Annotated in this window: 51 protein-coding genes and 1 tRNA gene (2 of these 52 running past the window's edge); 32 read left to right on the top strand and 20 right to left on the bottom strand. The window is 65.0% G+C overall.

All coding sequences use genetic code 11. The features are described 5' to 3' along the window. The 4 genes from MUU56_RS16095 to MUU56_RS16080 all read left to right on the top strand — a co-directional run. Nucleotides 1–74, top strand: the end of a protein-coding gene (locus tag MUU56_RS16095; protein WP_244768303.1) for a 5-(carboxyamino)imidazole ribonucleotide synthase. The gene continues 985 nt to the left of window position 1, outside the view; the window shows 74 of its 1059 coding nt (coding positions 986–1059); its start codon lies beyond the left edge, outside the window; the stop codon is at nucleotides 72–74. Nucleotides 75–243: 169 nt separating this feature from the next. Then, nucleotides 244–369 (top strand): type B 50S ribosomal protein L36, encoded by a 126-nt coding sequence (gene ykgO / locus MUU56_RS16090; protein ID WP_024271182.1) that lies wholly within the window; start codon nucleotides 244–246, stop codon nucleotides 367–369. A gap of 91 nt (nucleotides 370–460) precedes the next feature. Then, complete coding sequence (locus MUU56_RS16085) at nucleotides 461–1069, top strand: tetratricopeptide repeat protein (RefSeq protein WP_280531080.1); 609 nt, start codon at nucleotides 461–463, stop codon at nucleotides 1067–1069. A gap of 81 nt (nucleotides 1070–1150) precedes the next feature. Continuing rightward, nucleotides 1151–2155 carry an alpha/beta fold hydrolase gene (locus tag MUU56_RS16080; protein WP_398432315.1) on the top strand — a complete coding sequence of 335 codons (1005 nt, stop codon included), beginning with the start codon at nucleotides 1151–1153 and terminating at the stop codon, nucleotides 2153–2155. Between the two features lie 105 nt (nucleotides 2156–2260). Here MUU56_RS16080 and pyk read toward each other — a convergent pair whose 3' ends face one another. Together pyk and MUU56_RS16070 are read right to left on the bottom strand one after the other, a co-directional pair. Continuing rightward, nucleotides 2261–3700 (bottom strand): pyruvate kinase, encoded by a 1440-nt coding sequence (pyk, locus tag MUU56_RS16075; protein WP_244768302.1) that lies wholly within the window; start codon nucleotides 3698–3700, stop codon nucleotides 2261–2263. Further along, on the bottom strand, nucleotides 3700–4089 hold the full coding sequence (locus tag MUU56_RS16070; RefSeq protein ID WP_306414950.1) for a DUF1036 domain-containing protein: 390 nt from the start codon (nucleotides 4087–4089) through the stop codon (nucleotides 3700–3702). The genes pyk and MUU56_RS16070 overlap by 1 nt, the downstream gene beginning before the upstream one ends. Before the next feature lie 384 nt (nucleotides 4090–4473). On the opposite strand from MUU56_RS16070, the gene MUU56_RS16065 reads away from it, so the two are divergent. From MUU56_RS16065 to MUU56_RS16055, 3 genes are all read left to right on the top strand, one after another. Continuing rightward, nucleotides 4474–5262, top strand: coding sequence for an N-formylglutamate amidohydrolase (locus tag MUU56_RS16065; RefSeq protein WP_244768300.1), 789 nt, complete (start codon nucleotides 4474–4476; stop codon nucleotides 5260–5262). 10 nt (nucleotides 5263–5272) lie between these two features. Continuing rightward, nucleotides 5273–5578 carry a DUF1244 domain-containing protein gene (locus MUU56_RS16060; RefSeq protein ID WP_244768299.1) on the top strand — a complete coding sequence of 102 codons (306 nt, stop codon included), beginning with the start codon at nucleotides 5273–5275 and terminating at the stop codon, nucleotides 5576–5578. A 98-nt stretch (nucleotides 5579–5676) separates the two neighbouring features. Next, the gene (locus tag MUU56_RS16055) at nucleotides 5677–5940 is read left to right on the top strand and encodes a DUF2312 domain-containing protein (protein WP_064331154.1); all 264 of its coding nucleotides are present in this window, start codon (nucleotides 5677–5679) and stop codon (nucleotides 5938–5940) included. A 126-nt stretch (nucleotides 5941–6066) separates the two neighbouring features. Here MUU56_RS16055 and mepK read toward each other — a convergent pair whose 3' ends face one another. Together mepK and MUU56_RS16045 are read right to left on the bottom strand one after the other, a co-directional pair. Next, complete coding sequence (gene mepK, locus MUU56_RS16050) at nucleotides 6067–7860, bottom strand: peptidoglycan L,D-endopeptidase MepK (protein WP_398432298.1); 1794 nt, start codon at nucleotides 7858–7860, stop codon at nucleotides 6067–6069. Nucleotides 7861–8035: 175 nt separating this feature from the next. Continuing rightward, nucleotides 8036–9565, bottom strand: coding sequence for a sigma-54-dependent transcriptional regulator (locus MUU56_RS16045; RefSeq protein ID WP_244768298.1), 1530 nt, complete (start codon nucleotides 9563–9565; stop codon nucleotides 8036–8038). Between the two features lie 166 nt (nucleotides 9566–9731). Here MUU56_RS16045 and MUU56_RS16040 point away from each other — a divergent pair, with 166 nt between their 5' ends. The 10 genes from MUU56_RS16040 (at nucleotide 9732) to MUU56_RS15995 (ending at nucleotide 21621) form a co-directional block, all read left to right on the top strand. Continuing rightward, nucleotides 9732–11579, top strand: a complete 1848-nt coding sequence (locus MUU56_RS16040) for a M3 family oligoendopeptidase (RefSeq protein WP_244768297.1) — start codon at nucleotides 9732–9734, stop codon at nucleotides 11577–11579. A 21-nt stretch (nucleotides 11580–11600) separates the two neighbouring features. Then, entirely contained in the window at nucleotides 11601–12758 is a 1158-nt protein-coding gene (locus MUU56_RS16035) for an aminodeoxychorismate synthase component I (protein WP_244768296.1), read from the top strand. Further along, nucleotides 12743–13516 (top strand): aminotransferase class IV family protein, encoded by a 774-nt coding sequence (locus MUU56_RS16030; protein WP_244768295.1) that lies wholly within the window; start codon nucleotides 12743–12745, stop codon nucleotides 13514–13516. The genes MUU56_RS16035 and MUU56_RS16030 overlap by 16 nt, the downstream gene beginning before the upstream one ends. Then, nucleotides 13513–14406 carry a heme-dependent oxidative N-demethylase family protein gene (locus tag MUU56_RS16025; protein WP_244768294.1) on the top strand — a complete coding sequence of 298 codons (894 nt, stop codon included), beginning with the start codon at nucleotides 13513–13515 and terminating at the stop codon, nucleotides 14404–14406. Before MUU56_RS16030 ends, MUU56_RS16025 begins: the two co-directional genes overlap by 4 nt. A gap of 133 nt (nucleotides 14407–14539) precedes the next feature. After that, nucleotides 14540–15991, top strand: coding sequence for a homospermidine synthase (locus tag MUU56_RS16020; protein WP_244768293.1), 1452 nt, complete (start codon nucleotides 14540–14542; stop codon nucleotides 15989–15991). Between the two features lie 273 nt (nucleotides 15992–16264). Next, nucleotides 16265–16636: an outer membrane lipoprotein Omp10 gene (gene omp10, locus MUU56_RS16015; RefSeq protein WP_244768292.1), complete on the top strand. Its 372-nt coding sequence runs from the start codon at nucleotides 16265–16267 to the stop codon at nucleotides 16634–16636. Between the two features lie 205 nt (nucleotides 16637–16841). Beyond that, on the top strand, nucleotides 16842–18788 hold the full coding sequence (locus tag MUU56_RS16010; RefSeq protein WP_244768291.1) for a bifunctional metallophosphatase/5'-nucleotidase: 1947 nt from the start codon (nucleotides 16842–16844) through the stop codon (nucleotides 18786–18788). A 196-nt stretch (nucleotides 18789–18984) separates the two neighbouring features. After that, nucleotides 18985–20016 carry a ferrochelatase gene (gene hemH / locus MUU56_RS16005; RefSeq protein WP_244768290.1) on the top strand — a complete coding sequence of 344 codons (1032 nt, stop codon included), beginning with the start codon at nucleotides 18985–18987 and terminating at the stop codon, nucleotides 20014–20016. Nucleotides 20017–20119: 103 nt separating this feature from the next. Further along, nucleotides 20120–21160 carry an SPFH domain-containing protein gene (locus tag MUU56_RS16000; RefSeq protein WP_244768498.1) on the top strand — a complete coding sequence of 347 codons (1041 nt, stop codon included), beginning with the start codon at nucleotides 20120–20122 and terminating at the stop codon, nucleotides 21158–21160. 2 nt (nucleotides 21161–21162) lie between these two features. After that, a complete protein-coding gene (locus tag MUU56_RS15995) occupies nucleotides 21163–21621 on the top strand; it encodes an NfeD family protein (RefSeq protein ID WP_244768289.1) in 459 nt (152 codons plus the stop codon). A 162-nt stretch (nucleotides 21622–21783) separates the two neighbouring features. Here MUU56_RS15995 and MUU56_RS15990 read toward each other — a convergent pair whose 3' ends face one another. After that, the gene (locus MUU56_RS15990; protein ID WP_244768288.1) at nucleotides 21784–22779 is read right to left on the bottom strand and encodes a KpsF/GutQ family sugar-phosphate isomerase; all 996 of its coding nucleotides are present in this window, start codon (nucleotides 22777–22779) and stop codon (nucleotides 21784–21786) included. 146 nt (nucleotides 22780–22925) lie between these two features. Between MUU56_RS15990 and MUU56_RS15985 the strand changes: the two genes are divergently transcribed. Next, nucleotides 22926–24422, top strand: coding sequence for an outer membrane beta-barrel protein (locus MUU56_RS15985; protein ID WP_244768287.1), 1497 nt, complete (start codon nucleotides 22926–22928; stop codon nucleotides 24420–24422). Nucleotides 24423–24425: 3 nt separating this feature from the next. On the opposite strand, the gene galU is transcribed toward MUU56_RS15985, so the two are convergent. After that, the gene (galU, locus tag MUU56_RS15980) at nucleotides 24426–25313 is read right to left on the bottom strand and encodes a UTP--glucose-1-phosphate uridylyltransferase GalU (RefSeq protein WP_244768286.1); all 888 of its coding nucleotides are present in this window, start codon (nucleotides 25311–25313) and stop codon (nucleotides 24426–24428) included. A 218-nt stretch (nucleotides 25314–25531) separates the two neighbouring features. Between galU and MUU56_RS15975 the strand changes: the two genes are divergently transcribed. Beyond that, the gene (locus tag MUU56_RS15975) at nucleotides 25532–26752 is read left to right on the top strand and encodes a lytic murein transglycosylase (protein WP_244768285.1); all 1221 of its coding nucleotides are present in this window, start codon (nucleotides 25532–25534) and stop codon (nucleotides 26750–26752) included. A 132-nt stretch (nucleotides 26753–26884) separates the two neighbouring features. Beyond that, nucleotides 26885–28033 (top strand): SGNH/GDSL hydrolase family protein, encoded by a 1149-nt coding sequence (locus MUU56_RS15970; protein WP_244768284.1) that lies wholly within the window; start codon nucleotides 26885–26887, stop codon nucleotides 28031–28033. Between the two features lie 46 nt (nucleotides 28034–28079). Here MUU56_RS15970 and MUU56_RS15965 read toward each other — a convergent pair whose 3' ends face one another. Genes MUU56_RS15965 through MUU56_RS15955 form a run of 3 tightly spaced genes read right to left on the bottom strand, consistent with a single transcriptional unit; the run spans nucleotide 28080 to nucleotide 30420 of the window. Next, nucleotides 28080–29423, bottom strand: a complete 1344-nt coding sequence (locus tag MUU56_RS15965) for a sensor histidine kinase (RefSeq protein ID WP_244768283.1) — start codon at nucleotides 29421–29423, stop codon at nucleotides 28080–28082. Beyond that, a complete protein-coding gene (locus tag MUU56_RS15960; protein ID WP_244768282.1) occupies nucleotides 29420–30085 on the bottom strand; it encodes a response regulator transcription factor in 666 nt (221 codons plus the stop codon). The genes MUU56_RS15965 and MUU56_RS15960 overlap by 4 nt, the downstream gene beginning before the upstream one ends. Then, nucleotides 30085–30420, bottom strand: a complete 336-nt coding sequence (locus tag MUU56_RS15955; protein WP_244768281.1) for a PepSY domain-containing protein — start codon at nucleotides 30418–30420, stop codon at nucleotides 30085–30087. The genes MUU56_RS15960 and MUU56_RS15955 overlap by 1 nt, the downstream gene beginning before the upstream one ends. A 111-nt stretch (nucleotides 30421–30531) precedes the next feature. On the opposite strand from MUU56_RS15955, the gene MUU56_RS15950 reads away from it, so the two are divergent. Both MUU56_RS15950 and MUU56_RS15945 read left to right on the top strand, forming a co-directional pair. Further along, the gene (locus MUU56_RS15950; RefSeq protein ID WP_244768280.1) at nucleotides 30532–30795 is read left to right on the top strand and encodes a PepSY domain-containing protein; all 264 of its coding nucleotides are present in this window, start codon (nucleotides 30532–30534) and stop codon (nucleotides 30793–30795) included. Nucleotides 30796–30846: 51 nt separating this feature from the next. Beyond that, nucleotides 30847–31812: a calcium-binding protein gene (locus MUU56_RS15945; protein ID WP_244768279.1), complete on the top strand. Its 966-nt coding sequence runs from the start codon at nucleotides 30847–30849 to the stop codon at nucleotides 31810–31812. 141 nt (nucleotides 31813–31953) lie between these two features. Here MUU56_RS15945 and MUU56_RS15940 read toward each other — a convergent pair whose 3' ends face one another. After that, nucleotides 31954–33411: a glutamate synthase subunit beta gene (locus MUU56_RS15940; RefSeq protein WP_244768278.1), complete on the bottom strand. Its 1458-nt coding sequence runs from the start codon at nucleotides 33409–33411 to the stop codon at nucleotides 31954–31956. A gap of 226 nt (nucleotides 33412–33637) precedes the next feature. Further along, complete coding sequence (gene gltB / locus MUU56_RS15935) at nucleotides 33638–38359, bottom strand: glutamate synthase large subunit (protein ID WP_398432318.1); 4722 nt, start codon at nucleotides 38357–38359, stop codon at nucleotides 33638–33640. A 516-nt stretch (nucleotides 38360–38875) separates the two neighbouring features. On the opposite strand from gltB, the gene MUU56_RS15930 reads away from it, so the two are divergent. Then, a complete protein-coding gene (locus MUU56_RS15930; protein ID WP_244768276.1) occupies nucleotides 38876–39922 on the top strand; it encodes a threonine aldolase family protein in 1047 nt (348 codons plus the stop codon). 76 nt (nucleotides 39923–39998) lie between these two features. Here MUU56_RS15930 and MUU56_RS15925 read toward each other — a convergent pair whose 3' ends face one another. After that, the gene (locus MUU56_RS15925) at nucleotides 39999–40460 is read right to left on the bottom strand and encodes an Hsp20 family protein (protein WP_244768275.1); all 462 of its coding nucleotides are present in this window, start codon (nucleotides 40458–40460) and stop codon (nucleotides 39999–40001) included. 448 nt (nucleotides 40461–40908) lie between these two features. Here MUU56_RS15925 and MUU56_RS15920 point away from each other — a divergent pair, with 448 nt between their 5' ends. Further along, nucleotides 40909–41871: an alpha/beta fold hydrolase gene (locus tag MUU56_RS15920; RefSeq protein ID WP_244768274.1), complete on the top strand. Its 963-nt coding sequence runs from the start codon at nucleotides 40909–40911 to the stop codon at nucleotides 41869–41871. A gap of 57 nt (nucleotides 41872–41928) precedes the next feature. Here MUU56_RS15920 and hisN read toward each other — a convergent pair whose 3' ends face one another. Both hisN and MUU56_RS15910 read right to left on the bottom strand, forming a co-directional pair. After that, the gene (hisN, locus tag MUU56_RS15915) at nucleotides 41929–42702 is read right to left on the bottom strand and encodes a histidinol-phosphatase (protein WP_244768273.1); all 774 of its coding nucleotides are present in this window, start codon (nucleotides 42700–42702) and stop codon (nucleotides 41929–41931) included. A 268-nt stretch (nucleotides 42703–42970) separates the two neighbouring features. Next, nucleotides 42971–43855, bottom strand: coding sequence for an N-formylglutamate amidohydrolase (locus MUU56_RS15910; protein ID WP_244768272.1), 885 nt, complete (start codon nucleotides 43853–43855; stop codon nucleotides 42971–42973). 190 nt (nucleotides 43856–44045) lie between these two features. Between MUU56_RS15910 and cpdR1 the strand changes: the two genes are divergently transcribed. From cpdR1 to MUU56_RS15890, 4 genes are all read left to right on the top strand, one after another. Further along, nucleotides 44046–44408: a response regulator CpdR1 gene (gene cpdR1 / locus MUU56_RS15905; protein WP_023512679.1), complete on the top strand. Its 363-nt coding sequence runs from the start codon at nucleotides 44046–44048 to the stop codon at nucleotides 44406–44408. A gap of 94 nt (nucleotides 44409–44502) precedes the next feature. Next, nucleotides 44503–44577 (top strand) — tRNA-Val (locus MUU56_RS15900). 497 nt (nucleotides 44578–45074) lie between these two features. Beyond that, nucleotides 45075–46559 carry a nucleobase:cation symporter-2 family protein gene (locus tag MUU56_RS15895; protein WP_244768271.1) on the top strand — a complete coding sequence of 495 codons (1485 nt, stop codon included), beginning with the start codon at nucleotides 45075–45077 and terminating at the stop codon, nucleotides 46557–46559. Nucleotides 46560–46819: 260 nt separating this feature from the next. After that, the gene (locus MUU56_RS15890) at nucleotides 46820–47851 is read left to right on the top strand and encodes a sensor histidine kinase (RefSeq protein WP_244768270.1); all 1032 of its coding nucleotides are present in this window, start codon (nucleotides 46820–46822) and stop codon (nucleotides 47849–47851) included. Nucleotides 47852–47913: 62 nt separating this feature from the next. On the opposite strand, the gene MUU56_RS32675 is transcribed toward MUU56_RS15890, so the two are convergent. From MUU56_RS32675 to MUU56_RS15880, 3 genes are all read right to left on the bottom strand, one after another. Continuing rightward, the gene (locus MUU56_RS32675) at nucleotides 47914–48048 is read right to left on the bottom strand and encodes a hypothetical protein (protein ID WP_263194446.1); all 135 of its coding nucleotides are present in this window, start codon (nucleotides 48046–48048) and stop codon (nucleotides 47914–47916) included. Between the two features lie 122 nt (nucleotides 48049–48170). Continuing rightward, entirely contained in the window at nucleotides 48171–49319 is a 1149-nt protein-coding gene (gene dgoD / locus MUU56_RS15885) for a galactonate dehydratase (protein ID WP_244768269.1), read from the bottom strand. 60 nt (nucleotides 49320–49379) lie between these two features. Beyond that, nucleotides 49380–50126: a FadR/GntR family transcriptional regulator gene (locus MUU56_RS15880; protein WP_244768268.1), complete on the bottom strand. Its 747-nt coding sequence runs from the start codon at nucleotides 50124–50126 to the stop codon at nucleotides 49380–49382. A gap of 165 nt (nucleotides 50127–50291) precedes the next feature. Here MUU56_RS15880 and MUU56_RS15875 point away from each other — a divergent pair, with 165 nt between their 5' ends. Next, nucleotides 50292–51821, top strand: a complete 1530-nt coding sequence (locus MUU56_RS15875; protein ID WP_244768267.1) for a UxaA family hydrolase — start codon at nucleotides 50292–50294, stop codon at nucleotides 51819–51821. Nucleotides 51822–51824: 3 nt separating this feature from the next. Here the strand turns inward: MUU56_RS15875 and MUU56_RS15870 are convergent, their stop codons facing one another. Beyond that, nucleotides 51825–52175 (bottom strand): VOC family protein, encoded by a 351-nt coding sequence (locus MUU56_RS15870; protein ID WP_244768266.1) that lies wholly within the window; start codon nucleotides 52173–52175, stop codon nucleotides 51825–51827. Between the two features lie 10 nt (nucleotides 52176–52185). Further along, nucleotides 52186–53223 (bottom strand): GntR family transcriptional regulator, encoded by a 1038-nt coding sequence (locus tag MUU56_RS15865; protein ID WP_244768265.1) that lies wholly within the window; start codon nucleotides 53221–53223, stop codon nucleotides 52186–52188. A 203-nt stretch (nucleotides 53224–53426) separates the two neighbouring features. On the opposite strand from MUU56_RS15865, the gene ilvD reads away from it, so the two are divergent. Continuing rightward, nucleotides 53427–55262, top strand: coding sequence for a dihydroxy-acid dehydratase (gene ilvD / locus MUU56_RS15860; RefSeq protein WP_244768264.1), 1836 nt, complete (start codon nucleotides 53427–53429; stop codon nucleotides 55260–55262). A 43-nt stretch (nucleotides 55263–55305) separates the two neighbouring features. Here ilvD and MUU56_RS15855 read toward each other — a convergent pair whose 3' ends face one another. Continuing rightward, complete coding sequence (locus MUU56_RS15855; protein ID WP_244768263.1) at nucleotides 55306–55710, bottom strand: GFA family protein; 405 nt, start codon at nucleotides 55708–55710, stop codon at nucleotides 55306–55308. An 86-nt stretch (nucleotides 55711–55796) separates the two neighbouring features. Here MUU56_RS15855 and MUU56_RS15850 point away from each other — a divergent pair, with 86 nt between their 5' ends. Further along, nucleotides 55797–56258 (top strand): MarR family winged helix-turn-helix transcriptional regulator, encoded by a 462-nt coding sequence (locus MUU56_RS15850; RefSeq protein WP_244768262.1) that lies wholly within the window; start codon nucleotides 55797–55799, stop codon nucleotides 56256–56258. 81 nt (nucleotides 56259–56339) lie between these two features. Continuing rightward, nucleotides 56340–56565, top strand: the start of a protein-coding gene (locus tag MUU56_RS15845; protein WP_244768261.1) for a DUF899 domain-containing protein. It continues 509 nt past the right edge of the window; only the first 226 of its 735 coding nucleotides appear in the window; it begins with the start codon at nucleotides 56340–56342; its stop codon lies beyond the right edge, outside the window.

The following is a 56565-nucleotide window of genomic DNA, read 5'->3' as shown; positions in this document are numbered from 1 at the left end:
TCGTCCATCTCTATGGCAAGACGGAAGCCCGGCCGGGTCGGAAAATGGGGCATATCACCCAGATTCTGGACTGAGCGACGCTGGAAAACCGGTCCTTGCCGCGGAAAACCCGCTGCCAATGGTTGACAGCACAAAAGTGACAAGGTACATGCCTGCCAACCTGAAAGCGCGCCCGAAACGGCGCGTTTTTGATTGAGGAAATCCGGCGAACTCGAGTCGCCCTGCAATACGCGGATCAGAAAAATGAAGATCAAGAATTCGCTCAAGTCGCTCAAGGCTCGTCACCGCGAGAACCGCCTTGTTCGCCGTAAGGGCCGCATCTACATCATCAACAAGCAGAACCCGCGCTTTAAGGCTCGCCAGGGCTGACCAAGCGTCGCGGTCGCCTTCCCGCAAGCGGGTCGTGGTGGTCGAAAAATATTGATTTGACGTTCGGCCATGGCGGTTTACCATAACCGCCATGCGCATTTTTACGCCCGCAGCACTCTGTCTTTCCCTCGTCCTGATCGGGGCCGCCCCGGCCATTGCGCTTGCGCAGACGGTGGACAAGGCATCCGTCGATCCTGCTTCCGGCGCCTTCACGACCCCGGCCCAGCGTCTCGAGAAACTCTTCAGCGAGCTGAAGCGCGAAGGCAATCCGGATAAGGCTCGCGGCATCGCCGACCAGATCCGGCGGGAATGGCAGGATTCGGGCAGCGCCAGCATCAACCTTCTCATCCAATGGGCCGACAAGGCCATCGCCGATGAAAAGAACGCCGCAGCGCTCGACTACCTCGACGAGGCGATTCGCCTGAAACCCGACTATGTCGAGGGCTGGAACCGCCGGGCGACGCTGCACTTCAAGATGCGCAACTACCGCAAGTCGATGTCCGACATCAACCAGGTGCTGGCCATCGAGCCCCGGCATTTCGGCGCGCTCGCCGGCATGGCGGCGATCCTTGCCCAGTCGGGCCGGGACGAGATGGCGATGAAGGCCTGGGAGAAATTCCTCGACATCTACCCGACCGAACGGCAGGCGCAGAAGGAAATGGGCGACCTTGCGGAAAAGCTGACCGGCCAGCGCACATAGTCTCCGGCATGGCGCCGACGGCATGGATCGGCTATCTCAACGGAAACCGGATCGTCCTTGCCCTTCCCTCTCCGTTTCATGCTGCTCGCCCTCCTTACCCTTCCTCTCGCCCTCGCGCTTGCCGGCTACGCCTTCACCGTCTGGAAGGCACGGGCGATCGAGCGGCAATTCCCGAACATCGGCGAACGGATCGATGTCGGCGGCGTCAGCCTCAACAGCGTGCTGGTGCCCGCCGGCATGAATGCCGACCTGCCGCCTCTCGTCTTCATCCACGGCGCCAGCGGCAATCTGCGCGACCAGATGCACGCCTTTCGGGACAAGCTGAACGGCCGCGCCGCAATGCTCTTCCTCGACCGGCCGGGCCATGGCTACTCCGATCGCGGCGGCCCGGAGAACGGCTGGCCGGACGGGCAGGCCCGCGCCATCGCGCGGCTGATGGAAAAGCGCGGGCTCGACAGGGCGATCATCGTCGGCCATTCCTTCGGCGGCGCCATCGCCGCCAGCTTCGCGCTGGAGCATCCGGAGAAGACGGCCGGCCTTCTCTTCCTGGCGCCGGCCACCCATCCCTGGCCCGGCGGCATCGACTGGTACTACGACGTCGCGAAGATGCCCGTCATCGGCTGGCTCTTCACCCGCATCGTCGCGCTGCCCGCCGGCCTCCTGCGCATCGGCCGCGGCACGCGCTTCGTCTTCGCGCCCAATCCGCGTCCCGACGACTATGTCGCCGCGACCGCCCCTGCCCTCGTGCTGCGCCCTGACGCCTTTCGCAACAACGCCGCCGACGTCGCCAACCTCCTGGAATACGTCCGCCGCATACAGCCGCGCTACCGGCAGATCCGCGCGCCGACGGTGGTCGTCACCGGCGATGCCGATGGCGTGGTCTATGAGGAAATCCATTCGCGCGGGCTGGCGCGCGACATAGCCGGATCGGAACTCGTCTGGATCCGCAATCTCGGCCACAAGCCGGACTATGTCGTGACGGACCTTGCCGTCGAGGCACTGGAGAAGATCGCCGGGAAGGTGCGCGACCTCCAGGAATCGGCAAGGCGGGCCGAGGCCCGCCTTGCGAGGGATCATGAAGAATAGGCCTAGAGCATTTCCAGCCGAAGCGAAGCCGCTTCGGCGTTGGATAATGCGGTAAAAACAAGAGTCTAGAGCATTTCCGGTGAACCGGAGTTCACTGGAAATGCTTTAGACGCCGCTGATGCCGTCAGCACCGATATAGGCGATGCGCAGCATGTTCGTCGCGCCCGGCGTGCGCAGCGGCACGCCGGCCGAGATGATGATGCGGTCGCCCGGCTTGCCGAATTCTTCGGTGACGACGATGCGGCAGGCGCGGTTCACCATGTCGTCGAGGTCTTCCGCATCGCCCGTGACGACGCAGTGCAAGCCCCAGACGACCGAGAGGCGGCGCGCCGTCTCGATGACCGGCGAGAGCGCCAGGACCGGCACGTCCGGCCGCTCGCGCGCTGCGCGCAGGCCCGTCGTGCCCGACGAGGTGTAACAGACGATGGCCGACAGCTTCAGCGTCTCGGCGATCTGGCGGGCGGCCAGCGAGATGGCGTCCGCGCCCGTGGCTTCCGGGGTCGAGCGCTGGGCATAGATGATGCCCGGATAGTGCGGGTCCCGCTCGACCTTGCTGGCGATCGAGGCCATGGTGGAGACGGCTTCGACCGGATAGGCGCCCGAGGCGGATTCGGCCGACAGCATCACGGCGTCCGCACCTTCGAAGACGGCGGTCGCGACGTCCGACACCTCGGCGCGGGTCGGCACGGGAGCGGAGATCATCGATTCCAGCATCTGCGTTGCGACGACGACCGGCTTGCCCGCGCGGCGGCAGGCGCGGATGAGCTGCTTCTGCAGGCCCGGCACGGCTTCCAGCGGCATTTCCACGCCAAGGTCTCCGCGCGCCACCATGAGGGCGTCGGAAAGCTCGATGATCTCGTCGATGCGTTCGATCGCCTGCGGCTTTTCGATCTTCGACATCAGGCCGACGCGGCCGCGCGCGACCTTGCGCACCTCGGCAAGGTCCTCCGGACGCTGGATGAAGGAGAGCGCCACCCAGTCGACGCTGCCGGTCGCCAGCACCGCATCGAGGTCGATGCGGTCCTTCTCGGTCAGCGCGCCGACGCCGAGCAGCGTATCGGGCAGGCTGACGCCCTTGCGGTCGGAGATCTTGGTGCCCGAGACGACGGTGCAGACGATCGCCGTGCCATCGGACGATTCGGCACGCAGATGCAGCTTGCCGTCGTCGATCAGCAGGCGATGGCCGGGCTTGACGGCCTCGAGGATTTCCGGATGCGGCAGGAAGACCCGCGTGTTGTCGCCGGGCACGTCCTTGTTGTCGAGCGTGAAGGTCTGGCCGGGCTTCAGCTCTTCCGAGCCGTTGGCGAACTTGCCGACGCGCAGCTTCGGGCCCTGGAGATCGGCGAGGATGCCGATGGGTCGGCCGCAACGGGCTTCCACGGCGCGGATGCGGCTGATCAGCGTGCGCATCACGTCATGGCTGGCATGGCTCATATTGATGCGGAACAGGTCGGCCCCGGCCTCATGCAGCTTCTGGATCATCTGCTCATCGGACGATGCGGGTCCGAGCGTGGCGAGGATTTTGACTTTTCTGTTCCGTCTCATCAGTTCTGGCTTTCCTGGGTCCCTGGCGTATCTGAGAGCTGCACCATCCAGCTCCCCTGTCGGCCCGTGTCGTATTCCTTGAAGCCCATGCGCTGGAAACCGCGGGCGAAGCAGTCCTGCACGCCGGTGATCTTGAACTCGTTCTCGGCGACGCACATGTTGACGTCGCCGGTCCAGCGGCCGCCGCGGGCGGCATCTTCGGCATAGAGGTAATAATAGCGCGACTGCAGCTCGCCCTCGATCAGCGTGGCGCAGGTGGTCGCGGGAACCTGCCACCAGCCCTCGGTCATCCAGCCTTCCTTGGCGCGGTAGCCGATAGCGACGCCGACGAGGTTCTGCGTGCCGTTGCACACGCGAAAATCGGCTTTCGCCGTGTCCGGCACGGACAGGGCCGCAAAGCCGGCAAAGGCGAAAAGGCCGGCCTGGACGAGGCCGCGGGCTTTCGGGAAAAACGGGCGATGGCTCTTGGCTCTCACGGCTTCCGATGCAACTCCGTTGATTTGATCTCGCGCTTTCTTGCGACGGCGGGGCATGAATGTCAACGCAACACTACAGCGCCGCGCGTCGTTCACGACGTGCAAAAGGCGCCGTGGAATCTGAAATCGCTGCCCAACTCCGCTGCATCGTTTCAGATGCAGCGGAGTTGGGCAGCGGTCGTTTACAATTTCACGGCGGGAGAAGGATTCTTTCCCGCAAGGCAGGGCTGCGAACCTTGCAGGCGCGATCGCCCCATGCGATCAGTCGGCATGAGCGATGCACATTCGGCTAAAGGCATGCAGGATCACGCCCCCTTCGAAATCATCGACGGCGATCTCGGTCTCGGGCTCGTCATCCTGGCGGACCACGCCACCAATCGCCTGCCGGAACGCTACGGCCGCCTCGGCCTGCCGGAGAGCGCCTTCCAACGCCACATCGCCTACGATATCGGCGTCGAGGGCCTGGTGCGCGGCCTTCATGCCCGGCTGAACGCGCCGGTCGTCATGAGTCGCTTCTCCCGTCTCCTGATCGACCCCAACCGCGGCGAGGACGATCCGACCCTGGTGATGCGCATCTCCGACGGCGCGATCGTGCCGGGCAACCACCCGATCGCGCCCGAAGAATGGCAGTACCGGCTGGAGACCTTCCATCGCCCCTATCACGATGCCGTGTCCCGGACGATCGGCGCCGTCGCCGACAGAACCGGCAAGGCGCCGCTCGTTCTCTCCATGCATTCCTTCACGCCGGCCTGGAAGGGTGTCGCCAGGCCCTGGCAGGTGACGGTGCTGTGGGACAGCGACCCGCGCGCCGTCCGCCCGCTGCTGGCCGAGCTCGAAGCGCCCGGCGACGTCGTGGTGGGCGACAACGAACCCTATGACGGGGCGCTGCGCGGCGACACGATGTTCCGCCATTGCATGAAACCCGGCATCCCCCATGCCCTCATCGAAATCCGCCAGGACGAGATCGGCGATGCAGCGGGCATTGCCCGCTGGGTGGAGCGGCTTGCGCCGATCTTCGCCCGGTTGAATGCGGACGAGACGCTGCACACCTATACTGTATTCCCCTCCCGCACGGGACCCTATTGAGGCCAAGACGATGACCGAGCTGACCAAGGAACAGCAGACCGAGTTCGAGGCGGCGGCCTTCCGGCGCCTCCTCGAGCATCTTCGCGAGCGCAGCGACGTGCAGAACATCGACCTGATGAACCTTGCCGGCTTCTGCCGCAACTGCCTGTCGAACTGGTATCGCGAGGCGGCGAACGCGGCAGGCGTGCCGCTCGACAAGGAGGCCTCCCGCGAGATCGTCTACGGCATGCCCTATGAGGAATGGCGCGCGCGCCATCAGCGCGAGGCGAGCGAGGCGCAGAAGGCGGCCTTCGAGGTGAACCGCCCGAAGGAATGAGCCTTACCCCCGTGAAAATGGCGGGACAGGCCTTGATCTTGCCGGAAGTTCACGGCAAGTCACGGCCTTCGAATTTTATCCCATCCAAGGAGAAGACCATGTCGGATGCCCACGGCGTCGCCCGCGACCAGCTTCGCGCGTTCATCGAGCGGATCGAACGCCTCGAGGAAGAAAAGAAAACCATCGCCGACGACATCAAGGACGTCTATGGCGAGGCCAAGGGCGTCGGCTTCGACACCAAGATCCTGCGCAAGGTCATCCAGATCCGCAAGCAGGACAAGGACGAGCGCATGGAGCAGGAGGCCATCCTCGACACCTATCTCCAGGCCCTCGGCATGGTCGAGCTGCCGCCGGACGCGTGATACGCTTCCCTCGCTTTCGTCATGCTCGGATCAAGCCCGAGGATGACGACGGAGGGGAGGCAAGGTCAGAAGACAAAAAACCCGCCGGATCACTCCGGCGGGTTTTTTTAGGAATGAACCCAAATCTCAGTTCTCGGCGCTCTGGAACTTGCGCACTTCCATGAAGTTGACGGCGGTTCCGCTGAAGCGGCCGGCATCGACCGACGCATGGCCCTCCGGCTGGAAGCCGGCCATGTAGACGGTCGTCGGCGCCGCGCGCAGCGTGCGGCTGACGAAGCGCGGCGCCTTGACGGGCTTCGAGAGCGTCGCGACACGGCCCTGGGTCAACGCCCATTGCGAGATGATCTTCTGCGTCAGCTTCGGCTCGGTGCGGATGGCACCGCGGCTCGCCGCATCGGCATCCTTCTTCTTCGGACGCCCGCCCTTGGAGGTCGACTCTTCCGCCGGCTTGCCGTCGAAGGCATCGAGCCCCGCCAGCGAACGCGTGCCGCCGGCATTGGTGGAGACGAGCGCCGCCATCTCGACCGGATTGCCGACAGTGCCGTCCGTCGTCGGATCGGCAAGCGCGGCAAGACCGGTACGGTCCGCAGCCGTCGGCAGCGCGACGTCGGCTTCCGCAGCGGCCATCAGCGCGGTCTGCGTCTGGTCAAGCGAGACCTCGGGGCGCAGGCCCGGCACCGGAACCATGGCCAGTTCTTCCGCATCCTCGACGGCCGCTTCGGCCGTCATGACCGCGCCCGGCTCCGCATCGCCGGGTTCGGTGCGTGCACCGAGCAGGACGGGAAGCGGAATCTTGTAGGCGGCAAGATCCTCGAATTCAGGCTTCTGCTCCTCGGCCGTCGCCGCTTCGAGCGCTGCGACCGCACCGCTCGTCGTCGGCGCGACAAGGGCAAGCTCGCTCGTCTCGGCAACCTTGAAGGCAGGGCGGCTGCCCGGCACCGGCGCGGTGAAGGCAAGTTCCGTCTCGGCTTCCGCGACGACCGGCTTCTTCTCTTCGGCGACCTTCGCCTTCGCGCCTGCGCCCGAACCGCCTTCATCGAAGTTGTCGGCGATGGTGGCGCTGCTGGCGATCATTTCGGGTTCTTCATCCTCGTCGCCGCCGCCGCCGAAGAGGGCCGCGAGGAACCCGCCCTTGCGCTTGGACGCCGCCGGGGTGGAGCCGCCACCGGCCACCTGGATCGTGTCTGCGCCGACCCGGCGCTTGTAGTCGGCAACCGCCTGCTGGTAGCCCGGCAGCGGCTTGCCGTCGGTCGGAACGTGCATGGTCTTGCCGTCCGGGAAGAGGCGGGCGAGCTCCTGCCGGCTCATGCGCGGCCAGGCGCGCACGCTGCCGACGTCGAGATGCACGAAGGGCGAACCGGAGGTCGGATAATAGCCGACGCCGCCGACCTGGAATTTCATGGCGGTGGCGCGCAGCGTCGCGAGCTTGACGCCCGGAATGTAGAAGTCCATCGCCTTGCCGAGCATGTGCTGGCTCTTCTTGGCGACGCCCTTGGAGCGCGAGCGCAGCATGCCGTTCGTTGCCGGCGAGCGATAGGCGGAAACGACGTTGATGTAGCCCTTGGCGCCGACCTTCTGGTAGACCTCCCACACGAGGTCGAGGAGCCGCGGATCCATCTTCGTCGGCTCGTTGCGGCGCCAGTCGCGCAGGAACTGGTTGATCTGCTTCAGGCCGCGCGCATCATAGCGCCCGTTGCGCTTGAAGGTGATCTCGGCCTTTTCCTTGGTGTGGATGAAATAGAGCTTCAGCGTGCGATTGCCGCTCTCGGCCTGGACCGTCGCGGGAATGGCCGTGGGCAGGATGAGGGCGGCAGACAGCACAGCCGTGGTCAAAGCCTTGGGCAGCTTTTGCAACACTGTCTTGCAGAGGCTGCCCAGGGATGCCCCAGGGCGCTTCATCGATGCGAACAAATTTGCCAACTCTTTCCCCGTCCGAAGGACAACGAACGTCCGTTATCCCAGATGACTGCCAATTGCGGTGAGAGCATGGCAAATACGCCACACTCGTCGTCGCGCACCCGTTATAGTGAACAATCCACTAACAGGGAATAAACGGCAATCGAGAAATCGCAAGTGGCCGGGATTCCAAGGGTTTTTACGCAGCTTCTTTCAACGGGTCGTCCGGGTCGATGCCATAATCCTTCAGTTTGCGATAAAGAGTCGAGCGGCCGATGCCCAATTTGCGGGCAACCTGGCTCATCTGGCCATGATAAAATTTCAAGGCGAAGCGGATCAGTTCCTCTTCCACATCGGCCAGCTTGCGCACATGGCCGCCCTTGTCGACGCTGGCGATGGCGTTTTCCGGGGAAGTGTCGACCACTGATTCGCTCGGGCGGAAATCCGGATAGACGCTCGGCAGGCGGCTTTCCGCGGCCGGTTCCGGGGTGCGGACGCTCGCCGCCTCCCAGGTGACGGCGCCGTCCTCGGCAAGGCCGTAGCCCGGCACCTGCGCGGCGATCTGCGGGAAATCGGCGGCGGTGAGTTCCGCCCCCTCCGAAAGCACCACGGCGCGGAAGATGGCGTTTTCGAGCTGGCGGATGTTGCCAGGCCAGTCATAGGCCGTCAGCAACGCCATCGCCCCGGCGGAAACGCCAAGCGGGCGGGCGAGTTTCTGCTCGCCGGCAAAACGCTGCACGAAGGCGCGCACCAGAACCGGGATATCCTCCTTGCGCTTGCGCAGCGCCGGGATCGTCACCGGGAAGACGTTGAGGCGGTAATAAAGATCCTCGCGGAAGCGGCCCTCACGCACCTCGTTGATGAGGTCGCGATTGGTCGCCGAGATCAGGCGGACGTTCACCTTCTGGGGGAACCGCGCGCCAATGGTCTCGATCTCGCCCTGTTGCACCGCACGCAACAATTTCACCTGCACGTCGAGCGGCAGGTCGCCGATCTCGTCGAGGAACAGCGTGCCGCCGTCGGCCTCCATGAATTTGCCGGTATGGCGCTCCGTCGCGCCGGTGAAGGCGCCCTTCTCGTGGCCGAACAGGATGCTTTCGACGAGATTGTGCGGGATCGCCCCGCAATTGACGGTGACGAAGGGTTTCTGCGCCCGGTCGCTCGCCGCCTGGATGGCGCGCGCGACCATTTCCTTGCCGACGCCCGATTCGCCTTCCAGCACCACCGGAATGTTCGACTGGGCGGCGCGGCGGCCAAGCTCGATGACGCGCAGCATTTCGGGGCTCGCCGAAACGATGTCGTCGAAATGCACGGCCTCGCTGCGGTGACGGCGCCCGCCACGGCCGCGGCCTTCCCGCTGGTCCATCTTCAGCGCATTGCCGACGGCGACGTTGAGGCGTTCCGGCGAGACCGGTTTCACCACGAAATCGAAGGCGCCGGCGCGCATCGCCATGACGACCGTCTCGATGCCGCCCTGTCCCGTCTGCACTATGACGGGAATGGTGTTCTCCCGCTCGGCGAGCGCATCGAGGAAGGCCGAGCCATTCATTTCCGGCATCATCAGGTCGAGCAGGATCACATTGATCAGGCCGCCCTTGCGATCGAGCAGATCGAGGCCCGCACGGCCGTTTTCCGCCATATGGGCGACATGGCCGGAGCGCTCGATCATGTTCTTCAACAGCCTGCGCTGGACAGGATCGTCGTCGATGACAAGAATATGGGCCGTCACTGGAACCTCCTTGCCTGAAGGCGCGCGTCATGCACGCCCTAGGGAACTCAACACCAGGGGACCATGGCAGAAAGGGTTGAACATGCCGTTTTGAGAAAGGCTTGCATTTTAACCATTGCCGACGCAAGCAAGGGGCCGATCCGCCCATCTGGAAGAGAGACAGACGATGACCCGACATTTCCAAGCCCTCCGCATCGCCCTCGCGCCGGCCGACGCCGCCGCAGCCGCCGCGCTGGGCGATCTTCCCGGCTGGAACCTCGCAGATCTCTATCCCTCGGAGGCTTCCCCGGAATTCCAGGGCGACATGAAGAAGGCCGAGGCGGACGCGCTCGCCTTCGAGGCGAAGTGGAAGGGCAAGCTGGACGCCGCGACGGAAAAGACCGGCGACGAGGGCATCGGCGCGGCCGTGCGCGAATTCGAGGCGCTGGAAGATGTGATGGGCCGCCTCATCTCATTCGCGGGCCTCACCTATTTCACCAACACGACCGATCCGGCCAACGGCAAGTTCTACGGCGACGTGCAGTCGAAGCTGACCGACCTCGGCGCGCATCTTCTGTTTTTCTCGCTTGAACTCAACAGGATAGCGGACGAGCGCATCGAGGCGGCGCTGGTGAATGACGCCGTCGCGGCGCACTATCGCCCCTGGATCGAGGACCTGCGCAAGGACAAGCCCTACCAGCTCGACGACAAGATGGAACAGCTCTTCCTCGAAAAATCGATGACCGGCGCTGCGGCCTGGAACCGGCTCTTCGACGAGACGATGGCATCGCTCCGCTACACGATCGACGGCGAGGAGGTTCCGCTGGAAATCGCCCTCAACCAGCTCCAGTCGCCGAACCCGGACGACCGCCGCAAGGCCGCCGAGGCATTGGCGAAAACCTTCAAGGACAATATCCGCACCTTCACGCTGATCACCAACACGCTGGCCAAGGACAAGGAAATCTCCGACCGCTGGCGCGGCTTTTCCGATATCGCCGACAGCCGGCACCTTGCCAACCGCGTCGAGCCCGAAGTCGTCGCGGCGCTCGCGGAAGCGGTGCGCGAAGCCTATCCGCGCCTCTCCCACCGCTATTATGCGATGAAGGCGAAGTGGCTCGGAATGGAGCAGATGAACTACTGGGACCGCAACGCGCCCCTTCCCGAGACACCCGACGCCGTCATTCCGTGGAACGAGGCGCGCGACACGGTGCTCTCCGCCTACAGCGCCTTCGCGCCCGAAATGGCCGATATCGCCAGAAGATTCTTCGACAAGGGCTGGATCGACGCGCCGGTGCGCCCCGGCAAGGCGCCGGGCGCCTTCGCCCATCCGACGGTGCCCTCCGCGCATCCTTACGTGCTCGTCAACTACATGGGCAAGCCGCGCGACGTGATGACGCTCGCGCACGAACTCGGGCACGGCGTGCATCAGGTACTGGCCGGCGGCCAGGGCGCGCTGATGGCGTCGACGCCGCTGACGCTTGCCGAGACGGCCTCCGTCTTCGGCGAGATGCTGACCTTCCGCAGCCTGCTCGACAAGACGAAGGACAAGCGCGAGCGCAAGGCGATGCTCGCCCAGAAGGTCGAGGACATGATCAACACGGTCGTGCGCCAGATCGCCTTCTACGAATTCGAGCGCAAGGTGCACACCGCCCGCAAGGAAGGGGAGCTCACGTCCGACCGGATCGGCGAACTCTGGCTCTCCGTGCAGGAGGAAAGCCTCGGCCCGGCGATCCGGATTTCGGAAGGCTACGAGACCTATTGGGCCTATATTCCCCACTTCATCCATTCGCCCTTCTACGTCTACGCCTATGCCTTCGGCGATTGCCTGGTGAACTCGCTCTACGCCGTCTACAGCCAAGCGGAGGCCGGCTTTCAAGAGAAGTATTTCGACCTGCTCAAGGCCGGCGGCACCAAGCACCATTCCGAACTCCTGAAGCCGTTCGGCCTCGATGCGAGCGATCCGTCGTTCTGGAGCAAGGGACTGTCGATGATCGAAGGGCTGATCGACGAGCTGGAAGCGCTTGATAGGGCCTGACCTCGAAAGAAGAAGCCGCGCATGACCGACCGCGAACGCTTTGTGCTCCTCAGGGACGACCGTGAGGACCGGACGGTGGTTTTCGCCGATCCGCTCGCCGTCGTCACCGTGCGCGAGCGCGCCGGCTTCGAGCACGCCTTCGCGGCCCTGCAGGCGGCACACGCGAAGGGCCACTGGATCGCCGGCTTCATGAGCTACGAAGCCGGCCATCTCTTCGAGGAGAAGCTCGCGCCCTTCGCGATGGACAACCGCCCGACGCCGCTGATGAGCTTCGGCATTTTCGAGAAGCCGGCGGACGGCCACCCGCTGGCAAAACCCCGCCAGCGCACCGAGAACGAACCGTTCCTGACTGAGCCGAAAGCAGACTGGGATTTCGAGACCTACCGCGACCGCTTCGACCGCCTGCACCGGCATCTGAGGCAGGGCGACTGTTACCAGGCGAACCTCACCATGCCGATCCGCGCCCGCTGGACCGGCGATCCGCTCGCCGCCTTCTGGTCGCTGATCGAGCGCCAGCCGGTGCGCTACGGCGCTTTCGTCTCGCTCGACGGGCCGCTTCTCCTTTCCCGCTCGCCGGAACTCTTCTTCGATGTCGACAGGGACGGCTGGATCGAGACGCATCCGATGAAGGGCACCGCGCGGCGCGGCGGCAATGCGGCGGAGGATGCGAGCATCATCGCCGCCATGCAGGCCGATCCGAAGTCGCAGGCGGAAAACCGCATGATCGTCGACCTCTTGCGCAACGACATCTCGCGCATCACCGAGGTGGGCACGCTTCACGTGCCGAAACTCTTCGCCGTCGAGACCTATCCGACCGTGCACCAGATGGTGAGCCATGTGCGGGCGAAACTCACGCCCGGCCTCTCGATCCGCGACATCTTCGCCGCCCTCTTCCCCTGCGGCTCGATCACCGGCGCGCCGAAGATGAGCGCCATGAAGATCCTGCACGACCTGGAGGACGGCCCGCGCGATGCCTATTGCGGCGCGATCGGCCTGATCGCCCCGGATGGAACGATGCGCTTCAACGTGGCGATCCGCACGATCTCGATCTTCGACGGCGGCGAGGCGGTCTTCAATGTCGGCGGCGGCATCGTCTTCGATTCGACCGCCGAGGCGGAATATGACGAATGCCTGCTGAAGGCGCGCTTTGCGGTGGGGGATCAATGGATATCTCGCTGATCGAGACCCTGCGCTGGGAGCCCGCCGCCGGCTTCGTGCGGCTGGAGCGGCATCTGGCACGGCTCGCGCGCTCGGCGGCGGCGCTTGGATTGGCGGGAAGCGAGGGGGCGGAGCAGGCGTTGTTCGCTGCGCTACCCCCCTCTGCCCTGCCGGGCATCTCCCCCTCAAGGGGGGAGATTGGATGGAGCGGCGTTTCGCCCACCGCCAGCGCTGCATCGGAGCAAGGATCAGCCCCCCCGCCGATCTCCCCCCTTGCGGGGGAGATACCCGGCAGGGCAGAGGGGGGTAGCCCGCAAGGCACCCCTCTCCGCATTCGCCTCGAACTTTTCCCGGACGGCCGGATCGACATACAGACGGCCCCCTTCACCCCTCTCGCGCCGGATGCGAGGTGGCGCCTGAAGATCGCCGGCACACGCCTCTCCTCTGCTGACCCGATGCTTCGCCACAAGACATCCCGCCGCTCGGTCTACACCGCAGCACGCGCCGAGGTTCCCGCGACGGAAGCGGAGGAGATGATCCTTCTCAACGAGCGCGGCGAACTCTGCGAAGGCACCATCACCTCGCTTTTCCTCGACGACGGCACCGGCATCCTCAAGACGCCGCCGCTCGCCTCGGGCCTGCTTGCGGGCGTGCTGCGGGACGAATTGCTGGAGACGGGCAAGGCCGTCGAAGAAATCCTGCGGCCGCAAGACCTTGCCGAAGGCACGGTCTTCCTCGGCAATTCCCTGCGCGGGCTGATCCGGGGCGCACTGACATGAAGCAGCCGGCCTATACGCCCTATGACGGCTCCGCCCGCCTCTTCACCATCGGCCTCGGCCCGCTCGATCCCGCTCGCTGGATCGAGCCGGACGACGACCTGGAGCGCTACCTTCTCGAAAAGGATCGGCTGATCGCTGACTGTCCCGACATCGTCTTCGTGGAAGAGGCCGGGACGCGCGAAGCGCAACGGGAAGTTCTCGAACTCCTCGCAGGACACATCACGGCGCAGCATCCGTCCTTCTATCGCCGTGAAGGATCAACGATCGTCGCCGGCACGCGCACCGTCCACCTCGACACCGCCGGCGCCCCGCTCGTCACCGCCGGCGCGCTGGTACAGGACGACCTCGTGCTGATGCGCCGCGACGACAGCGGCTGGCGGCTCGTCGCCGGTTACGTCGCCTTCCCCTCCTCCTGGTCGCTGCCGGAAAAATTCGGCCGGCGGATGGAGGATATCCACGCGCCCGTGCCGGATTTCGGCGAGGGCACGCGCAATGCCCTCCTGATCAACCGCATGTTCGACAATCTCAAGGTCGAGCAACCGGTCTTCCGCTTCAACTGGTCGATCAACCCGGACCCCGACCTGCACTACCCGACGCCCAAGGCGCATGGCGCCCTGCCCGAGGGGCACGCGCTGTCGCTGGAGACCACCTTCGCCCGCGTCGAGCGCCAGACCCTGCGCAAGCTGCCGGTCTCCGGCGATATCCTCTTCACCATACGCATCTACACCGATCCGCTCGCCGCGCTGCGCACGCTGCCCGAGGTGCAGAGGATCGCGACCGTCTTCGCCGACCAGCTCGAAGCGCTGAACCTGCCGCAGGCGACCTACAAGGGCCTTGTCGCGAAAAGGGTGGCGCTGGTGGCGGAATTGCGGGCGGTTGCGGCCGGTTAAGAATATCACGACGGAAAACCGCAGCCACCCTTTATTGTGACAGAAAACTGTGCTCTAGCGCTGCCATATTATGCTATGGGGCCCGTCGAGACCCTGATTTTACAGCAAAAGCGGCCGTCCGCAGGAGAACCAAATGGCAGACAGCACCTATCCGGTTTATGGCGAGATCACCGGCCCGATCGTGATGATCGGTTTCGGCTCCATCGGGCGCGGCACGCTGCCGCTGATCGAGCGCCACTTCAAGTATGACCGGAACCGGCTGATCGTCATCGAGCCGCGCGAAGACGCCGCCGACACGGAGATCTACGCCCGCCACGGCGTGCGTCACATCAAGGCGCACGTCACCAAGGAGAACTACAAGGAGCTCCTGAAGCCGCTGCTCACGGAAGGCGACGGCCAAGGCTTCTGCGTCAATCTCTCCGTCGATACCGGCTCGCTCGACCTCATCAAGCTCTGCCGCAAGCTCGACGTGCTCTATATCGACACCGTCGTCGAACCCTGGCTCGGCTTCTACTTCGACAAGGGCATGAAGAACGCCGACCGCACCAACTATGCGCTGCGCGAAACCATCCGCAAGGAGAAGGAAAAGCACCCCGGCGGCACGACGGCCGTTTCCACTTGCGGCGCCAATCCCGGCATGGTTTCCTGGTTCGTCAAGCAGGCGCTGCTGAACCTTGCCAGGGACCTCGGCATCAAGTTCGAGGAACCCGCGCAGGACGACCGCGAAGGCTGGGCCAAGCTGATGAAGAAGGTCGGCGTCAAGGGCGTGCACATCGCCGAACGCGACACCCAGCGCACCAGGAACCCGAAGCCGTTCAACACCTTCTGGAACACCTGGTCGGTCGAGGGCTTCATCTCGGAAGGTCTGCAGCCGGCCGAACTCGGCTGGGGCACCCACGAGAACTGGATGCCGAAGAACGCCAAGAAGCACAAGAAGGGCTGCAAGGCCGCGATCTACCTGGAGCAGCCCGGCGCCAACACGCGCGTGCGCTCCTGGTGCCCGACGCCCGGCCCGCAATACGGCTTCCTCGTCACCCACAACGAGTCGATCTCGATCGCCGACTTCTTCACGGTGCGCGACAAGGACGGCCACGTCACCTACCGCCCGACCTGCCACTACGCCTATCACCCGGCCAACGATGCCGTGCTCTCGCTGCACGAGATGTTCGGCAATGGCGGCCACCAGCAGCCGGTGCTGCACGTTCTTGACGAGAACGAACTGGTCGACGGCGTCGACGAACTCGGCGTGCTGCTCTACGGCCACGACAAGAACGCGTACTGGTACGGCTCGCGCCTTTCGCTGGACGAAACCCGCCGCCTCGCGCCCTACCAGAACGCCACCGGCCTGCAGGTGACCTCGGCCGTGCTCGCCGGCATGGTCTGGGCGCTGGAAAACCCGAAGGCCGGCATCGTGGAAGCCGACGAGGTCGACTACAAGCGGTGCCTGGAAGTGCAGACGCCTTATCTCGGCCCGGTGGAAGGCCACTATACAGACTGGACCCCGCTCGACGGCCGCCCGGGCCTCTTCCCGGAAGACCTCGACACGAAGGATCCGTGGCAGTTCAAGAATATCCTGGTCCGCTGAACCGGCCTTTGAACTGAAATGCGCGACGCCCGCGGCCAGGCCGCGGGCGTCTCGATTTGATGACGACCCTCGCCCCACCCGCCGTCGTCATCCTTGGCTCAAGGCCGAGCATGACGCAGGAGAGGTTTGGCGGACTTGCCAGCGGGTCTGAAACGCTTTCAATGGGATAATGCCCCTTGCCCCGGCGGCGCGTCTTGCTTTCGACGCCTCTTCGCGGCATGGTTCGCCGAATTGGACGGGTGGTTCGCGCCGCCATGACCCTGGGAGACCCATATGAAGCCGATCATAGTCCTCAGCCTGCTGACCGCCGCCGTCGCGCTTGCCTCGTGCCAGTCCGAGCGCGCGCCGCGCGATTTGCCGGTGGCGCAGCGCCCCGTGCCGCAGGGTGTCGAAGGCGCCTGGGTGGACCCGAACGGCATCGTCTCCACCTTCCAGGGCGGCACGTTCACGACGCGCACGACCGACACGAACCAGCTCCTCGCCTCGGGCACCTATATCAACACCTCGCCGACGCTGGTCGAGATCAACATGACCTCGCTGGTGCGCAACACCCAGTCCAAGGTCAATTGCGCGCTGGTCAGCCAGCGCCAGCTGAACTGCACGACCGCCGAAGGGGCGCAGTTCTCGCTCGCCCGCCGCGCCTGAGCGCAAGCGCTGCCGACGGAAAGGGCCGCAAGGCCCTTTTTTCGTTTCGACGCATAAACATGCACGGCCTTCGGCCCTTCGTCTTTTCGCTTGAACTCGCCCGCAACCGGTGGAAACATCCGCCGGCCGGCTGTCATGTCTCGCGCCTCCCCGCGAAGCGGACAGCCCTCCCGCGCCGTCGCGGGCAAACAAGGAGAAGAGGACCATGACGTTTTTCCGATCCGGCCTCCTGGCCGCCTCCATCATCGCGCTCTCCAGCGGCTCGGCGCTTGCCGATTACGAGCTGAACATCCTGCATATCAATGACCTGCATTCGCGCATCGAGGCGATCAACAAGTTCGATTCGACCTGCTCGGCCGAAGAGGAAGGCAAGGGCGAGTGCTTCGGCGGCGTGGCACGCCTGAAGACCGCGATCGACACCCAGCGCCAGGCGCTGGCCGGCAAGAACGTGCTGCTGCTCAATGCCGGCGACAATTTCCAGGGCTCGCTCTTCTACACCACCTACAAGGGCGCCGTGGAGGCCGAGTTCCTCAATCTCATGAAGTTCGACGCCATGACCGTCGGCAACCATGAATTCGACGATAGCGAGGATGGCCTCGCCACCTTCCTCGACAAGGTCGCGTTCCCGGTCGTCACCGCGAACGTCGCCGCCAGCGCGAGCTCGAAGATCGGCGACCGCATAAAACCCTTCATCGTGCTCGACCAGGGCGGCCAGAAGATCGGCATCGTCGGGGCGGTGGCGAACGACACGGCGGAACTCTCCTCGCCCGGCCCGAATGTCCTGATCGGCGAAGACGTCGCCGACATTACGATAGCGATCGGCGAGCTGAAGAAAGAGGGCGTCAACAAGATCATCGCGCTGACCCATGTCGGTTACCCGCGCGACCTTGCGGCCATCGCCAAGATCCCCGACGTGGACGTGGTGGTCGGCGGCCATACGAACACGTTCCTCTCCAACACCTCGGACAAGGCGGAAGGCCCCTATCCGACGCTGGTCGACAATCCCGGCGGCTACAAGGTGCCCGTCGTACAGGCTGCGGCCTATTCCAAGTATCTCGGCAATCTCAAGGTCGTGTTCGACGATGCGGGCGTCGTGAAGGAATCCTCCGGCGAGCCGGTGCTGATCGATTCCTCCATCAAGCCCGACGAGGCCGTGCTCGCCCGCATCAAGGAACTCGGCGGCCCGATCGAGGAGCTGAAGAACAAGATCGTCGCCGAGAGCGCCGCACCGATCGACGGCTCGCGCGAGGTTTGCCGCGCCGCCGAATGCGCCATGGGCAACCTGGTGGCCGACGCGATCCTCGACCGCACGAAGAGCCAGGGCATGACGATCGCCATCACCAATGGCGGGGGCCTGCGCGCCTCCATCGACGGCGGCCCGGTCTCCATGGGCGAGGTTCTGTCGGTGCTGCCCTTCCAGAACACGGTCGCGACCTTCCAGCTCAAGGGTTCGGATCTTGTCGCCGCCCTCGAAAATGGCCTCGGCCAGATCGAGGAAGGCGCCGGCCGCTTCCCGCAGGTCTCCGGCATGAAATATTCCTTCGACAAGTCGAAGCCGGCCGGCAGCCGCGTCGTCTCGGTCGAGGTGAAGGAGGGTGACGCCTTCGTGCCGCTCGACCCGGCCAAGACCTACGGCATCGCCTCGAACAACTACATGCGCGCCGGCGGTGACGGTTATTCGGTCTTCGCCACGGCCGGCATGAACGCCTACGACTTCGGCCCGAACCTCGAGCTGGTCGTCGCCGACTATCTTGCCGCGCACCGCCCCTACCAGCCCTATACGGATGGCCGCATCACGGAAGTTGCCGATGCCACGGTCGTCGAGACCCCGACAACCACCGGGACCGAGACCGGGACTGGGACCGGCACGAGCGAGGCGGCGCCCGCCACGGATACGGCCGCCAAGTCGGCGGAAGAGACGGCAACCTCCGGCGAGGCCGCGACTGGCACCGCCGCCACGACCACGACGACCGAAACCGCGACGGTCGCGGCCGGCGGCACGCATGTCATCGTCCGCGGCGATACGCTGTGGGATATCGCCAAGGCTGCCTATGGCGACGGCACGCTGTGGCGCAAGATCGCGGAAGCCAACGGCAATCCGCGGCCGCAGGCCCTGCATGTCGGCACGGAGCTGTCCATCCCGACCAAATAAGGACAATTTGTCTCCACTATTTCTGCCGGTCCGGGCTTTTCCGGGCCGGCATTTCTTTTTAGAACGATTCTGAGCCAACCGGCGTCCGCCGCACGGAGCAATTGCCGCGAACGTGCGCCGCGGCCTTGCGTCCGAACCTGCAAGAAGACAAAGCCGCAAAGTAATGAACGACACCCCGCACGCTGAGGACCGCACCATGCAGGACATCGCCGCCAAGCCCGCCGACCACGCGCCCGTCAAGAACGGCAAGGTCGGTGTGCTGCTGGTCAATCTCGGCACCCCCGACGACACCGACTACACCTCGATGCGCCGCTATCTCAAGGAATTCCTGACCGACAAGCGCGTCATCGAATGGCCGCGGATCGCCTGGTACCCGATCCTTTTCGGCATCGTGCTCAACACCCGCCCCGGCAAGGTCGGCAAGGCCTATGAGACGATCTGGAACAAGGAGAAGAACGAGAGCTTCCTGCGCACCTATACGCGCAGCCAGGCCGAGCTGATGGCGCAGTCCTTCTCCGATCATCCGGACGTCGTCATCGACTGGGCGATGCGCTACGGCCAGCCCTCCATCGCCTCGCGCATGGAATACCTGCAGAAGGCCGGCTGCGAACGCGTCCTCGTCTTCCCGCTCTATCCGCAATATGCGGCGGCGACGACGGCGACCGTCAACGACAAGGCCTTCGAGGCACTCCTGAAGATGCGCTGGCAGCCGGCCCTGCGCACCGTGCCCCCCTATCACGACGACCCGGTCTATATCGACGCGCTCGCCGTCTCGATCGAAAAGCACCTGGCGACGCTCGACTGGGAGCCGGAGCGGGTGCTCACCTCCTTCCACGGCATTCCCAAAAGCTATTTCGACAAGGGCGACCCCTATTACTGCCAGTGCCAGAAAACGGCGCGGCTCTTGCGCGAACGGCTCGGCTGGTCGAAGGAAAAGCTCGTCGTCACCTTCCAGTCCCGCTTCGGGCCGGAGGAATGGCTCCAGCCCTATACGGACAAGACCGTGGAAAAGCTGGCGCAGGAAGGCATCAAGCGCATCGCCGTCGTCAATCCCGGCTTCGTCTCCGACTGCCTGGAGACGCTGGAGGAGATCGCCGAGCAGGCGGCCGAGAGCTTCCTGCACAATGGCGGCGAGAAATTCGCGCACATCCCCTGTCTCAACGATTCGCCCGAGGGCATGGCGGTGCTCGAAAAGGTCGTGCGCCGGGAGCTTTCCGGCTGGGTCTGATCCCGGATAAATCTTGCCTTCGTCCAAATAGACTGGCGTCGCGGGCCGTATTCCTTAAAGTGGCGCCGCGCCGCATTGTCTGATGGAGAGAAGAACTATGGATCTGGCCGGACTGGATATCGTCGTCATCGCCCTCGTTGTGCTGGTCATCCTGATCCTCTTTGCCGGGATCAAGACGATCCCGCAGGGGTATCAGTACACGGTGGAACGCTTCGGCCGCTACACGCGCACGCTGGACCCCGGCCTCAACCTCATCATCCCCTTCATCGACCGCATCGGCGCGAAGATGAACGTGATGGAGCAGGTGCTCGACATCCCGACCCAGGAGGTCATCACCCGCGACAATGCCAGCGTCGCCTCCGATGCCGTCGCCTTCTACCAGGTGCTGAACCCCGCCCAGGCCGCCTATCAGGTCGCCAATCTCGAACACGCCATCATCAACCTCACCATGACCAACATCCGCTCGGTCATGGGCTCGATGGACCTCGACGAACTGCTCTCCAACCGCGACAAGATCAACGACCAGTTGCTGCGCGTCGTCGACGAGGCAGCCAATCCTTGGGGCGTGAAGATCACCCGCGTCGAGATCAAGGACATCGCGCCGCCGAAGGATCTCGTCGATTCCATGGCGCGGCAGATGAAGGCCGAGCGCGAAAAGCGCGCGCAGGTGCTGGAAGCGGAGGGGTCGCGCAACGCACAGATCCTGCGCGCGGAAGGCGCCAAGCAGTCCGCCATCCTCGAGGCCGAGGGCCAGCGCGAAGCCGCCTTCCGCGACGCCGAGGCACGCGAACGCCTCGCCGAGGCCGAAGCCAAGGCGACGAAGATGGTCTCGGAGGCCATCGCGGCGGGTGACGTGCAGGCGATCAACTACTTCGTCGCGCAGAAATATACCGAGGCCATGGCCGCGATCGGCAAGGCGCCGAACTCGAAGATCGTGCTGATGCCGATGGAGGCTTCGTCGCTCATCGGTTCGCTCGGCGGCATCGGCGCGATCGCCAGGGAGGTCTTCGGCAATGGCGGCGGCGCGCAGGTGGCGAGCACGCCCCGCACACGCCAGTCGACGCCTGCCACGACAACCACCACCACGACTGCCTCGACGTCGGCCTTCCGCAACCCGTTCGAAACCCCGCCGCAGGGAAGCTGAGCATGATCCAGCGCATCGTCACGGAACTCGGCCCCTGGGCCTGGTGGGTGCTCGGCATCGTGCTCCTCATCCTCGAGGTGCTGATGCCCGGCGTCTTCCTCGTCTGGATCGGCATCGCGGCGATCGTCACCGGCGCCCTCTCGCTGCTGCTGTGGGAATCGGCATTCTGGACCTGGCATGTGCAATGGCTGCTCTTCGCGGTGCTTTCCCTGGTCGCCGTGGTGATCGGTCGCCGCATCGTCAGCGCGCGTGGCCCGGCCTCCGACCAGCCGCATCTCAACCAGCGCGGCCAGAGCCTCGTCGGCCGTACCGCGACGCTGGAGCAGCCGATCAGCGAGGGCCGCGGCCGCATCCGCCTCGATGATACGATGTGGAGCGTGCAGGGACCGGACCTGCCGGTCGGCGCGCGTGTGCGCGTCACGGCCAGCAACGGCCGCGATCTGATCGTCGAGGCCGTCTAAAGCAGTTCCAGCAAAAGTGCGAAGCGGTTTTGCATCCGGAATTGCGTTAAAATAAAAAGTGAGAGCGTTCTCGCGATTCGAGGAAAAGCGGAAATGCTATGAATCAAAACCCCGCATCTCGAAGAAATGCGGGGTTTTGCCATGAGCCGTGGAATGCGCGGATCAGGCCACGCCGATGCGCAGCAGATCGTGGAAATGCACGACGCCGACGGGGCGGAAGGTCTCGTCGGTGACAATCAGCGCGGAAATGTTGTACTGATTGAGCAGGCCGAGCGCGGCGGTCGCCAGCGTCGTCGGCTTCACCGTCTTGGGCGCCCGCGTCATGATTTCGTCGACGGTGAGTTCGGCAAGGTTGCGCGACAGGTTGCGCGCGATGTCGCCGTCCGTGACGATGCCGACGAGAATTCCTTCGTCATTGACGACGCCGACACAGCCATAGCGCTTTTGCGACAAGAGCAGGACGGCATCCGGCATCGACGTGCCGAGCGCGACGAGCGGCATGTTCTCGCCGCTGTGCATGATATCGCCGACATGCGAAAGGCTGGCACCCAGCTTGCCGCCGGGATGGAAGGTCTTGAAGTCGGTGGCGGTGAAACCGCGCGCTTCCAGCAGCGCAACCGCGAGCGCATCGCCGAGGGCAAGCTGCATCAGCGTGGAGGTGGTGGGCGCAAGGCCATGCGGGCAGGCTTCCTGCTCCTTCGGCAGCAGCAGCACGGTATCCGCCTCGCGGGCAAGGGCCGAGCGCTCGCCGGAGGTGATGGCGATCAGCGGAATGGAGAAGCGGCGGGAATAGTTGATGATGCCCTGCAGTTCGGCGCTTTCGCCGCTCCAGGACATGGCAAGGATCACGTCGTCACGGCCGATCATGCCGAGGTCGCCGTGATTGGCCTCCACGGGGTGCACGAAGAAGGACGGGGTGCCGGTGGAGGCGAAGGTCGCGGCGATCTTCGCACCGATATGCCCCGACTTGCCGATGCCGGTCACGATGACGCGGCCGCTGATATCGCCGATAAGGCGGACAGCCTCGCAAAACGCGTCGAAGAGCCGTCCCTCGAGCGCCGCGGAGAGGGCGGTAAGGCCGGCCATTTCCGTTTCAACGGTGCGGATCGCCGAGGCGATGGCGCCGGCACTGTCAACTTTTGCCTGTCTTTTGATCATGCGCCTCGTTAGCGCTTTTGCATTCCTCTGTCCATGCACGAAAGAACGCAGATTGTTACGGCGAGTGACTTTGCGGCCGGCAACCAAGCGTTAACCACAACGGTTTACGTTCGCTTAGGAAATCGAAAGGTTCGCGGGCCGCAGTCATGGCAGAAGAAAAGGCAAGGGATCGCGGGGCAAGGCTGCCCCGCCTGTCATGGCATCTGGCCAATCTTCTGCTTGCCGGCACGGTGCTTGCCGCCGCACCCGCCCTCGCCCAGCAGCGGACGACGAACGAGACGCCGACATTCCAGGAGCCGCTCGACCCTCTCGTCCGCAACACCGGGTACGCTGCCGACGCGACGCTGCCCGGAACCGAAACGACGGCGTCGACCGGGCCCGCCCTCACCGGCGACCAGGCCGAGGCGCTCTCCGAGGCGGTGGACGGCAACGCGGCCATCCGCCGCACCGAACGCGAAGGCGAGCGGCTGAACCTGCGCGAAGGCAGCACCGAAGCGGCAAGAAGCGATTTCGGCGACCCCTACCAGCCGACCGGCATCCGCGTCGGCACATTCGTGCTCAGGCCCTCGATCACCCAGAGCCTGGGGCACGAACGCACGAAATCCGGCGGCACGACGAGCCGCACCTATTCCCAGACCGGCTTTCGCGGCGTGCTGACATCCGACTGGTCGCGTCACCAGCTGACCATCGACGCCGAGGGCATCTACCAGCGCAATATCAGCGGCACGGGAGAGACGGAGCCGCAGGCACGCATCAACAGCGACCTGCGCCTCGACCTCAGCGACGACACGATCGCCAATCTCACCGCCGGCTACAGTTTCGAGCGCGAGGATTCCAGCGATCCCAACGCCGTCGACGGCGCGAGCGCCCAGTCGGGCGTGCACGGCTTTACCGCCGGCGCGCGCGTCCAGCGCGATTTCGGTGCGATCCGCGGCACGATCGGTGCCGAGATCGAGCGCGAGATCTACGGCTCGGCAAAGCTCGCAAACGGCACGAAGCTGCGCCTTTCCGACCGCAACTTCACGGAAGGCACCTTGACGGGACGCATCGGCTTCGAGCTGTCGCCGGCGCTGATCCCCTATCTCGAGGCCTCCATCGCCCGTTCGATCTATGACGAGAAGCGCGATTCGCTCGGTTACGAGCGCTCGAGCTCGACGCTGGGCGGCCGTGCCGGCGTGGAGGTCGATCTTGGCGAAAAGCTGCGCGGCGATCTCGGCATGGGCTACAAGCGGGCCGCCTTCGACGACAGCCGCCTGAAATCGATCGCGGCCCTGACGCTCGACGGTTCGGTCACCTGGTCACCGCAGCGCGGCACGGAGCTCCGGCTCGGCCTCGGCACGCAGATCGAACCGTCGACCACCGCCGGGCAAAGCGGCTACGTCGATTACGCGACCACCGCCGAACTGACGCATGAGCTGCGCGAAAACCTCGTCGCCCGGCTGAGCGGCGCCTATACCTGGCGGGATTTCCCCTCTTCCAGCGGCGTCGACCAGAATGTCTACCGTGTCGGCACGGGCCTTACCTGGGACCTCAACCGCTGGCTCGCCCTGACCGGCGACGTCTCCTACGAGCTGACCCGCCCGTCGCGCGGCACCGACACCGGCATCACGCGCGCCGGCATCGGTCTCGTCCTGCGCCGCTGAACCTTATTTCAGCTTGGCGACGAGTTCCTTCAGCGGCCCTTCGACGGTCGGGCGGATATCCGCCCGGGCCAGCGCGAAGGCGATGTTGGCGAGGATGAAGCCGTCCTTGGCGCCGCAGTCGTAGGTCTCGCCGCGGAAGTGGTAGGCGGCGAATTTCTGGCTGCCCGCAAGTTTCACCATGGCGTCGGTGAGCTGGATCTCGTTGCCGGCGCCGCGCTCCTGCGTGGAGAGGATCGGGAAGATTTCCGGCTGGAGGATATAGCGGCCGTTGATGAAGAAGTTGGACGGCGCGGTGCCGGGCGCCGGCTTCTCGACCATTTTGGTGATGGCAAACCCCTCGCCGATCGTCTCGCCGACGCCGACGATACCGTATTTGTGTGCCTGGTCGGGCGCGCATTCCTCGACGGCGACGATGTTGGCGCCGCTGTGCTCGAAAAGCTCCACCATGCCCTTCATGCAGCCCTTTTCCGCCTTCATGATCATGTCGGGCAGAAGCAGCGCGAAGGGTTCGTTGCCGACCAGCTCGCGGGCGCACCAGACGGCATGGCCGAGGCCGAGCGGCTCCTGCTGGCGGGTGAAGCTCGTCGAGCCGGCGACCGGCAGGATGCTTTCGAGCAGCGTCAGCTCCGCGGTCTTGTTGCGCTGGCGCAGCGTCTGCTCCAGCTCGACCTGGATGTCGAAATAGTCCTCGATGACCGCCTTGGACCGGCCCGTCACGAAGATCAGGTGCTCGATGCCGGCGTCCAGCGCCTCGTCCACCACATACTGGATGACGGGCTTGTCCACGACGGTCAGCATTTCCTTCGGCACGGCCTTTGTGGCCGGAAGGAAGCGGGTGCCGAGACCGGCCACTGGGAAGACTGCTTTGCGAACCTTGCGTGCCTGCGACATATTCACCTCGTTGCGCCCGTCGCCCTCATGGCCGGGCCGTATGTGTGCCGGAATAGAAGCCAATTGCTATTTTTTTGCAAAGGAAGACTTTTTTGCGAAGGAAGACGGGGCAAAAGTTTGATGGTAAAGAATTTGTTGACTTCGTTTTTATAAGTTTTGCGTTCAGCCGGTGGTTCCACGCCATCGTACCGAAATTTGAGAAACGGACACGACAGCTGATGACACAGAATCTGAAAACCGTTCTGCGCCGATCCGCGCTCACTCTCCTCCTGTCGGCCGGGCTGTTCGCCCAGGCCACCGCTGCCCGCGCGGACGCCCGCTTCCAGCAGTGGATCGCCGATTTCTACGCGACGGCATCCGAAGCCGGCATCAGCAAATCGACCTACCAGAAGGCGTTTTCCGGCGTCAAGACACCCGATCCGGATGTCCTTGAAAAGGCCGCCTACCAGCCGGAATTCAAGCACAAGATCTGGGACTATCTCGATTCGCGCGTCAACCCTTACACGGTGCGCGTCGGCCGGGAGATGGCCGCGAAACATGCCCGCACGCTTGCAGCCGTCGAGCGGCATTTCGGCGTCGACCGCAACATCCTGCTCGCCATCTGGTCGATGGAATCGAACTATGGCGCGGTGCTGGAGAAGGACGACCGGCTGCACTATGTGCCGCGGGCGCTGGCAACGCTCGCCTATGCCGACAAGAAGCGCGCGAAATATGCACGCACGCAGCTGATCGCGGCGCTGAAGATCATCCAGCGCGGCGACATCGCGGCCGGCAAGATGACCGGATCCTGGGCCGGCGCCATGGGCCACACCCAGTTCATCCCGACGAGCTACATGATCTACGCCGTCGACGCGGACGGCAACGGCCATCGCGACATCTGGACCTCGGTGCCGGACGCGCTGGCGACCGCGGCGAACCTGCTTGCCAAGAACGGCTGGCAGTCGGGCAAGACCTGGGGCTACGAGATCGTCGTGCCGAAGGGCGGCAGCAAGTATTCCGGCCAGACGAAGACGCTTGCCCAGTGGGCGAAGCTCGGCTTTACACGCCCGAACGGCAGCGGCTTCAAGAACGGCGCCGACCGCGCCGAGCTGAAGCTGCCGGCCAATGGCGGCCCCGGCTTCCTGATGACCAAGAACTTCTTCGTCATCAAGCGCTACAACGCATCGGACTCCTACGCCATGGGCGTCGGCATGCTGGCCGACCAGCTCGCCGGCTACAGCGGCGTCAAGCAGCGCTGGCCGCGCCCGGACGGCGCGCTCGACATCACGGAAAAGTTCGAGCTGCAGACCCGTCTCAAGGAGCTCGGCTATTACGAGGGCGAGGTCGACGGCAATTTCGGCTCCGGTTCCAAGGCCGCCATCCAGGCCTTCCAGAACCGCATGGGCCTTGCCGCCGATGGCGAGCCGAGCCAGCAGCTGCTGCGCGCGCTGCGCCGCTAAACCGCCTGGCAAGGACGAACAGGGGGCGCTCCGGCGCCCCTTTTGCTGCCGGGCTTTCCCTTAGGCCCCGCATTTGCCATCATGCCGCCACCGGGATCCGGCAGGGTCGCGGACAAGACGGGAGCCCTCGCGATGAGCACGACGACGACCATGCGGATTGTGCGCCTCGGCCTTACCCTTGTGGCGGGGGTGAGCGTCGTGGTGACCGCCCTTCCCGCCGGCGCGCAGCAGCGCAAGGAGCGCAAGACCATCCTGGAGCTGCTCTTCGGCAAGCCGAAGCAGGAGGAGGTCGCACCCGAGCCGCAGATCAAGAAGCCGCGCACCGTCACGCGCAAGAAGAAGCAGGCGACCACGGTGGCCACCAAGCCGGAGCCGGCGGCGATCGAGAAACTGCCGGACGCCAAGGTCGTGCTCGTCGTCGGCGACTTCATCGCCGGCAGCCTCGGCGAGGGCCTCGTCGCCGCCTTCGAGGCAACGCCCGGCATCGTCGTCGAGCGCCGCACCAACGGCTCCTCCGGCATCGTGCGCGAGGATTATTACAACTGGCCGGCCTCCCTGCCCGGCCTGATCGCGGAAACCAAGCCCGCCCTCGTCGTCCTCAGCATCGGCGCCAATGACCGCCAGCAGATGTCGGTGGCCGGGGAGAAGGAAAAGTTCCGCTCCGAGGCCTGGACCAGGGAATACGAGGCGCGCGTCGAACGCCTGGCAATGCTCGCCCGCGACGGCGGCAAGCCGATGATGTGGATCGGCATGCCCGCCTTCCAGTCGTCGGCCATGACGGCCGACATGACGACGCTCAACAATATCTATCGTGCCGGCGTCGAGAAGGCCGGCGGCGAATTCGTCGATATCTGGGACGGGTTCGTCGACGAGAACGGCAAGTTCGTCATCTCCGGCTCGGACATCAACGGCCAGCAGGTGCGCCTGCGCGGCTCCGACGGCATCAACTTCACCAAGGCCGGAAAGCGCAAGCTCGCCTTCTATGTGGAGAAGGAAATCCGCCGCGTGCTGGGCGATGCCGCCGCCGACGGCCCCGGCCTGCAGGGCGACCTCAAGGACCTCGTCGTGACCGCGCCGGCGGAAGACACGGAAATCACCAAGACACAGCCGATCAGCCTCGCCGATCCGGCACTCGACGGCGGCACCGCGCTGCTCGGCGGCGCCGCCATCAAGGGCAACGGCAAGAGCCTGCGCGAGAAGCTGGTGGAAAAGGGCGAGATCGCCGACGCCCCCCTTGGCCGCGTCGACGACTTCCGATTGAACAAGATCGCGACCCCCTGACCGGTCTTCGCCACGATCCATTGGATCGGCGCGTTCGGCAAACCGCTCAGGCCACGATCCGCGGCAGCATGATGCGGGCGCAAAGGCCGGGCTGGCGGTTTTCCAGCATGAAGCTGCCATTCGCCTCCTCGACGAAACTCTCGGCAATGGCCAGACCCAATCCCGCGCCTTCGCTCGTCGTATCGAGCCGGCCGCCCCGTTTCAGCACGAACTCGATCTCCCCTTCCGGAATGCCCGGCCCGTCGTCAACGACCTCGATGATCGCCGCCGCACCTTCCGCCCGGGCGAAGATGCCGACGGTGGTCCGGGCGTAACGCGCGGCGTTTTCCGCAAGGCTGCCGAGGATTTCGGCAAGATCCTCCGCATCGATGCGCAGGATGAGGCCTGCTTCGATTTCCTGTTGCCAGTCGAGATCGCGGCCAGCCGGCGTCCGCGAGACGACGCTGACGACCTGCGCGGCGACACGGCCGAGATCGCTGCGCGCCGTGTGGCCGCGCTCGGCCTGGCGGGCGCGGGCCATCTCGTGGTCGACATGGCGGCGCATGCGCAGGATGATCGCCTCGATATCGCGGGCAACCCCCTCCTCACCCCGCTCGCGCAGGCGCAGCACGTCGCCGGAGAGGATCTGCAGCGGCGTCTTGAAGCCGTGGGCAAGGTCCGCCGCCCGCTCACGCGCCTTGCGCAGCTGGTTTTCGCGCGATTGCAGCAGGGCATCGACCTCGCCGGTGAGCGGCAGGACCTCGTCCGGAAAATCGTTGCCGAGCCGTTCGGCCTTGCCGGCGCGGATGGCGGAAAGGCGTTCCGTCAACGTTGCCAGCGGGCGCAGGCCGACGAAGATCTGCACGAAGCTCGCCGCCAGCAGCAGCACGGCGAGCGCCTGCAGGTAGGGCAGAAGGTCTGCCTCGAATTGATCCGTCGCGCGCGAAATATCGGTGCGGTCGATGGCGACGGCGACGCGCAGCGGCCGCGCCCCGGCGCGCTCGCTGGTCACCACCTCGCGCTCGACGAGAAGCAGCGACGCATCTCCCGGCCCGGTGATGGTCGCGGTATGGACGCCGCCGGCCGGAATGTCCGGCAGGGTCAGCACATCGTCCCAAAGCGAGCGGGAGCGCAGGCGGCTGCCGTCGCCCTCGATCTGCCAGTAGAGACCGGAGAGCGGCCGCTCGAAGCGCGGATCGACCGGCGGCTTGACGAGATGAAGCGACGCACCCGGCTGCTCGGCAAGGCCGGCGATCACCTGGTTGAGATGCAGCATCAGCTCGGCGGCGATGCGCCGCTCCACATGCCGCTCGAACAGCGTCGACAGAACGAAGAACGCCGCCACGAGGGCGGCGATGATGGAGGCGGCGCCGGCAAGCGCCAGGCGAAGGCGCAGCGAACGGCGCGTCACGGTGCGGTCTCGCCCATATAGTAGCCGAAGCCGCGTCGCGTGCCGATGGCAACCGCGCCGAGTTTCTTGCGCAGCCGCGCGACGAGCGCCTCCAGCGCATTGGCATCCCGCGAGAAATCGTCGCCGTAAAGGTGCTCCTGCAGCTCGGTCGGCGGCACGATACGATCGCGGTGATGGCCGAGATAGCTGACGAGCCGGTATTCGAGCGGCGTCAGCGACTGCGGCACGCCGTTGACGCTGACGCGCATGGCCCGCGTGTCGATGGTGACGGCGCCGATGGCGATCGTCGCGGCGCCATGGCCGACGGACCGGCGGATGAGCGCGCGGGCGCGGGCAAGCAGCTCCTCGAACTGGAAGGGCTTCGGCAGGTAGTCGTCGGCGCCGGCGTCGATGCCCTCGACGCGCTCGGCCCAGCTGCCGCGGGCCGTCAGCACCAGCACCGGCATGTGCCGGCCGTTGGCGCGCCAGCGCTTCAAGAGCGCCATGCCGTCCATGCTCGGCAGGCCGAGATCGAGGATGATGAGATCATAATCCTCGGTATCGCCGAGGAACCAGGCATCCTTGCCGTCCGAGGCGGTCTCGACGGTATAGCCGGCCCCCGTCAGCACGGCGGAAACATCGGCCGCGATGCGGGCGTCGTCCTCGACGAGAAGCAGGCGCATCAGTCGTCGTCGTCCTCTACGATCGCCATCGTCTTGGCATCGAGCTGCAGCTCGATGATCTGGCCGGACGGCTGGATGAACTCCAGCTCATATATATAGCGCCCGTTCTCGCGCTCAAGCTCCACTTCGATCAGGTCGCCCTCGACATGCTTGCGGGCTTCCACGATGATCTGTTCGAGCGGGCGCACGAGGCCCTGTTCGAGGGCGCGGCGGGCTTCCTCGTGCTCCACCGCGTCGTCGTCGTCATCCGCCTGCGCGCCCATCGGCGGCATCACGGAAAGGGCGACGAACAGGGCGAGCGCCAGCGGAAAAGGGGTCAATATCTTCGTGATCATGGGCCTACCTATACGCGTATCAAGCTGACAAATCGCTGACAGCGCCTGTCAGGCAAGCAACAGGCAGCCTGTGCGAAACCTCCCCCCACAACGACAGGAAAGGATTTCGCCATGCGCCTCATCACGACCGGCCTTCTCGCCGCCGGCCTCCTCGCCCTCACCGTACCGGCCCTCGCCGAAACCGCCGCGGCGCCCGTGCGCAAGACGCTGGAGCAGGTCGCCACCGAGCTTTCGGCCAAGGGCTACGTCATCCGCGAAATCGAGATGGACGACGGCCACTTCGAGGCGAAGATCGTCGACACGAAGAACGTGGTCAGCGAAGCCAAGATCGACGGCTATACCGGCGAGATCCTGCGCCTCGAGCGCGAAGACTGATCCGCGCTGACCTTTCGCCTCTGAAGACCCAATCGAACAAGGACATTTCTCATGGTTAAGATCATCGGCACCTCTTCCGCCAACACGCTCAAGGGCCAGTCGACGGCCGACGACATCTACGGCAAGGGCGGCAACGACAAGCTCTTCGGCTACGGCGGCAATGACGACCTGGAGGGCGGCGCCGGCAACGACTGGCTGCACGGCGGCACCGGCAATGACGAGCTGAGCGGCGGCTCCGGCCGCGACACCTTCGTCTTCTCCAGCGGCCGCGACGAGATCGACGACTTCTCCACGAGCGCCGACAAGATCGTCATCGACAGCGCGCTCGGCGTGAAGAGCTTTGCGGAACTCAAGGCGCTCGCCAGGACCGTAGACGGCGGTGAGGACGTGCGCTTCGATTTCGGCAACGGCAATACACTGACGCTGGAAGACACCAAGCTGTCGAGCCTCAAGGCAAGCCACTTCTCCTTCAAGTCCGTCGATACCGACGAGCCGAAGGATCCCCTTTCCGGCGATGACGTGCTGAACGGCGACAGCAAGGCCAACACGATCTCCGGCGGCGACGGCAATGACCGGATTTCCGGCCATGGCGGCAACGACAAGCTTTCGGGCGATGCCGGCAACGACAGGATCTGGGGCGGCTCCGGCCATGACGACCTGGAGGGCGGCGCCGGCAACGACCGGCTCTTCGGCGGCTCGGGCAATGACGACCTCGAAGGCGGTGCCGGCAACGATCGCCTGGATGGCGGTTCGGGCAACAACGAGCTGGAAGGCGGCGCCGGCCGTGACACCTTCGTCTTCAAGACCGGCAGGACCGAGATCGAAGACTTCCAGACCAATTTCGACAAGATCGAAATCTCCAAGAGCCTCGGTGTTTCGAGCTTCGCCGACCTCAAGGATATCGCCCGCACGGCCGACGGCGGCAAGGACGTGGTGTTCGACTTCGGCCAGAGCGAACTGCGCCTCGACGACATCAAGCTCGTCGACCTCTCGGCATCGGATTTCCTCTTCGTCTGAGGCAGGTATCGCCCCTCATCCCGCTGCCGCGACCTTCTCCCCGCAGGCGGGGAGAAGGTGCCGGCAGGCGGATGAGGGGCATTCAAAACGACAAAGAGCGCGCCGGTTTCCCGGAGCGCCCTTTCGCCATTTGCATGAATCTCAGCGCGGCAGCGTGGTCGAGCCCATCAGGGCCTCGTCGATGGCGCGGGCGGCCTGTCGGCCTTCGCGGATCGCCCAGACGACCAGCGACTGGCCGCGGCGCACGTCACCCGCCGTCCAGAGCTTGTCCACCGAGGTCTTGTAGTCGCGCTCGTTGGCGACGACGTTGGAGGAGCCGCGCTTATCGGTGTTGATCGTCAGGCGGCTACCCAGATCCTTCAGCACGCTATCGGTGAAGGGGCCGCGGAAACCGATGGCGATGAAGGCGAGATCGGCCTTGATGATGAACTCCGTCCCGGCGATCGGCTTGCGGCGGTCGTCCACCTGGCAGCACTTCACGCCGGTGAGGACGCCGTCCTCGTCGCCGACGAATTCGAGCGTGCCGACCTGGAATTCGCGCACCGCGCCCTCTGCCTGCGAGGAGGAGGTGCGCATCTTCGTCGCCCAGAACGGCCAGACGGCGAGCTTGTCCTCCTTTTCCGGCGGCTGCGGGCGGATGTCGAGCTGGGTGACCTTCACCGCGCCCTGGCGGAAGGCGGTGCCGACGCAGTCCGAGGCCGTGTCGCCACCACCGACGACGACGACATGCTTGCCACCGGCAAGGATCGGGTCGGATGGCCAGCCGACGCTGTCGATGTTCTCGCGGCCGACGCGGCGGTTCTGCTGGACGAGATAGGGCATGGCATCGTGCACGCCGGCGAAATCGACGCCTGGAATGCCGGCGTCGCGCGGGGTTTCCGAGCCGCCGCAATAGAGCACGGCGTCATGCTCGGCGAGCATCTCGTCCATCTTCTTGTCGACGCCGACATTGACGCCGTAGTGGAAGGTCACGCCCTCGCCGCGCATCTGGTCGACGCGGCGGTCGATGAAGTTCTTCTCCATCTTGAAATCCGGAATGCCGTAGCGCAACAGGCCGCCGGCCTTGGATTCGCGCTCGTAGAGGTGAACCTCGTGGCCGGCGCGGGCAAGCTGCTGGGCGGCGGCCATGCCGGCCGGGCCGGAGCCGATGACCGCGACCTTCTTGCCGGTCTTCAGCGTCGCCGGCTGCGGCACGATATAGCCCATCTCATAGGCCTTGTCGGCGATCGCCTGCTCGACGGTCTTGATGGAGACCGGCATGTCCTCGAGGTTCAGCGTGCAGGCCTCCTCGCAGGGCGCCGGGCAGACGCGGCCGGTGAATTCCGGGAAGTTGTTGGTCGAATGCAGGTTGCGGATCGCCTCTTCCCAGTTGCCGTTGTAGACGAGGTCGTTCCAGTCCGGGATCTGGTTGTGCACCGGACAGCCGGTCGGGCCGTGGCAATAGGGAATGCCGCAGTCCATGCAGCGCGCGGCCTGCTTCTGGACCTCTGGGTCCGACATCGGGATGGTGAACTCGCGGAAATGGCGGATGCGGTCGGAGGCCGGCTGATACTTCATCACCTGCCGGTCGATTTCCATGAAACCAGTAACCTTGCCCATTGTGATATCCTGAATCTTATAACGTTTCGACGAGCGCTTCGGGCGCAAAAGGGAACACCGCGCGACAGGCATTGACGGGGACAACCCCACATCCCGCTGCCGCGACCTTCTCCCCGCAGGCGGGGAGAAGGCAGATGTCGCACCGCCTTGCCGCACATCCCTTCTCCCGTTCACCGGGAGAAGGTGCCGGCAGGCGGATGAGGGGCTCCTTGCGGAGCCGGCCGCCTCACTCGGCAGCGATCCCCATCCTCATGCGCTCCATCTCTTCGAGCGCGCGGCGGTATTCGACCGGCATGACCTTGCGGAATTTCGGACGATACTCGGCCCATTTGTCGAGGATCTCCCGCGCCCGCGGCGAACCCGTATAGTGCAGGTGGTTCGTGACGAGCTGGTAGAGCCGTTCCTCGTCGTGGCGCGTCATGTCGTCGGAGACATCGACCATGCCCTTGTGCATGAGGTCGCCGCCATGATGGTGCAGCTTCTCCAGCATGTCGTCCTCTTCCGGCACCGGCTCCAGCTCGACCATCGCCATGTTGCAGCGGCGGGCAAAATCGCCCTCCTCGTCCAACACATAGGCGACGCCGCCCGACATGCCGGCCGCGAAGTTGCGGCCCGTCTGGCCGATGACGACGACGACGCCGCCGGTCATGTATTCGCAGCCGTGGTCGCCCACGCCCTCGACGACGGCGACGGCACCGGAATTGCGCACGGCGAAACGTTCGCCGGCAACGCCGTTGAAGTAGCACTCGCCCGAGATCGCGCCGTAGAGCACCGTGTTGCCGACGATGATCGATTCATGCGGCACCGCGCGGTTCTCCGCCGGGGGACGCACGACGATACGGCCGCCGGAAAGGCCCTTGCCGACATAGTCGTTGCCGGCGCCGATCAGGTCGAAGGTGATGCCGCGGGCAAGGAAGGCACCGAAGGACTGGCCCGCCGTGCCATGCAGCTTCACCGAGATCGTGTCGTCCTTCAGCCCCTTGAAGCCGTAGCGCTTGGCGACGGCCCCGGACAGCATCGCACCGGCCGAACGGTCGACATTCTTGATGTCGACCTCGAAGGCGACGGGCGTCTTCTTCTCCAGCGCGGGCTTCGCCTCTTCGATCAGCTTGCGGTCGAGGACGTCGTGGATCGGATGATCCTGCCGCTCGGTCCAGTAGGTCGCCTCCTTCGGCGCATCGACCTTGTGGAAGATGCGGGAGAAGTCGAGGCCATTGGCCTTCCAGTGCGAGATCATCCTCTCTTTTTCGAGCAGCTCCGAGGCGCCGATGATCTCGTTCAGCGAACGCACGCCGAGCGAGGCCAGGATTTCGCGCACCTCTTCGGCGACGAAGAAGAAGTAGTTGATGACATGCTCCGACGTGCCCTTGAAGCGCTTGCGCAGGACCGGGTCCTGGGTCGCGACGCCCACCGGACAGGTGTTGAGATGACACTTGCGCATCATGATGCAGCCGGCCGCAATGAGCGGGGCCGTTGCGAAGCCGAACTCGTCCGCGCCGAGCAGCGCGCCGATGACGACGTCACGGCCGGTCTTCAGGCCCCCGTCGACCTGCAGCGCGATGCGCGAGCGCAGCTTGTTGAGCACCAGCGTCTGGTGCGTCTCGGCAAGGCCGATTTCCCACGGGGAACCGGCATGCTTCAGCGAGGTGAGCGGCGAGGCCCCCGTGCCGCCGTCGAAGCCGGCGATGGTGATATGGTCCGCGCGCGCCTTGGCGACACCGGCGGCAACCGTGCCGACGCCGACTTCCGAGACGAGCTTTACGGAGATATCGGCCTCGGGGTTGACGTTCTTCAGGTCGTAGATGAGTTGCGCCAGATCCTCGATCGAATAGATATCGTGGTGCGGCGGCGGCGAGATGAGGCCGACGCCCGGGGTGGAGTGACGGGTCTTGGCGACCGTCGCGTCCACCTTGTGGCCGGGCAGCTGGCCGCCCTCGCCGGGCTTGGCGCCCTGCGCGACCTTGATCTGCAGCATGTCCGCATTGACCAGGTATTCGGTCGTCACGCCGAAGCGGCCGGAGGCGATCTGCTTGATCGCCGAGCGCTCGGGGTTCATCGAACCGTCCGGCAGCGGCATGTAGCGGTCGGCTTCCTCGCCGCCCTCCCCGGTGTTCGACTTGCCGCCGATCCGGTTCATGGCGACGGCTAGCGTGGTGTGCGCCTCGCGGGAGATCGAGCCGAAGGACATGGCGCCCGTCGAGAAGCGTTTTACGATATCCACCGCCGGCTCCACCTCGTCGATGGAGATCGGCTTGCGGCCGGCCGCTTCCGCGCCCTTGATCGAGAAGAGGCCGCGGATCGTGTTCATGCGCAGCGAGGAGGCATTCACCAGGTCGGCGAACTCCTTGTAGCGATCGGCCGCGTTGCCGCGCACCGCATGCTGCAGCGAGGCGACGACGTCCGGCGTCCAGGCGTGCTCTTCGCCGCGCATGCGATAGGCATATTCGCCGCCGATATCCAGCGTGTTGGCGAGCAGCGGATCACGCCCGAAGGCGGCCTTGTGGCGGTTGAAGGTCTCCTTGGCGATCTCGTCGAGGCCGATGCCCTCGATGGTCGTCGCCGTGCCGAAGAAATATTTGTCGACAAGCTCGGAGGAGAGGCCGATGGCGTCGAAGATCTGCGCACCGCAATAGGACTGGTAGGTCGAGATGCCCATCTTGGACATGACCTTCAGGATGCCCTTGCCGATCGCCTTGATGTAGCGATAGACGATCTCCTCCGCGTCCACTTCCTTCGGGAACTCGCCGCGCTTGTGCATGTCGGTGAGCGTGTCGAAGGCCAGGTACGGGTTGATCGCTTCCGCGCCGTAACCGGCGAGAAGACAGAAATGGTGCACTTCGCGCGGCTCGCCGGTCTCCACGACGAGGCCGACCGAGGTGCGAAGCCCCTTGCGGATCAGGTGGTGGTGCACGGCGGCCGTCGCCAGGAGCGCCGGGATCGCCACGCGGTCCGGCCCGATCTGGCGGTCGGAGAGCACGATGATGTTGTAGCCGCTGGTGACGGCCTGCTCGGCACGCTCGCACAGACGGTCGAGCATTTCCGGCATGCCATCCGCACCGCGCGAGACATCATAGGTGAAATCCAGCGTCTTGGTGTCGAAACGGTCCTCGACATGGCCGATCGAGCGGATCTTTTCGAGATCGCCATTGGTAAGGATCGGCTGACGCACTTCCATGCGCTTGGCCTTGGCCGCGCCGCCATGGTCGAGGATGTTCGGGCGCGGGCCGATGAAGGAGACGAGGCTCATGACCAGTTCCTCGCGGATCGGGTCGATGGGCGGGTTCGTCACCTGCGCGAAGTTCTGCTTGAAATAGGTGTAGAGCAGCTTGGTCTTGTCGGACATGGCCGAGATCGGCGTGTCCGTGCCCATGGAGCCGATCGCCTCCTGCCCGGTGGTCGCCATCGGCGACATCAGGAGGCGGGTATCCTCCTGGGTATAGCCGAAGGCCTGCTGGCGGTCGCGCAGCGAGACGTCGCGGCGCAGCGCCCGCGGCTCGACCGGGCCGAGGTCTTCCAGGATGATCTGGGTGTTGTCCAGCCACTCGCGATAGGGATGCTTGGCGGCAAGCGCGGACTTCACCTCCTCGTCGGAAATGATGCGGCCTTCCTCCATGTCGATGAGCAGCATCTTGCCCGGCTGGAGGCGCCACTTCCTGACGATGCTCTCTTCCTTGACCGGCAGCGTGCCGGCTTCGGAGGCGAGGATGACGCGGTCATCGTCGGTGACGAGGTAGCGGGCCGGGCGCAGGCCGTTGCGGTCGAGCGTCGCGCCGATCTGCTTGCCGTCGGTAAAGGCGACGGCGGCGGGGCCGTCCCACGGCTCCATCAGCGCGGCGTGGTATTCGTAAAACGCCTTGCGCTCCTGGCTCATCAGCTGGTTGCCGGCCCAGGCCTCGGGGATCAGCATCATGACCGCATGGGCCATGGAATAGCCGCCGCGCACGAGGAATTCGAGCGCGTTGTCGAAACAGGCCGTATCCGACTGGCCCTCATACGAGATCGGCCAGAGCTTCGTGATGTCCTCACCGAACAGCGGCGAGGAGACGGAGGCCTGGCGGGCCGCCATCCAGTTGACGTTGCCGCGCAGCGTGTTGATCTCGCCGTTATGGGCGACCATGCGGTATGGGTGCGCCAGCTTCCACGACGGGAAGGTATTGGTGGAGAAGCGCTGGTGCACGAGGGCGACGGCCGATTCGAAGCGCGGATCGGCAAGGTCCTTGTAGTAGGCGCCCACCTGGTAGGCGAGGAACATGCCCTTGTAGACGATGGTGGTCGAGGACAGCGAGACGGGATAGAAATTGCTCTCCTCGCCCTCGTATTCATCGTAGATGCGGTTGGAGATCACCTTGCGCAGGGTGAAGAGCCGGCGCTCGAACTCGCCGTTCGTCGCGGCGTCGCGGCCGGCGCCGATGAAGACCTGGACGTGCCGCGGCTCGGTGGCGGCGATCTCGGGAGCCTTGGAGAGCGAGGAATTGTCGACCGGGACGTCGCGGAAGCCGATGAGGACCTGCCCCTCTTCGGCGACGACATCTCCGATGACCTTCTTGAAATAATCGACGAGCTTCTCGTCTTGCGGCATGAAGATGTGGCCGACGGCATATTCACCGGCCTTCGGCAGCGTGATGCCCTGCTTTGCCATCTCCTCGCGGAAGAAGCGGTCCGGAATCTGGACGAGGATGCCCGCACCGTCGCCCATCAGCGGATCTGCGCCGACAGCGCCGCGATGCGTCAGGTTCTCGAGCATGAACAGCCCGTCCTTGACGATCTGGTGCGATTTCTTGCCTTTCAAATGCGCCACGAAGCCGACGCCGCAGGCATCGTGTTCATTGCGCGGATCATAGAGTCCCTGTTTTTTCGGCAGGCCCGGATTGGAAGCGCGTGTCGTGGCGCCCGTCGCAGTCGCCTGCGCCCGGAACTGCCGCAAATCATGTGCTTGGGTCTTCACCATCATCTTCTTCCTCCTGTGGGCCCATCCTGCGGGCAATCCTTTTCGCCCGTGTGACCCTTTTGCCTTGGGGCAGGGCCTCGCGAGCGGCTGTTTTCAGAACCTGATGTAACCGCAAAACGACGGCCGACCAGGAATGATCATCAGGACCGTCGTGGCAACCAGGTTTTTCGAAGGAGCGATCCTCCCTCGCCTGGTGCCGTTTCGGCAGTTTCCGCGGTCGCGGAAGGCGCCTCTTCGGTCTCTTGACCGAAATAGGACAGCAAACCTGTCCTATTTCATGGGCTCTATGCCAGAAACACCCCCGGGCCGCAAGGCCATCATGCCAAATAATCACCACCCCATGAAGAAAAATTGCCTGCTCCGCCGCAAGCTTGAAATTAAATTACGACCACCTGGCCCATTGTTTCCATTCCTTTCATTCTCCAGGGGGATGGCACTTTCAGCCGTTTTTGGCGATTGATCGCCTTCATTTCTCCATTATGGTCCTCCCGCAGCCACATTCGCACTGGAAATCGCATGTTTTTCGCTTCCGACAACTGGGCCGGCGCCCATCCAGACATCGCACAGAGCCTCGTGACGGCGGCCGGCGGCTTCGCCTCGGCCTATGGCGCGAGCGACCTCGACAAGCATGTGGAAAAGACCTTTTCGCAGATTTTCGAGCGTGACGTCGCCGTCTTCTTCGTCGGCACGGGCACGGCGGCCAATTCGCTGGCGCTGGCCAGCTTCAACCGGCCCGGCGGCCAGCTCTTCTGCCATCGCGAAGCCCATGTGAATGTCGACGAATGCAATGCGCCGGAATTTTTCGCTGCCGGGGCCAAGCTGGTGCCGATCGACGGTCCCGCCGGCAAGCTCTCCCCGGACGCCCTCGCCGCCGCCATAGGCCGCTTCCCGCCGGACTTCGTGCATGGCGGACAGCCGATGGCCGTCACCATCACCCAGGCCACCGAAGCCGGCACCGCCTATACGCTCGACGAAATCGCCGCCCTCTCGGAGGTCGCGAGGAAGGCGAGCCTGCCGCTGCACATGGATGGCGCACGTTTCGCCAATGCGCTCGTCCATCTCGGCGCAACGCCGGCGGACATGACCTGGAGGCGCGGCGTCGACATCCTCTCCTTCGGCGGCACGAAGAACGGCTGCTGGTGCGCCGAGGCGCTCATCCTGTTCGATCCGGGCAAGGCGCAGCAGATGCATTTCCTGCGCAAGCGCTCGGCCCAGCTCTTCTCAAAGTCCCGCTTCATCGCCGCCCAGTTCGACGCCTATTTCAAGGACGGCCTCTGGCTCAGCCTCGCCCGTCATTCCAATGCCATGGCAGCGCGCCTTGCGGCCGGTTTCGAGGCCTCCGATACGGCCCGTCTCGCCTGGCCGACGGGATCGAACGAGCTCTTCGTCATCCTCCGCAACGATGCGATGAAGGCCCTGCAGGACAAGGGCGCCGTCTTCTACGACTGGCCCGCCGGCCCCGAAGTGAAGGCCAGCATGCGCGCGGACGAAACGCTGATCCGGCTCGTCACGAGCTTCGCCACGAAGCAAACCGACGTCGACGACTTCCTCTCGGCGCTCTGAGCGGCATCGCCGGACACAAAAAAAGCGGTGCCCTGCGGCACCGCCCTTCTTCATTCCGATCGAACGCGAAACCGGATCAGTTGGTCTGCGCTTCGATCTGCTTGGCGTCGCGCTGGACGGCCGTGATCTCGATACGGCGCGGCTTGGCGGCTTCCGGGATCTCGCGAAGGAGGTCGATGTGGAGAAGGCCGTTCTTCAGCGAGGCGGCGCGCACTTCCACATGATCGGCGAGCTGGAAGCGACGCTCGAAGGCGCGCTTGGCAATGCCGCGGTAGAGATACTGGCTGTCTTCGGCCGCGTCGTCCTTCTTCTCGCCCTTGACCGTCAGCGCATGCTCGCGCGCCTCGATGGAGAGTTCACTCTCGTCGAAGCCAGCCACCGCCATGGTGATGCGGTAGGTGTTTTCGCCGGTGCGCTCGATGTTGTAGGGCGGGTAGCTCTGCGCCTGATCGGGCTGGCCGAGGCTGTCGAGCATGGTGAAGAGACGGTCGAAGCCGACGGTGGAACGATAGAGGGGGGAGAAATCGACGTGACGCATGGTGTCCTCCTTTAGAGCAACGGTTGCGATCTTTCTGAAGGCTGCCCCGATTTCCGAAGGTGCAGCCCGGTTCATCCGGCCCCGTCCCATTCTGGCGACGGAAACCTCGACGGACCCTGTTGGCGTCCGTGACGTTGAGATGGGAATGGAATTTCAGCTGTTCAAGGGGCCTGGCCGGCCGAAAAGGCGGGCCTCGGAAAAAATTTCGAGATGAACGGAGGATGAACGGCGGCTTCGGACAGCGTTCAGATTGGTCCTGCTAGAACGGCATCATCGGAAGCGAAAACTTCTGACGACCGGGGTGTAACGTCCCTTCCTTCCCGGTCAAATTACGCCGGACTGCATGTGAAGCCCCCCGTGCCCGCATGCAGCCGGCTTTTTTCTTTGACGGCACTGGCGCCAGCGCCTATCCATCGATCATCGACGCCCGCCGAGACCCGCCCGCGCCATGGATTCCATCCTCAACGCCACCGCCGACAATCCCGTACCGGAGAACCATTTCGCCGGCTTCCTGGAAGGCAATGGCGGCGTAAAGATCCGCTACGCGGTGTTCCGCTCGAACGAGCGCGAGGCCAAGGGCACGGTGGTGCTGCTGCAGGGCCGCAGCGAATGCATCGAGAAATATTTCGAGACGATCAGCGACCTCACCGCCCGCGGCCTCTGGGTCGCCACCTTCGATTGGCGCGGGCAGGCCGGGTCCGACCGGCTGATACCGGGCAGCCGCACCGGCCATATCCTCCGGTTTTCCGACTACGAGGCCGATCTTTCGCTCTTCCTGGAGAAGATCGTGCTGCCGGATGCCCGCCTGCCCTTCTTCATTGTCGCCCATTCGACCGGCGCGCTCGTCGCCCTCTCCCAGGCACCGCTACTCGAAAACCGCATCGAGCGCATGGTGCTCGCCGCACCCTTCATCGCGCTGGCCGGCCAGTCGATGAGCCAGCGCAAGATCACCGTCATCGCCCGGATGGCTTCGCTGCTGGGTCTCGGCAAGCACACCTTCCGCAAGGGCGATCCGCCGCTCGACTTCGCACATAACATCGTGACATCCGATCCGCGGCGCTTTGCCCGCAATGCCGCCATCTTCGCCGAGCACCCGGAGCTTTCCATCAGCTGGCCGAGCGCCCGCTGGCTGAACGAGACGCTGAAGACCATGGCGCGCGTGACACATCAGGATCACCTGACGCGCATCCGCATTCCCACCCTGCTGCTGTGCCCGACGCGGGACGCCCTCGTGCCGCGCAAGGCGATCGGCGATCTCGCGCGCATCTTCCGCGCCGCCCGCCTCATCGAGATCGACGGCGCGCGCCACGAACTGTTCCAGGAGGCCGACCGCTACCGCATGCAGGCGCTGGCCGCGATCGACGCCTTCATTCCGGGAAGCGACGCCGAGGAAACCAGCCTCGGCGCCTGAACGCAGGCCCCCTTTAAATCGAGCCTGGTTCAAGGAAGGGAATCGCGAAACGGATTCCTATCCGTTCAGCAGCGCCATCGCCTCGTCATAGACCTTGCGGCTGCCGGCCGCGATGATCTCGCCGCCCATTTCCGCCGGGCCGCCGTCCCAGGCGGTGATGATGCCGCCCGCCTGTTCGATGACCGGGATGAGGCCACCGACGTCATAGGGCTTCAGCCCGCATTCGACGACGAGGTCGACATGGCCGGCGGCGAGCAGCGCATAGGCGTAGCAATCGACGCCGTAGCGGAAGAGCCGCACCTTCTCCTGCACGGCTTCGAACCGGTCCTTGCGGCGTTCCGTGAAGAGGTGCGGCGAGGTGGTGAAGAGGATCGCATCGGACAGGCTGTTGCAGGACCGCGTCGACAGCGCCTTGCTGCCATCCGGTCCGGCATAGTGGGACACGCTTCCGTCGGCGAAATAGCGCTCGCCGGTGAAGGGCTGGTCGATCAGCCCCATGACGGCCTCGCCGTTGCGATAGAGGCCGATCAGCGTGCCCCAGACCGGCACGCCGGAAATGAAGGCGCGCGTGCCGTCGATCGGGTCGATGACCCAGACATATTCGCGGTCGAGGCCGACCGAGCCGTGTTCCTCGCCGAGGATGCCATGCCCCGGGAAATGCTGCTCGATCAGCGCGCGGATCGCCAGTTCCGCCGCCCGGTCGCCCTCCGTCACGGGGTCGAAGCCGGCAGCCTCCTTGTTGACGACATCGGCGCCGACGCGGAAGCGCGGCAGGGTTTCCTTCCTTGCGGCATCGGCAAGGCGGTCGAAGAAGGTGCGATCAGGCAACATGGGGGATCTCTCGGAGGGGCTGCGGACCGCCTCTCCTTACTGCATCGCCGCGGAAAACGGAACCGGATTGACGCAGAAGGCCGCGCGGAGCGGGAACAGGATGTTGCTTAACGGACCGCAAATTTGTCCCGCAGTTGCGCTTGACATTTGTGCAGCGCAATATTATTGTTTTCTTACAGTCATTCGTGGCTGTAAATACCCTCCTTGGGTGTTTCCTCCCTAGACTTAACCGCGCCCCAAGCGCGGTTTTTTTTGACGGGAGGCCGGCCTATTCGGCGGCGAGCGCCCGGTCGGCGGCATATTCCTCGACATGGTCGGAAAAGTCCTGCAGGAAAGCCGAGATCGCCGTCTGCAGCACCGCGAAGTCCGGCCGCTTGGCCAGCGTCGTCTCGTCGACATAGAGGCCGCGGTTCACCTCGATCTGCAACGCATGCAGCCCTTTGGCCGGCCGGCCGTAATGCTCGGTGATGAAGCCGCCCGCATAGGGCTTGTTGCGCACGACGGAAAAGCCCATGTCCTCCAGAAGCCGCATCGCCGTGCGCGAAAGCTCGCCTGACGCGCTCGTGCCGTAGCGATCGCCGATGATGAAGTCCGGCCGCATGCCCGTGCCGGAAACGCGGATATTGCCCGGCATCGAATGGCAGTCGATGAGCACCGAGAAGCCGAAGGTCACATGGGTGCGCACAACGAGGCGGCGCAGGCAGGCATGATAGGGCTTGTAGACCGTCTCGACCCGCTCCAGCGCCTCTTCCACGGGAAAGCGATGGCGGTAGATCTCCATGTTCTCGGCGACAACCCGCGGCACGGTGCCGAGCCCGCCGGCGACCCGGATCGAATTGACGTTCGCATAGGAGGGCAGCGCCCCCTCGAACATGCGCGGATCGAGCTCGTAGGGCTCGCGGTTGACGTCGAGCCAGGCGCGCGGGAAATGCGCGACCAGCATCGGCGCGCCGAGCGCCGGCGCAACGGAGAACAGCTCATCGACATAATGGTCCTCCGAGCGGCGGATGGCGAGCGCATCGAGGCGCGACTGCGCCAGGAAGCCTTGTGGATAACGCCGACCGCTGTGGGGGGAATTGAAGACGAGGGGCACGCTCTGCGAAACCGGTTCCAGCACTTCGAAGTGACTGTTTTCGCTTGAGGCCTCCGCCATTGCCGTCCTTTACCATGCCTGAAAGTCATTGCGTCGGCCATGTTGCCAGCGGCCACACCCCGTGTCCATACTGAGAAACGAGGGATAAGGGCTTGCCCTCACCCATTCACCGGATATTTACCGGAATACGCTCTTGTAACAGAACCGCCCGTCCGCGGGCAGACAACCTTAGCAACGGTTCCCGAATTCCATGACACCCAAGATTCTCCTCGCAGAAGACGACAACGATATGCGCCGGTTCCTCGTGAAGGCGCTCGAAAAGGCGGGCTACCAGGTGCTGTCCTACGACAACGGCGCCAGCGCCTATGACCGGCTTCGCGAAGAACCCTTCTCGCTTCTCCTGACCGACATCGTGATGCCGGAGATGGACGGCATCGAGCTTGCCCGCCGCGCGACGGAACTCGACCCGGACCTGAAAGTCATGTTCATCACCGGCTTCGCCGCCGTGGCGCTCAACCCGGATTCCAAGGCCCCGAAGGACGCCAAGGTTCTGTCCAAACCGTTCCACCTGCGCGATCTCGTCGAGGAAGTCAACAAGATGCTGGCCGCCTAACCCTCGGAAAAGACCGCAAAATCGCCCCGTAAAAAAAGCTTCAAAAACCTATTGACGCGCCTCGGGGTTTTGTGGTCTATGCGCCTCATCGGATGGGCGTGTAGCTCAGCGGGAGAGCACTACGTTGACATCGTAGGGGTCACAGGTTCAATCCCTGTCACGCCCACCATTCGAATTCCAAAGGCCTTTCGGGAAACCGGAAGGCCTTTTGCTTTTCCGGCCTGCCGGCAAGGTCGGGGACCGCCGGATCAGGTCTCCGGTGGCCCGCCGCGACGCTGCCTCGCTTCGCGCACGCAGCTTCCTGCGGGGTTCCGGCTTTCCGGCACAACGCCTCTCTCCAGGCCTGTTTCCCGCTCTTCCGGTGGCGGCGTGGAAATACACATATGCCGCACAGGAAACAGTTGACGGCAGAGGGTTACTTGCGGTCAAATGAATGCTGGCTCACGTCGCATATCGGCGCCGGATCGGCGCCAAACCGATGAAATTCCAGCTGAATCCGACAAGCCCCAGGCACGCGGCGGACCAGCTTCCTCGCAGGATTACCCCAGAAAACCGTAAAGTGTTTATCGCCGGGCTATGCTTGCGACCGTCTGTCGCTCTACCAAAGATGGCGCACCCCGTTGGAGGACGGGAATTCGGAAGGTCGATGGGATGGGAGGAGTATCCATGAGCGACGCATCCAGCATACACCCGGTGGACGAGAAACTGCCTGCGGGCAGGCTCGCGACGCTGGGCATCCAACACGTACTCGTCATGTATGGCGGCGCCGTCGCCGTGCCGCTCATCGTCGGACGCGCGCTGCAGCTCAGCCCGCAGGATGTCGCGTTCCTGATTTCCGCCGACCTCTTCGTCTGCGGCCTCGTCACCATCATCCAGTCGCTCGGCTTCGGCCGGCATGTCGGCATCCGCCTGCCCGTCATGATGGGCGTCACCTTCGCCTCCGTCGGGCCGATGGTCTCCATGGCCACCATGACGCCGGGAACGGAGGGCGCGCGCATGATCTTCGGCGCCATCATCGGCGCCGGCTTCATCGCTCTCCTGATCGCGCCCCTGATGGGCCGGTTGCTGCGCTTCTTTCCGCCCGTGGTGACGGGCACCATCATCCTCGTCATCGGCGTGTCGCTGATGCGCGTCGGCATCAACTGGACCTTCGGCAATCCCTTCGGCCCGACCGCGCCCAAGCTGATCGACCCGGCCCATGCCGAGTGGCTCGCCCAGATGAAGACGCTGGCGGAAAGCGGCGGCCCGGCGGTTCCGAGCGGCTTTGCCATCGCGCCGACCGTTTCCAACCCGATCTATGCCGAGCCGAGCCATATCGCGCTGTCGGCGCTGGTGCTCGTCTCGATCCTCGCCATCGCCCGCTTCGGCCGCGGCCTCATCAGCAACATCGCCGTCCTCAGCGGCGTCGTCATCGGCTGCGTCGCCGCGTCGATCCTCGGCATGATGCATTTCGACCGCGTGGCCGATGCCGGCTGGTTCGCCGTCGTCACGCCGCTGCGCTTCGGCATGCCGATCTTCGATCCCGTGCTGATCGCCACCATGACGCTCGTCATGATCGTCGTCATGATCGAATCGACCGGCATGTTCCTGGCGCTCGGGGAAATCACCGGCCGGCCGGTCTCCCAGCAGAACCTGACGGCGGGCCTGCGCGTCGACGGCATCGGCACGATGATCGGCGGCCTGTTCAACACCTTCCCCTATACGAGCTTCTCGCAGAATGTCGGCCTCGTCGGTGTCACCGGCGTGAAGAGCCGCTATGTCTGCGTCGCGGGGGGCATCATCATGATCGTCCTCGGACTGATCCCGAAGATGGGCGCCCTCGTCGAGGCCGTGCCGACCTTCATCCTCGGTGGCGCCGGCCTCGTGATGTTCGGCATGGTGGCCGCGACGGGTGTGCGCATCCTCACGACGGTGGACTTCAAGTCGTCGCGCAACAACCTCTTCGTGGTTGCCGTCTCCATCGGCTTCGGCCTGATCCCGCTGCTCGCCCCGAACTACCTGATGTGGATGCCGCATGCGATCCATCCCATCATCGAATCGGGCATCGTGCTCGCCTCCATCGTCGCCGTCCTGCTGAACGCCTTCTTCAACGGCGTGCGCTTCGAGCAGTCCGATGCCGTCGAGGCCGCCCGCATGGCCGACAGCCACTAAAAGCACGTCGTGCAAAAGTGTGCAGCGGCTTTGCGCCAACGACATGCGGAAAATCAACGACCTAAAGCGCGAGGCACGAATCTGAAAGATCGCGGTGCGCTTTAGAAGCCATGCATCGAAGGAAAACCCGGCTTGCCATGTGCAAGCCGGGTTTTTTCGTGAACAACATCACAAGGACATTTTCCCGGGGCCGCTTACGGGGCATAGCAAGGAGGGGAGCGAATGCGCGTTCCCGAAAGGCAGCGGTTTCGGGAGCAGGCATGGCCGGCATCATCCATGGGCGCGAAGCGCTCGTCCTGGCCGTCACACTCTGGACGGCGCTCTTCATCAACGATTTCCTGCTGCTCTCGGGCGGTGCCCTGGTCCTTGCGCCCGGCTGGCTGAGCAGCGTCCTGCTGGCGCTGCTGCTGGCGCAGATCCTTCAGCGGCTGCACGGCCTGCCGCGGGAAAGGGCGCTCGGGCTCGGCGTTCTGGCCGTTCTGATGGTTGCCGCCGGCCAGGCGGCCTTCGACGTCACGGCCATCGTGGCCCTCGGGCCGCACCTGCTGCCCGGCGGCCTCGGCGTGCCCGGCTTTGCGATCGCCGCGACGTTCGACGAAGCCATCCTGCAGTTTCGCATGAGCCTGCTGTGGAACGTCGCGACCTTCGGCTTCTATGCCGCCGCGCTCTCGCTGCTCAATGCCGAGCGGCGCAAGCTGGATGCGGAGATGCGGGCGCTGCGCTACGAGCTCAATCCGCATTTCCTCTTCAACACGCTGAATTCCGTCGCGGGCCTCATCGAGGAGGGATCGGCGGGGCGGGCGGACCGCATGGTCCTGTCCCTGTCGCGCTTCCTGCAGACGACGCTCTCGCTCGACCCGCTGCATGACGTGCCGCTGGCCGAGGAGATCGCCCTTCAGCGCGACTATCTCGAGATCGAACGCGAGCGCTTCGCCGATCGCATGCGGTTCGACATCCGCCTGCCCGATGAACTCGCCACCGCACTGGTTCCCAATCTCATCCTGCAGCCGTTGATCGAGAACGCCGTCAAGCACGGCGTCGCGGCATCGCGTAAACCGGTAACCATTGTGCTGGAAGCGCGCCGGGAGGGGGATCGCATGGTCCTCACCGTCGAAAACGACCTGCCGGAAGGCGGCGGCATATCCCGCAAGCCGCCGGGCATGGGCGTCGGCCTGCGCAACATCACCGACCGGCTGCAGGCGCGTTTTGCCAATCGATGGCGTCTCTCCTCAGGCCCGACGGCCGAAGGGCGTTACCGCGCCGCGATCGAGTTTCCGCTTCGGCAGGCCTGAAGCGGTTCGGTCTACATGAGAAAGGCGCAGTTCCCGCACCGGGCCGGAACTGCGCACGCGTGTCAGTTCAGCGGAATCTGCAGGCCGCTCGAGGCCGGCGGGCGGGCGTAGGTCGTGTTGTTCGCCGCAGTCGTGCTGCATCCTGCCAGCGACAGGACCGCGAGCGCGGCGACGACGAAACCGGTGATGAGGCGCATGAATCTCTCCTTTGCGGTGTGCCCGTATGACATAGGCATGACGAGGGCCTGCGTCCACCACGGCCAGGAAAGGAAAAAGCCTGGCGGATGGCCCAGCTCTCCGGATCGACGATGCGGCGGGCTCACCACTCTGCCACGCTGCCGTCTTCATGACGCCAGACGGGGTTGCGCCAGCGGTGGCCCTCCTTCGCCCGCTCGATGACGTATTGCTCGTCCACCTCCACCCCGAGGCCCGGCCCCTGCGGGATCGACACGAAGCCGTCGGCATAGTGGAACACCGCCTTGTTGGAGATGTAGTCGAGGATGTCGTTGCCCGTGTTGTAGTGGATGCCGAGGCTCTGCTCCTGGATGAAGGCATTGTGCGACACCGCATCCACCTGCAGGCAGGCCGCAAGCGCGATCGGGCCCAGCGGGCAATGCGGCGCCAGCGCCACGTCATAGGCCTCCGCCATCGCCGCGATCTTGCGGCATTCCGTGATGCCGCCGGCATGGGAAAGGTCCGGCTGGAGAATGTCGACATAACCGTCCGACAGCACCGACTTGAAGTCCCAGCGCGAATAGAGCCGCTCGCCGAGCGCGATCGGCGTCGCGCAATGGTTGGCGATCTCCTTCAGCGCCTCGCGGTTCTCCGACAGCACCGGCTCCTCGATGAACATCAGGTTGTAGGGCTGCAATTCCTTCGCCAGGACCTTGGCCATCGGCCGGTGCACGCGGCCGTGGAAGTCGACGCCGATGCCGACATGCGGGCCGATCGCCTCGCGGATGACGGCGACGGTCTCCACCGCCTTCTCCACCTTGTCCCAGCTGTCGACGATCTGCATCTCCTCGCAGCCGTTGAGCTTGATCGCCTTGAAGCCGCGGGAAACGACTTCGCGGGCATTGTTGGCGACGTCCGAGGGCCGGTCGCCGCCGATCCAGGAATAGACCTTGATCCTGTCGCGCACCTGGCCGCCGAGCAGGGCATGGACGGGCTGGCCATAGGCCTTGCCCTTGATGTCCCAGAGCGCCTGGTCGATGCCGGCGAGCGCCGACATGTGCACGGCGCCGCCGCGATAGAAGCCGGCGCGGTACATAACCTGCCAATGATCCTCGATCAAAAGCGGATCCTTGCCGACGAGATAGTCCGCAAGCTCGTGCACGGCCGCCTCCACCGTCAGCGCACGGCCCTCCACCACCGGCTCGCCCCAGCCGACGATGCCCTCGTCCGTCTCAACCTTCAGAAACAGCCAGCGCGGCGGAACAATATAGGTCGTGAGCTTCGTGATCTTCATGGAGTCTCCATCCCTCGTCAGTTCGTCTTCAAGCCACGGATCTTGCACCCGCGTCGTTCGTCATGGCGCGCCGGTGCGACCCATCAGGCCGGAAAGATCGCGCGCGGCGAGATCGAGGATGCGGCGCGAGCAGGCTTCCGCCCGCCCGCCATCCCGCAGGCGCAGCGCATCGACCAGATCCCGGTGCACGCCGAGCGCTTCATCACGCTTGTCCACCGCCTGGTTGGAGGCGTGCAGGGCATAGGAAAGGGCTGCATGGATGATCGAGGAAAGCTGATGGAAGACCTGGTTGTGGCTGGCCTTCAGCAAGGTCTCGTGGAAGCGCGTGTCGGCGGCGGTGAAGGCCTCGAGGTCTCCCTCGGCATCGCCCATGTCGTCGCAGGCGCGTTCGAGATCGGCGATCTCCTGCGCCGTCGCGCGCGCGGCGGCAAGGAAGGCCGCGGCGGGCTCGACGGTGCGGCGCGCTTCGAGGATGGAGCCGAGAAGGTCGGCCGACAGCACGTCCGGCCCCATCCATTCGAGGATCTGCGCATCGAGCACGTTCCATTCCGAACGGTCGCAGACGAGCGTGCCGACCCGCGGCCGGCCGCGCACGAGCCCCTTGGTCTCCAGCACCTTCAGCGATTCGCGGATGACCGTGCGGCTGACGCCGTAGGCAGCGCACAGATCGCTTTCGCGCGGCAGCACCGCACCGGGCGCAAAACGCCCGCTGCAGATGTCGCCGCCGATCGCCGCAGTCACATTGTGACGCACCCGCGGCCGGCGCGACAACGGCCGATGCGCCTGCCTTGTTGCCTTGTCCGCCACGCTTCCTCCCTTGCCTCGCACAAATGATCATACAATTACTGATAAATCATACGACAAATTGATGGCGAGGGCCATGGGCCACCCTCCCCGAGGCACAGGCCAATTCACAATATTGACTTTTGCCGACAAAGTGCATAATGCGCCGGTCCCAACGAAGGAGCCGCCATGCTCGCCGATCTCCCCCCCGTGCTCGTCCTCAACGCGAAAGACAATGTCGGGGTCGTTCCCGCCAATGTCGATGCCGGTCGCCTGCTGGTGAACGGCATCGCCGCCGAAGAGCGCATTCCGCGCGGGCACAAGGTGGCGATCGCGCCCATCGCGGAAAACGAGCCGGTGCGGAAATACGGCCAGATCATCGGCTATGCGACGCGGGCGATCCGCCCCGGCGAGCATGTCCACCTGCAGAACCTCGCCATTCTCGACGTGGCGCTGAAACACGAATTCTGCGTCGACAACGCCCCGCCGGAGATGGTGCCGGAGGCCGAGCGCCGCACCTTCGAGGGCTACGACCGCGGCAACGGCCGCATCGGCACCCGCAACTATATCGGCATTCTCTCCACCGTGAACTGTTCCGCCACGGTCTCGCGCTATGTCGCGGAGCATTATGCCCGCAGGTTCCGCGAGACCGGCCACGAGAATATCGACGGCGTGGCGGCGCTGACCTATGGCGGCGGCTGCGCGCTGAACCTGAAATCCGAGGGCGGGCGCATCCTCACCCGCACCTTCAAGGGCTATGCCCGCAACCCGAATTTCGGCGGCATCCTGATGATCGGCCTCGGCTGCGAGACCTTTCAGTACGGCCCGCTCGTCGAGGAGGCCGGGCTGGAGGAAGGAAAGACCTTCCGCACCATGATGATCCAGAACCACGGCGGCACGCGCAAGACCATCGAGGCGGCCTGCGCGATGATCGACGACATGCTGCCGGATGTCGGCCGCATCCGCCGCACGCCGCAACCGCTGTCGGGCATCAAGCTGGCGCTGGAATGCGGCGGCTCGGACGGCTATTCCGGCATTTCCGCCAACCCCGCCCTCGGCATCGCCTCGGACCTTCTGGTGAAGGAAGGCGCAACGACGGTGCTGTCCGAAACGCCGGAAATCTACGGCGCCGAACATCTCCTCACCCGCCGCGCCGCCCGGCCGGAGGTCGCGGAAAAGCTGCTCGCCCGCATCGACTGGTGGCGGGACTATACCGCGAGGAACGATGCCGAACTCAACAACAACCCCTCGCACGGCAACAAGGCCGGGGGGCTCACGACGATCCTGGAAAAATCGCTCGGCGCGGTCGCCAAGGGCGGCTCCATGCCGCTCAACGCCGTTTATGAATATGCCGAAGAGGTGACGGAGCCTGGCTTCGTCTTCATGGACACGCCCGGCTACGACCCGACCGCCGTGACCGGCCAGATCGCCGGCGGCTGCAACCTTGTCGCCTTCACCACCGGCCGCGGCTCGGTCTCCGGCTACAAGCCGGCGCCCTGCATCAAGATCGCCACCAACACGCCGATGTACGAGCACATCAAGGAGGACATGGACATCAACTGCGGCACGATCGTCGACGGCACCGAGACGATCGAGGAGGCCGGCCGGCGCATCTTCGACTTCGTCATCGAAACCGCCTCCGGCCGGAAGACGGCGAGCGAGGCCTTCGACTACGGCGACAACGAGTTCGTGCCCTGGCAGGTCGGCGCCATCACCTGAGCGTCAGACATGCATGAGGATATTGACGAGCGTCCCCGCGGGATCGCGCACGAAGAAGCGCCGCACGCCCCAGGGCTCGTCCACCGGTCCGTATTCGACACGATAGCCGCCCCTCACGACGGCGGCGTGGACTGCCTCCACATCATCCACCTCGATCGACAGGCCAGGCACCGGTGTTCCCCCGCCGCCTTCCGAGGCGAAACTCACCTGCAAGGGCATGGTGCCATCCGTGCCGTAGGTGGCGATCCAGCCGTGATCCATCAGCAGCTCCAGCCCGAGCACCTCGCGATAAAAACGGGCAACGGCCGCCAGATCGGCCGTCTCGATATTCGCGACGATGCGCCTGACCTTCATCGTTTCCTCCTCAGCGGGCGACGGGCGTCGCATAGGCGGGCATGTCCGGCCGGTGCGCTACGCGCAGCTCCGCGACGCGGTCGATCACCTTGGGCAGCGAAACCGTGATGTGATGACGAAGGGTTTCGGCCGCGCGCGCCCGGTCGTCCACGTCGAGCGCGCGGAACACCGCCAGGTGCTCGGCAATGAAGGGCTCGTCGGCGGGCATGCGGTGCGAAACGCCGATAATGTGCTTGCTGACATTCAGCATGAAGCGGGCGCGGCGCAGCGCGATCAGCAGTTCGCGGTTCGGGCAGTAGCCGAGGCAGGTGATGTGCAGGTCGGTTTCAAGGCCGTCCATAGCCTCGACGGAGAGATCCGGATAGGCGGCCAGCGCCTCTTCCAGCCGTAGCGTCATGGCATGGCGCTCGGCCGGCGGGATGAAGGGCGCGGCCTGGCTCAGCGCCAGCGGCTCCAGCGCGACGCGGATATCGTGCAGGTCGCGCATGCGCTGTTCGTCGAGCGGCACCAGCGTCCAGCGCATGCGCTCGTCCTTTTCCACGATGCCGAGCGCTTCCAGGCGCGTCAGCGCATCGCGCGCCACCTGCCGGCCGACGCCGCGCGCACGCGCCAGTTCCACCTCGTTGATCCGGTGGCGGCCGAAGACGGAGAGATGCACCATCTCCCGCTCCAGGCTCTCGTAGATCGCCTCCCAGGCCGGCGCCTTGCGCAGGGCCGGCGCCTCCTCGTCGAGGCCGAGCATCTCGGCAGTCAGCACCACCCGCTTCGGCCCGCCGCGCCCCTGCCCCACCAGGAAACCGCGCCCGTCGAAACGCCGGATCTGCCCCGCCGCCTCGAGCAGCGCGAAAGCCTGGCGGACCGGCGTGCGGGTGGAGGAGAAGAGGGTTGCGACCGGCCCCTCCAGGAGCAGGGCGCCTTTCGGCAGCCGTCCGGAGGCGATCGCCTCCGCCAGCACCTCGCGGATGCGCAGATAGAGCGGGCTCTTGTCGAGCCCCCCTTCGGCGCTTTCCGCGCCCGTTTCCGCCAAAGCCTGGCCTGTGACGATCATGGCGCGGACCATCGCATGAATGCACCGTGCCGACAACGGTCATGTCCGCCGCAGACCGCGGCAAGGAAATTGCGTCGCACCGGCAAAAAATCTCCATTCCTTTCGTGACGCGCGGGGTGTTTTGCGCTAGGGAACCCTGCTGAGGCTCGCAATGCGGCCCGAAAAAGCCCATATGTCAGCCGCGTCCACTCGAGGAATTGACCATGCCCGCATATCGCTCCCGAACCACCACCCACGGCCGAAACATGGCCGGTGCCCGCGGCCTCTGGCGCGCGACCGGCATGAAGGACACGGACTTCGGCAAGCCGATCATCGCGGTGGTGAACTCCTTCACCCAGTTCGTGCCCGGCCATGTGCACCTGAAGGACCTCGGCCAGCTCGTCGCCCGCGAGATCGAGAAGGCCGGCGGCGTCGCCAAGGAATTCAACACGATCGCCGTCGACGACGGCATCGCCATGGGCCATGACGGCATGCTCTATTCGTTGCCGAGCCGCGAGATCATCGCCGACTCGGTCGAGTACATGGTCAATGCGCACTGCGCCGACGCCATGGTCTGCATCTCGAACTGCGACAAGATCACGCCCGGCATGCTGAACGCCGCCATGCGCCTCAACATCCCCGCCGTCTTCGTTTCCGGTGGCCCGATGGAAGCCGGCAAGGTCGTCCTCCACGGCAAGACCCATGCGCTCGACCTCGTCGACGCCATGGTCGCCGCCGCCGACGACAAGATCTCCGACGAGGACGTCAAGGTCATCGAGCGCTCCGCCTGCCCGACCTGCGGCTCCTGCTCCGGCATGTTCACCGCCAATTCGATGAACTGTCTGACCGAAGCCCTCGGCCTGTCGCTGCCGGGCAACGGCTCCACGCTCGCGACCCATGCCGACCGCAGGCGCCTCTTCTTCGAGGCCGGCCACCTGATCGTCGATCTCGCCCGCCGCTACTACGAGCAGGAAGACGACAGCATCCTGCCGCGCTCGGTCGCCAACAAGAAGGCCTTCGAGAACGCCATGTCGCTCGACATCGCCATGGGCGGCTCGACCAACACGGTGCTGCATATCCTTGCGGCCGCCTATGAGGGCGGCATCGATTTCGATCTCGACGACATCGACGAACTGTCGCGCCGGGTGCCCTGCCTCTCCAAGGTCGCGCCGGCCAAGGCCGACGTGCACATGGAGGACGTGCACCGCGCCGGCGGCATCATGCGCATCCTCGGCGAGCTCGACCGCGGCGGCCTCATCCACCGCGACACGCCGACCGTGCATGCCGAAACGCTGGGCGACGCGATCGACCGCTGGGACATCACCCGCACCAGCAGCGAGACCGTGCGCACCTTCTTCCGCGCCGCGCCCGGCGGCATCCCGACCCAGGTCGCCTTCAGCCAGGAAGCGCGCTGGGACGAGCTGGACACCGACGGCGAGAAGGGCGTCATCCGCTCCGTCGAGCATCCGTTCTCGAAGGATGGCGGCCTTGCCGTGCTCTCCGGCAACATCGCGCTCGACGGCTGCATCGTGAAGACGGCCGGCGTCGATGAATCGATCCTGAAGTTCTCCGGCCCCGCCGTCGTCTTCGAAAGCCAGGATGCGGCGGTGAAGGGCATTCTCGGCGGCGAGGTGAAGGCCGGCGACGTCGTCGTCATCCGCTACGAAGGCCCGAAAGGCGGCCCAGGCATGCAGGAAATGCTCTATCCGACGAGCTACCTGAAGTCGAAGGGCCTCGGCAAGGCCTGCGCGCTGATCACCGACGGGCGCTTTTCCGGCGGCACGTCCGGCCTTTCCATCGGCCATGCCTCGCCCGAAGCGGCGCAGGGCGGCGCGATCGGCCTCGTGCGTCAGGGCGACCTCATCGAGATCGACATCCCCAACCGCACGATCAACCTTGCCGTTCCGGAAGCGGAGCTCGCAGCGCGCCGCGCCGAGCAGGACAAGCTCGGCTGGAAGCCGGCCGCCCCACGCAGGCGCAACGTCACAACGGCGCTGAAGGCCTATGCCGCCTTCGCCGCCAGTGCCGACAAGGGCGCCGTGCGTATCCTGCCGGAGTAAGAAGTTCGCCGGGCGCTGTAGGTATCCGGCGCCCGGCCGATTCTCAAAGGTGGCGCGTCTCGGCCGGCGTGTTCCACCAGGCATTGTTCCGCCCGTCAAAATACTGGACCGGCAGTTCCGCCAGTTCGCCCTGCTCGATGTCGTCCAGGCAGGCGACGTTTATCGAGACATAGGCCCCGCCGATCGCCTCGATATAGCCGTGTCCGAAGGACGAGACGCCGCAGGTCCTGCAGAAGCGGTGGTGCCCGCTCATCGTGCCGAACTGGTAGTCGCCAAGATCCGCCTCGTCGCATTGCAGGCGGAAGGCGTCCGGCTTGATCTGCGCGCCCCAATAGCGCTTCTTCGAGCAGATCGAGCAATTGCAGCGCCCCGTGCCGGCGGAGAGATCGATATCGGCCTCGTAGCGGATCTTTCCGCAGTGGCAGCTTCCCTTGTAGGTCCTCAACATGATGCTCTCCTCACTTGCGCCAATGGCGCCTAAATGACAATATGCTGTCAAAGTCGCTTTTCGCAGAATGACAGCATGTTGTCAATATGAGCTCCGACCGCACCCCCGCCGGCAATGCCTTCGCCGCCTTCGCCATCTCGGTCCTGCGCCTTGCCGGGCATTTGCAAACCGCTGGCGATGCGCTGGCCAAACCGGCCGGCCAGACGAGCGCCCGCTGGCAGGTGCTTGCCGCCGCCGACCATGCGCCGATGTCCGTCGCCGATGCCGGACGGGCGCTTGGCATGACACGGCAGGGCGTGCAGCGCGTCGCCGATCTCCTCGAAAGGGACGGTCTGATCGTCTATGCCGAAAACCCTGCCCACCAGCGCGCCAAGCTGATGGTTCTGACGGATGGCGGCAAGGCGGTGCTTGCCGCCATCCGGGCACGCCAGGCGGTGTGGGCGGATGCACTCGGCGAGGCGCTCGGCGAAAAGGGGCTGCTCCAAGCAACCGAAACCGTCATCGCCGCGTTACAGGCCGTCGAGAAACAGTCCATCCCGGAGCGGTGAAGGCGGCGCGCGCTTTGACATGGGCAAGAAATGTTGATACCAACTCATTTGTCGAAAGCCCGCGAAAGAGGAGTTCCGAGCATGAGACCGAACCACGAGGTCGTATCCCGAAAGGAATGGCTGACTGCCCGCAAAGCGCTGCTGGCGCTTGAAAAGGAGGAGACGAAGCTGCGCGACAAGCTGCGCGCCGAACGCCTCGCGCTGCCCTGGGTCAAAGTCGACAAGACCTATACCTTCGACACGCCCGATGGCGAGAAGACGTTGGCCGACCTGTTCGATGGCCGCAGCCAGCTCATCGTCTACCACT

This window comes from Shinella yambaruensis (genome assembly GCF_022899355.1).
Classification (GTDB): Bacteria; Pseudomonadota; Alphaproteobacteria; order Rhizobiales; family Rhizobiaceae; genus Shinella; species Shinella yambaruensis.
The sequence above is the reverse complement of the archived record's forward strand: the minus strand, read 5'-3'. Positions and strand labels throughout refer to the sequence as shown.

What these genes read in the sequence shown, in the direction of transcription:
- hisN (WP_244768273.1), bottom strand. Translation starts at nt 42,702, where the DNA reads ATGTTGCCTGATCGCACCTTCTTCGACCGCCTTGCCGATGCCGCAAGG.
- MUU56_RS15985 (WP_244768287.1), top strand. Translation starts at nt 22,926, where the DNA reads ATGGCAGAAGAAAAGGCAAGGGATCGCGGGGCAAGGCTGCCCCGCCTG.
- galU (WP_244768286.1), bottom strand. Translation starts at nt 25,313, where the DNA reads ATGTCGCAGGCACGCAAGGTTCGCAAAGCAGTCTTCCCAGTGGCCGGT.
- MUU56_RS16010 (WP_244768291.1), top strand. Translation starts at nt 16,842, where the DNA reads ATGACGTTTTTCCGATCCGGCCTCCTGGCCGCCTCCATCATCGCGCTC.
- gltB (WP_398432318.1), bottom strand. Translation starts at nt 38,359, where the DNA reads ATGGTGAAGACCCAAGCACATGATTTGCGGCAGTTCCGGGCGCAGGCG.
- MUU56_RS15970 (WP_244768284.1), top strand. Translation starts at nt 26,885, where the DNA reads ATGAGCACGACGACGACCATGCGGATTGTGCGCCTCGGCCTTACCCTT.
- MUU56_RS16020 (WP_244768293.1), top strand. Translation starts at nt 14,540, where the DNA reads ATGGCAGACAGCACCTATCCGGTTTATGGCGAGATCACCGGCCCGATC.
- MUU56_RS16030 (WP_244768295.1), top strand. Translation starts at nt 12,743, where the DNA reads ATGGATATCTCGCTGATCGAGACCCTGCGCTGGGAGCCCGCCGCCGGC.
- MUU56_RS16085 (WP_280531080.1), top strand. Translation starts at nt 461, where the DNA reads ATGCGCATTTTTACGCCCGCAGCACTCTGTCTTTCCCTCGTCCTGATC.
- MUU56_RS15925 (WP_244768275.1), bottom strand. Translation starts at nt 40,460, where the DNA reads ATGCGTCACGTCGATTTCTCCCCCCTCTATCGTTCCACCGTCGGCTTC.
- MUU56_RS15960 (WP_244768282.1), bottom strand. Translation starts at nt 30,085, where the DNA reads ATGCGCCTGCTTCTCGTCGAGGACGACGCCCGCATCGCGGCCGATGTT.
- MUU56_RS15990 (WP_244768288.1), bottom strand. Translation starts at nt 22,779, where the DNA reads ATGATCAAAAGACAGGCAAAAGTTGACAGTGCCGGCGCCATCGCCTCG.
- MUU56_RS15895 (WP_244768271.1), top strand. Translation starts at nt 45,075, where the DNA reads ATGAGCGACGCATCCAGCATACACCCGGTGGACGAGAAACTGCCTGCG.
- MUU56_RS15870 (WP_244768266.1), bottom strand. Translation starts at nt 52,175, where the DNA reads ATGAAGGTCAGGCGCATCGTCGCGAATATCGAGACGGCCGATCTGGCG.
- hemH (WP_244768290.1), top strand. Translation starts at nt 18,985, where the DNA reads ATGCAGGACATCGCCGCCAAGCCCGCCGACCACGCGCCCGTCAAGAAC.
- MUU56_RS32675 (WP_263194446.1), bottom strand. Translation starts at nt 48,048, where the DNA reads ATGCGCCTCATCACCGGTTTCGTCGTCGCCGCGCTCGCGGTCCTGTCG.
- MUU56_RS16060 (WP_244768299.1), top strand. Translation starts at nt 5,273, where the DNA reads ATGACCGAGCTGACCAAGGAACAGCAGACCGAGTTCGAGGCGGCGGCC.
- MUU56_RS15950 (WP_244768280.1), top strand. Translation starts at nt 30,532, where the DNA reads ATGCGCCTCATCACGACCGGCCTTCTCGCCGCCGGCCTCCTCGCCCTC.
- pyk (WP_244768302.1), bottom strand. Translation starts at nt 3,700, where the DNA reads ATGAGACGGAACAGAAAAGTCAAAATCCTCGCCACGCTCGGACCCGCA.
- MUU56_RS15940 (WP_244768278.1), bottom strand. Translation starts at nt 33,411, where the DNA reads ATGGGCAAGGTTACTGGTTTCATGGAAATCGACCGGCAGGTGATGAAG.
- MUU56_RS16035 (WP_244768296.1), top strand. Translation starts at nt 11,601, where the DNA reads ATGACCGACCGCGAACGCTTTGTGCTCCTCAGGGACGACCGTGAGGAC.
- ykgO (WP_024271182.1), top strand. Translation starts at nt 244, where the DNA reads ATGAAGATCAAGAATTCGCTCAAGTCGCTCAAGGCTCGTCACCGCGAG.
- MUU56_RS15955 (WP_244768281.1), bottom strand. Translation starts at nt 30,420, where the DNA reads ATGATCACGAAGATATTGACCCCTTTTCCGCTGGCGCTCGCCCTGTTC.
- MUU56_RS15890 (WP_244768270.1), top strand. Translation starts at nt 46,820, where the DNA reads ATGGCCGGCATCATCCATGGGCGCGAAGCGCTCGTCCTGGCCGTCACA.
- MUU56_RS16055 (WP_064331154.1), top strand. Translation starts at nt 5,677, where the DNA reads ATGTCGGATGCCCACGGCGTCGCCCGCGACCAGCTTCGCGCGTTCATC.
- MUU56_RS15875 (WP_244768267.1), top strand. Translation starts at nt 50,292, where the DNA reads ATGCTCGCCGATCTCCCCCCCGTGCTCGTCCTCAACGCGAAAGACAAT.
- MUU56_RS15995 (WP_244768289.1), top strand. Translation starts at nt 21,163, where the DNA reads ATGATCCAGCGCATCGTCACGGAACTCGGCCCCTGGGCCTGGTGGGTG.
- MUU56_RS15945 (WP_244768279.1), top strand. Translation starts at nt 30,847, where the DNA reads ATGGTTAAGATCATCGGCACCTCTTCCGCCAACACGCTCAAGGGCCAG.
- MUU56_RS16025 (WP_244768294.1), top strand. Translation starts at nt 13,513, where the DNA reads ATGAAGCAGCCGGCCTATACGCCCTATGACGGCTCCGCCCGCCTCTTC.
- MUU56_RS16040 (WP_244768297.1), top strand. Translation starts at nt 9,732, where the DNA reads ATGACCCGACATTTCCAAGCCCTCCGCATCGCCCTCGCGCCGGCCGAC.
- MUU56_RS16065 (WP_244768300.1), top strand. Translation starts at nt 4,474, where the DNA reads ATGCAGGATCACGCCCCCTTCGAAATCATCGACGGCGATCTCGGTCTC.
- MUU56_RS15910 (WP_244768272.1), bottom strand. Translation starts at nt 43,855, where the DNA reads ATGGCGGAGGCCTCAAGCGAAAACAGTCACTTCGAAGTGCTGGAACCG.
- MUU56_RS15855 (WP_244768263.1), bottom strand. Translation starts at nt 55,710, where the DNA reads ATGTTGAGGACCTACAAGGGAAGCTGCCACTGCGGAAAGATCCGCTAC.
- ilvD (WP_244768264.1), top strand. Translation starts at nt 53,427, where the DNA reads ATGCCCGCATATCGCTCCCGAACCACCACCCACGGCCGAAACATGGCC.
- MUU56_RS15975 (WP_244768285.1), top strand. Translation starts at nt 25,532, where the DNA reads ATGACACAGAATCTGAAAACCGTTCTGCGCCGATCCGCGCTCACTCTC.
- MUU56_RS15920 (WP_244768274.1), top strand. Translation starts at nt 40,909, where the DNA reads ATGGATTCCATCCTCAACGCCACCGCCGACAATCCCGTACCGGAGAAC.
- dgoD (WP_244768269.1), bottom strand. Translation starts at nt 49,319, where the DNA reads ATGAAGATCACGAAGCTCACGACCTATATTGTTCCGCCGCGCTGGCTG.
- omp10 (WP_244768292.1), top strand. Translation starts at nt 16,265, where the DNA reads ATGAAGCCGATCATAGTCCTCAGCCTGCTGACCGCCGCCGTCGCGCTT.
- cpdR1 (WP_023512679.1), top strand. Translation starts at nt 44,046, where the DNA reads ATGACACCCAAGATTCTCCTCGCAGAAGACGACAACGATATGCGCCGG.
- MUU56_RS15850 (WP_244768262.1), top strand. Translation starts at nt 55,797, where the DNA reads ATGAGCTCCGACCGCACCCCCGCCGGCAATGCCTTCGCCGCCTTCGCC.
- MUU56_RS15930 (WP_244768276.1), top strand. Translation starts at nt 38,876, where the DNA reads ATGTTTTTCGCTTCCGACAACTGGGCCGGCGCCCATCCAGACATCGCA.
- MUU56_RS15865 (WP_244768265.1), bottom strand. Translation starts at nt 53,223, where the DNA reads ATGATCGTCACAGGCCAGGCTTTGGCGGAAACGGGCGCGGAAAGCGCC.